Genomic DNA, 56,712 nt, shown 5'->3' with positions numbered 1-56,712 from the left:
GTACTCGGCGAGGTCGCCGTTGACCTTCTCGTTCCACGCCTTGGTGACGCCGGGGTAGTGCTCCTCGGCCTCTTTGAGGTCGTCGGCGACCTGCTTGTTGAACAGATCCTGCGAGTACGTCATGACGCTGTCGTGGCTCGCGATGACCTTCTCGTCCCAGTACGTGGGGTTGATGCCGCCCTGCCAGCTGGACTGCCGGAAGAAGCCGAGCATGTCCGGGGTGCAGGAGAATGCGTAGCCGTCCACGTCGCCGGCGAAGGCGAGCTTCCCTGGCCAGGTGACCAGCTCGAACCAGTACATGCCGGTGCCCGGCTGCTGGAATCGCAGGTGGCGATACAGGCCGTCATCGTGCAGGACGGTCATCTCGTGGGCGGCAGTTTCGCGGGCGAACCGCTCGGCCATGTCGCGCTCGGTCCTGCTCATGCGTGCACCTCGATCTGCTCAGCGGGGGTGAGGGATGCGGCGGTGGTCTGCTCGGACTCATCGGCGGGAGCCTGGGGCTGCTGGGTCTTGGCCTGGTGGGTCGAGCGCCGCCCGCGCGGCACGCCCTTGATCTCGGCGCGGGCGGCCTTCCGCCACACGCGGGCCTCGGGCCTCACAGGGCACCGCCCGCCGAGTCGACGCGGACGCCTGTAGCGGTCCACCGGGGGTTGCCGTAGTAGTCGCGGACCTCGTACTGCACGTAGGTCACGCCGCCGGAGCGCAGCTCACGGGCAGCGGCGTGCCAGGCGTCCCGGTCCAGCCGGTGGCGGCCGTTCCTGATGCCGGCCAGGGAGCCGTACCAGCACGGCACCGCACCCCAGCCGATCAAGTCCTTGTCGCCCGGCACGACCGCATACCACGATTCCTCGGGCAGCAGCGGCGTGTACTCGCGCACGCCTGCGGGGTGGTGGACGCGGGCCACCGCTCCGGCCGGGACGTGCAGGATGGCGACCTCGGTGGCCGTGGGGCGGGCCTCAACGAGGAGGCGGGTTGCGATGGCGCTCACGAGGCCACCGCCGCGATGGCCTCGGGGCGGTGCGCCAGCGTCAACGGCCCACGCGTCGCCCGGACACCGTCGATCGTGTAGACCGTCCGCGTGTCACCCGGGTCCGTCGCCAGGTACAAGCGGGCCACGTCGCCGGGCTGCGGCACCTCCACAACGCACCAGCGGTCGCCCGCGGCGTCCCGCCAGACGTCGCCCGCCAGCATCTCGGTGTTCTTGGCGACGTGCGCCCACACGGTCACCCGCACGCCCTGGTAGGGCGCGGTCACCGCGAGACGCACGTGGTGGTCGTGCTGCCGCTCCGTCGGCTCAACCCCGAGGAGAGCGGCGTACGCGGCCACGGCCGCCCGCTTGTCCTCGTCGCTGTCCGGCCCGACCTGCCCTTCCAGCTTGTCGACGGCGGCGGCCGACAGGTGCCAGCCGACGGGCGGCAGGCCTCGGGAGGCGATGTCCGCGAGGACGTCGATGGTGTGCGCCTGGTCGACGGTGGCGGTCACCGGGTGCCGCCGTACTGGGCGTCGAGGCGGGCGGCCAGTACGGCGTACGCCTCCTGCTGTGCGGGCGTCATGTCCGCGGCGGCGAGCCGATCGAACGGCTCCTCGGCGGCCTGCTCGGTGGCGAGTTCCGCGACGGCCTTGCCCGCGTCCTCGAACCCGTCCTGCGCCTCGGCCAGGCGGGCGCTGACGTTCGACAACTCCGCCACCAGCACGGCGGGGGCCGGGAGCCACCCGTCCCGGGTTCCAAGCTGCCCGCCGGGCGGGGTGGCGTCGACGACGTCCTGGGCGACCCGCTCGGCGGCGATGGCGAGCGACTCGCACGTCCTCCGCAGGGCGTCGAGCACGACGGCCCGCTCGTCCGGGGTGACGGTCAGGGTCGTCAGCAACTGCGCGGACTCGGCGAGCTTCTCGGCGGTCATCACGGCGACCGACGTCGGGGGGAGTACGGTGTTCATGGCACTTGCTCCTCAGGATCTTGAGTTGAGCGGTTGTCTTGGGCCTGGCCGGTTGCGTCGGTCAGGCCCGCAGTGCGTCAGGAAGTAGTGGGGGCCTCGTCCGCGAGGTCGAGAGCGCGGAGCTCCTCGAACCGGTCGAACGCGCCGAGCAGGGCGAACGCGGTCGCGTAGACCTGCACCTGGGGGCTCACGTGTCGGCCCCGAACAGCTCGAACTGGGGCGTGTGCTTCGCGGCGTACCAGCGGTCCCAGACCTCCTCGAAGAGAGGAAGGTCCTTCTGCGTCCAGGCGAGGGTCTGCCGGACGCTTCCGTTCGGGATCTCCGCCTGACGCTTGCCCGGCTTGAAGCCGTGCTCCGCCTCGTACAGGGCCGCGGCCCGCCGGCCGAACGTGGACTGCGTGGCCTCGACGTCCTTCTTCTTCAGCCCCTTGGACTTGAGGAAATCGGGGACGTACAGCGGCAGGTCGTCGGGCTCGATCTCGGGCTCCTCGCCGAGGCCGATCGCCGCCTGCACGCGCATCTTCAGGCGGACCCATTTGCTGTCCAGGTAGCCGTCCGCGGCGGCGAGCATCTCGATACGAGCCTTGGCCAGTTCCACCCGGTCGATCGCCTCGGCGCGCTGCTCGTGCGTCGCGACCTCTTCGAGGTTGAGCAGGTAGGCACGGACGTCCTTCGCGACCGTGGAGTCCACCAGGAGCTGGCCGACGTTGAGGATCGCCTTGCGAGTGAAGATGGTGGCCGACCGTGCGTTGGGATTCGCGGCGGACAGGTTGTCCGTCGCGAACGCCCGGTACTCCGCGCCCTTCAGCACTCGCAGACCGTTCTCGGTGAGCTCGGCGCGGTTACGCTGAACGACCTTCTCGATCGTGCCGGGCGTCACCTCGTAGTAGTTGGCGACGATCGGGATGTCCGCGTGGGCACCGTCAGGGAGGAGGCTGAGCGCCTTCACCTTGTCGAGGACGTCGACACGGTCCACGTGCTGGGCGCGCAGGGACGGGGACTCAGTGAGAGCGAGCTCGTTCACGCTGCCTCGCTCTCGGTGGCGGCAGGCGCGCTGTGGTGGACCGATCCACCGAAGACCCGAGCTACGAGTGCCAGGTCGTCCGGAGTAGGCGCCCCCCAAGAGTCAACGAGTGCCTGAACGTGCGACTCTTGCGCTTTTGCGACGAGGCGGGCGATGCGCTCCGCGTCGTAGCAGGCGGCCATCAGGCGGCGTCCTCGACGCCGACGGAGCCAGCCTTGTCCCGGTCGATGGCGGAAAGGTCGATGCCGAGGACGGCGACCAGCCGTTCGGCTTTCACCGTGGGGAGTGCCTTGTTTTCCAACTCCCAGTTCCGCAGAGCCGGCGCGGAGACCTTGGCTCGTTCGGCCAGGTCAACCACGCTAAGCCCGCGTATCTTCCTGAAGGCTCGGAGGGCGTATCCGTTTTGACGGATGGTAGAAGTAGGCGGCATGTAGGAAACAGTAGGAAACAAGAGGACTCACGTCAACCCACATGGCGAACTGATAGGAATCATTCCGAATCAGTTTCTTTGGTGTACCTGACACCCCACCCGCCACAGTGGCCACGCTGAGCAGCGCCCCAACTAGTCGACTAACATCGGTTGACGTTTCCTACTGTTTCCTTCAAGCTCCATTGAGAGCGCACCGAGAGCCGCAGCCTCCCAGGAGCATGCAGTGAATACCGCCCTAACCGCATGGCAGCGACTAGGCGACTTCCTAGTCGCCCGCCGAGTCCAGCTCGACCCCCGGTACAAGAGTCGACGGACCTTCGTCGCCGAGACTCACCCGGGGAAAGAAGACAGCTGGTACCGAATGATCACCAGCGTTGAGAACGGCAGCCGGGACAACTACTCCCGAGAGACCCTCGCAGCGATGGAGGGCGCATACCAGCTCCCACCCGGCTCGATCAACCGATTCGTCGCAGGAGAGGGGTTAGAGCCACTCCCGCAGATCGCGGCAACGCGCACGCCAGGCGGCATCGAAGACCGGGCATCTTCCGCTTTCATGCGGGATGCGATGGACGAGTTTCGCGCCGCGGCCGGCTTCAAGTCTCTCGCGGAGGTTCTCGTGCAGCGAGGGATCCGAACGTCGGAAGAGGTCACTCGAAGCGATCAGACCCGGCATGATCCGATCGTGTCCGAAATCATCGACGACCCCGAGATTCCTGAGGATGCCAAGGATCGAATGTTGGCCGCCTACTCAGATATGCGCAAGCAGATTTTTGAAGCCGTCAGAGAATCAAAGAAAAAGCCGCGAGATTAGGTAAACCTCGCGGCCCTTTCATGCGTCGCCCTACAGAGTTCGCTCCTCGACCACTGGGTGCGAACCGGTATCGGCATAGGCGCGGGCCGCGTCGATATGCGCCCGAGTCTCCCCCCTCCACCGGTTGGTCACCAAGCGGTCGGCGCTAAGCACCTGCCTCCCCATTGTGCTGGCATGCTCCCTGGCTGTCGCTTGCACGACGGCTTCGTGATGGCGAATCGCAGCCACTACGGACAGCGTTCCCGCCATGGCGGCCAGACCCAGGAACATCTTCGTTGGCATGACATCTGCGATCATCTCCGCTGCAACTACACCCCACCCCGCGTACGCGAGAAGGGTCAGGGTTTTGCCGCTTGGGTGGATGTTCATCAGGGGGTCCCGCCTTTCGGCCGCTTAGGCGTGCACGGCCCTTTCGCGACTGTCGTCCCCACGGCGTTGCGATAAGTTCCATCACTGTAGGTGCCTTTTGGTCGTGGTGTGAATAGGACTCGCGGCATTATTTCCCCGGACCGATATTCGATTACCGGTGCGCTCACCCGTCACAACGCAGAGTAATTAAAATCTCAACAAATTGCCACGGTGTGTAACTAATGCCTGTCTTGTCGCGTTCCGAGGGCCAGGATTCCCTCACCTTTGAGACAGCACGAGCCGCTCCTACCTTCGCACCCGACGCGTCACACGCACCGACTCCTCGTCAGGAGGAGTGCGCCGCCCCGGACCTATCGGCAAAATCTCGATCTTCTCGAAGATTCCCGCGATGACCTCCCGCCGCTGAACTACATCCAGTGCCCCCCACCGCTGCGGCACCTGTTCCGGCCCCGCCTCCACCAGGTGGCCGATCTGCGGCGAAAACCGCACCCGGCGCGAACGCCGCTCCAGGACCTCGATCTCCGCCAGCTCTGCCGCCTCAACCGCAGCCACGGCACGCGCCGACAATTTCTCCTCGGCCGCCTGCACGTAGAACTGGTCCAGGTAGGCTCGCTTGCCTTCGATCTCCGCGAGGATCGACCGCAACTCTGCTGCGCTCTCATCGTCGCCGACCATCATCGCCGCCAGCTCGGGATGCTGCAGGTAGCGGATCACCAAGCCCTCGATGTACTCGTCCACCCTGCCCACGTGGCGGGACACGTGGAACGACGGGCCACCGCCTGGGGCGGCAGGCTTGCAGGTATAGCCGAATCTCCCTTTGTTCTTGAAGATCCGCACTCGCGACCCGCATACCCCGCACACTGCCAGACCGCTAAGCAGGTGCTTGATGGATGACGGCCGCTGCTCACCGCGCGCCGGATCGGTCAGCTTCGACAAGCACACGTAGTAGACCTGCTCATCCAAGATAGGCGGAAACCACTCGGGGCTCAGGACCCGTTCCCCCAGATGTGTCCGGTACCCGATGTAAGCGGGGTTGAGGATGAGCCGCTTGATCTGAGTGCCGCGCCACATCGCACCTCGTGGCGAGAGGATCCCCTCCTGGTTGAACTGCGTCGCGATGGCCGTTAGTGGCATCCCGCGGGTAACCATGTCGGCGATGGCCCGGACAGTCGCGGCCTGCTCCGGATGGATCTCTTGGCCGACGAGCTGGCCTGTCGTCGCGTCGTAGACGCGCTGGAACCCGAACAGTCGCTTACCGTGAGGCCTGCCCTCAGCGGCTCGCGCTCGTGTGCCACGCCGGATCCGCTCGGACACTTTCTCGCTCTCGTACGCCGAGTCGACCCCGTCCTCGGCGAGGGTCCGCCAGTCGCGGGGTCGGCGCACGTCGTACGTACGGTCATGTGAGGTGATGTGGATCAGCACGCCGTCTCGGCGGCAGGTGTTCAGCAGTCGTGCCCACATCTCCAGTTCGCGGTCGCCGCGCGACGGCTCCCACAAGACGATGACGTCGAAGCGGCCGGCGGACAGTTGCTCGACGAGGCGTTCCCAGTCGGGGCGGGTCTTGCGAGCAAAGCGGGAGGCGGAGCGGTCGTTGTCGGTGAAAACCTCTTCGACGTGCCAGCCGTACCGGTCGCAGGCTGCGACGTTCGCGGTCTCCTGTTCGCCGACCGATCGGGCGTCTCTACGCCTATCGGCGGACACGCGGTCATAGACGGCAGCTCTGAGCAGGTCTTTCGCGGGGGTCATCTACTCGAGGGTAGGGGAAAAGACCTGTCTATGCAGCAGTCTCATTCGACACGACGGACAACGGCTTGGACTCGGCGTCCTCGGCGCCGGAGAAGTCGAAGGTCCGCTGGCCGAACGGGTAGGAGTAGGCCGTGTCGCCGGGGCCGAGGAGCGTGGCCCCGCTGGAGGGGTTGATGCACCTCTCGAACTTGATGGCCTCGAAGGTGCCTCCCGCGTAGTGCAGGACCATCTCGTCGGGCTGGGTGCTGACCCGGGAGCAGCCGCTGAGCACGAAACCGAACACCACCACTGCGGCGACCGCCAGCAGGAACCACTTCACCAGGGGCCGTCTCGCGCCGGTCCTCTGTGCGTTCATCGCTTCTCCCTTTACCTTCGCTTTACCGAAGGCGGATCCTAGTACCGCACGGTCGCCGGGCTCGGTGTAAGAGAAATACGTCCGTACGCCGGTGGCAAGGGAGATCGGCTTTTCTCCTCCGGGGAGATGCGACGGGAGGACGTGCGGCCGGCCGCCGGGGCGGTGGCGCCGCTGATCCTCCCCCCTGCGGGAAACTCATCGCGGCGGACAGGGAACCGGAGGGCGCCGGGCGGCGGAGTAAGTGCCACGTGGCGGTACCTCTACCGGACCAAGCGGGCGATCTGGCAGTCCGCCGGCGGAGAGGAGGACGGCGCGCTCCTGAAGAAGCTGCCCGCAGACACCGACGGGATCCGTGCGCGCCGTAAAGTCGGGGGGTGAGCAACCTGGAGACAGTCCCGCAGGAGACCCTGTGCGCCGCCGCCCCCGCCGCCGGGCCGGTCGTCGAGCGGCTGACCGGCCACGAGGTGGCGCTGGGCGGGCCGCGGGCGATGACGGTCACGCGCACGCTGCCCAGCCGGGGGCGGCGGATGGTCGGCGCGTGGTGTTTCATCGACGACTACGGCCCCGAGGTGGCCGCCATGCGGGTGCCGCCGCACCCGCACACCGGGTTGCAGACGGTCACCTGGCTGGTCTCGGGTGAGGTGCTGCACCGCGACAGCGTCGGCAGTCTGCAGGAGGTACGGCCGGGCCAGCTCAACCTGATGACGGCCGGGCGTGGCATCTCCCACGCGGAGGAGTCCGCCGAGGCGCTGCTGCACGGCGTGCAGCTCTGGGTGGCCCTGCCGGACGGCGACAGGCACGTGGCCCCGCACTTCGAGCACCACGCCGACCTGCCGGTCCTGACCGAGGGGGATGCGCGGGTCACCGTGATCATGGGTTCGCTGGGCGGTGCCACCTCGCCGGCCCGCGCCTATACGCCGCTGCTCGGCGCGGAGGTCACGATCTCCGGCAGCGCGGTCCTGCCACTGGAGCCCGGCTTCGAGCACGCGGCCCTCCTGCTGTCCGGCGAGGTCGAGGTGGCCGGCACCCGGCTGGACCGCGGGACGCTGCTGTATCTGGGCTCCGGCCGGCCGGACCTCGCACTGGGCGGGCAGGGCCGCCTGCTGCTGCTCGGCGGTGAGCCGTTCGAGGAGGAGATCGTGATGTGGTGGAATTTCATCGGCCGCAGCCACGACGAGATCGCCGCCTTCCGGCAGAAGTGGGCGGAGGGCGAGGACTTCGGCACCGTCCACGGCGCAGGCGGCGCTCCGCTGCCCGCCCCCGCCCTCCCGACGACCCGGCTGAAGCCCCGGGGCCGCGTCCGCTAGCCGTGTCGTCTCTCGTCGCCCGCGGTTCTGTGGCCCCCGGCCGGACCGGGGACGCCGGTCAGTCGTCGACCGTGTGGACCGGGGAGCCGGACGGCGAGCAGCGCACCTCGATCTTGACCTTGGTCTCGTCCGACTCGAACTCGACGCGGGCCCGCTCGTCCGGCCCCCGGTCCACGCTCTTGACCTGGAAGCCCTCCTTGGGACTCCAGGACCGCAGGGTCACCAGCCCCTCCTCGCACCGGGCGATCGCGGTCCCGCCCTCGGTGCTGATCAGCCGGCTCCGGTCCTTCGAACCCGGGGAGACGGCCGGCGTGGACGTCGGACGGGGCGTGGACGCCGGATGGGACGCGGCCGCCGGGGTGGAGCGGGCGAGCGCCTCACCGATCTCGGCGGAGGAGAGCGGGCGGTGCGCGGAGGACGTGAGCGGCTCGCCCAGGAGGTTGATCACCCCGACCCCCGCCACGGTCGCGAGGGATCCGGTGATCAGCCATCCGGCCATGGCGAAAGGGAGGGGTCGGCGCACGCGTCCACTTTCGCACCTCGGACGCTAAGACGTGGTTAAGGCCCCGATAACGAACGTAGGCAGCGGGCCCCGGCCCGGCTAACGTAGCGGCAAATGTCCAATGTGCTACTCGTCGAAGACGACGTCGCGATCCGCACCTCGCTGACCCGGGGCCTGCGCGACCGAGGCCACGCCGTGTCGTCCGCCTCCGCCGCCCTCGACGGCCTCCGGCTGGCCGTCGAGGAACGTCCCGACCTCGTCGTGCTCGACCTCGGCCTGCCCGACCTCGACGGCCTCGACCTGCTGCGCATGCTCCGCGCGGTGAGCCGGATCCCGGTGATCGTGGCGACCGCGAGGGACGGCGACGCGGAGATGGTCAGGCTGCTGGACGCGGGGGCCGACGACTACGTGGTCAAACCGTTCAGCGCCGCCCAGCTCGACGCCCGGATCCGGGCGGTGCTCCGGCGTACCGGCGGAAGCCGTACCGACAGCTCGGTGACGGTCGGCGGCCTGCGGGTGGACCCGCGCACGCGCGAGGCGACCCTGGACGGCGCGGCGCTGGACCTCAGCCCGAAGGAGTTCGACCTGCTCCACTACCTGGCCGCACGGCCGGGCGAGGTGATCACCAAGCGCGAGCTGCTCACCCACGTCTGGCAGATCCCGTACGGCGGGGCGGACAAGACGGTGGACGTCCACCTCTCCTGGCTCCGCCGCAAGCTGGGCGAGACCTCCGCGGAACCCCGCTACCTGCAGAGCGTGCGCGGTGTCGGCGTGCGACTGGCCGCTCCGGCATGAGGCGCTGGCTGGCCCTGCTGGTGGCGGCGACCACCTCCCTGGTCCTGATCGCGTTGCTGGTCCCGCTCGCGCTGCTGGTCCGTACGGTGGCCGAGAGCGGAGCGGTGAGCCGGGCCGGGAGTGAGGCCGACTCGATCGCGGTGGCGGTGGGAACGGTCGACGCCGAGACCCTGCGGCTCACCACCGAGCGGGCCGCGCACCCGGTGACGGTCTTCCTGCCGGACGGCCGGGTGATCGGCGTGCCCGCCCCCCGGTCGGCTGCCGTCGAGCTCGCCTCCCGTGGCCGCAGCGTCACCGCGGCGGTCCCCGGTGGGCGGGAGATCCTGGTCGCGGTCCAGGGAGCGCCCGGCGGCACGGCCGTGGTCCGGGTCTACCTCGACGACGCCGACCTGGCCGAGGGGGTGCCCCGGGTGTGGGCCGGGCTGGCGGCCCTCGGTCTCGCCCTGATCGGGCTGGGGATCGGCGTGGCCGACCGGCTCGCCCGTGCGGTGATCCGGCCGATCTCCTCGCTGGCCCGGGTGTCGCACCGGCTCGCCGGCGGCGACCTGTCCGCGAGGACCGTGCCCGACGGTCCCCCGGAGGTCCACGCGGTCGGTCTCGCGCTGAATCACCTCGCCGAACGCATCACCGGCCTGCTCGCCGAGGAGCGGGAGAACGTGGCCGACCTGTCCCACCGGCTGCGCACCCCGCTGACCGGGTTGCGGCTGGAGGCCGAGTCCCTGGGCGACCCCGAGGAGGCCGCCCGGATCGAGGCCCGGGTGGACGCCCTGGAACGGGCCGTCACCTCGGTGATCATCGAGGCCAGGCGGCGGGCGCAGGATCAGGACCGGTGTGACGCGGTGGCGGTCACCGAGGCCCGGGTCGCCTTCTGGTCGGTGCTCGCCGAGGACCAGTCACGCCGTTTCACGCTCCACCTGTCCCCCGGCCCGCTGCAGGTCGGGGTCGCCGCCGGCGATCTCTCCGCCTGCGTGGACGCGCTGCTCGGCAACGTCTTCGCGCACACTCCGGAGGGGGTCTCCTTCGCCGTGCGGCTGGAGCCCGCCCACGGTGGCGCGCTGCTGACCGTGGCAGACTCCGGCTCCGGCTTCGCCACGCCCGCCCTCCTGGGGCGTGGCGAGAGCGGCGCCGGATCGACCGGGCTCGGTCTCGACATCGCCCGCCGTACGGCGGAGTCATCGGGCGGCTCCCTCTCTCTGGGGACCTCCGAGACGGGCGGAGCGAGCGTGACGCTCTTCTTAGCGGAGGCTTAGCGCGGCCCTATCGTGATCGCGGCGAAGCTGAATCCATGAAACAGATCACCAGAATCACCATCGCGTCCATCGGAACCGCCGCCCTCCTGGCCGGCGGGGGCGGCATCGCCCTCGCCGCGGGTCAGGCGGCGGTCTCCACCACCACGACCTCCGCCACCACGACCGCGTCCACCGCCGCAGCCGCCGCCTCGGCCACCGCGTCGGGCATCTCCTCCAGCAGGGCCGTCCAGATCGCCAAGAAGCGCGTTCCCGGCGCACGCGTGACCGAGGTCGAGCGCGAGTGGGAGCACGGCCAGCGCGTCTGGAAGGTCGAGCTGTGGAAGAGCGGCCGGAAGTACGAGATCTACGTGTCGGCCAGGACCGGAAAGGTCATCAAGCACGAGCGTGAGCAGGAGCACCGGCATGGGCACGGCTCCGACGACTGATCAGCAGGAGCCGAGTACGGCCTGCATGGCGTCCTTCTCGGCGGACGTCACCCACAGGTCGTACTTGACCTTCACTTCGATCTGGCGTGAGACATAGGCGCACCGGTAGGCGCGGCGCGGCGGCAGCCAGGTCGCCGCGTCACCGGCGCCCTTCTGACCGTTCAGCGGGCCGTCGGTGGCCAGCAGGTTCAGCGGATCGTTGGCCAGCTCTCTGCGCCTGCTCTCCGGGAGCCGCTGGGCGCCCTTCTGCCAGGCGTCGGCGAGGGCGACCACGTGGTCGATCTGCACCGCCATGCTGGTCTTCTGGCCGCGCTCGAATTTGATGGTCTTACCGCTGTAGGGATCGTCGAGGACCCCGGTCAGCACGATGCAGTCGTGGGTGCCCGGCTTGAACGTCTCGTCCTTGAGATCGCGCTTGAGGACGTCGTTGCGGGTGTCGCAGCCGTTGTGGTCGACATCCGCCCACGCGGGACCGAACTCGTCCCGGTCGAAGCCGGTCATCGGGGCGCGCCCCTTGACTTCGAGCTTCTTCAGGTCCTTGAGCGCGGAGGCGGAGGACTGCCCCGTCCCGGCGGTCTGGTCGCCGGTCCCCTGACCGGCGAGACCGCAACCCGCCATTGTGAACGCGATCGTCGTGACGACCGCACCGCGTACCAGCGCCGACCGCGCCATGCCACCTCTCACGTGCATTCATTACCCATGAACTGGCAAACTACCCCATGTATCGAAAAGGATAGCGATAAGGAAAGCAGCGCCTCAGGTGATGAGGATTCCACCGTCTACCGGAATCACGGCCCCGGTCACGTAGGACCCGGCATCGGAGGCGAGGAAGATCGCCGCCGCGACGAGCTCGGCCGGGTCGCCCGGACGCCCCATCAGCACACGGTGTTCGAGCTGCCACGCCATGTATCCCTCAGCGTACTGCTCGGTCATCTCCGAGGCGAAGAAGCCGGGCTCGAACGCGACGCCGAGACCCGAGGACGCTCCGGTGACGATCGCGACCTTGCCGTCCAGCCGGAATCGATCCAGCATCCAGATCCTCCTCCTCGATGCGGAACCCACCGCACGGAATACGCAGAACAAGATTCTAGAGGCGGAGAACGCACCGCCCGTGAGGGGGTTCCCTCACGGGCGGTGCGGTGCGTCGAGGCGGCGGCGAGGAGCCTGCCGGAACGTCTCTACAGGCCGTACTCCTTGGTGATGCGCTCGTGCCGCTCCACCTCGACGTCGACGGCCTTGGCCAGATCGAGCCAGGCCAGCGGGTGCACCCAACGCTCGGTGGCGTCGTCGAGCAGCGCGTCGACCTCGACGGGGGTGACGTCCGGCGGGACCGCGATCCAGCCGAACACGCCCTGCAGCCGCTCACCCGAGGTCGGGTGGCTCACGGTGTAGTTCTCGTCGCTGTAGACCCACATCGGCCAGCCGCGCTCGGCCAGGACCTCGTTGAACTCGGTCCAGTCGGCCTCACTGGGGGCTGCGCCGTCGAAGAACCAGCTGGTGTAGCCCCCCGGGCGGAGCATGCTGACCGCGGCGAACGGCGGGATGAAGTTCTCCTGATCCTCCGCCTTCTCCGGGATCGGCTCCAGCAGCTGCGGGTCGAAGACGACCAGGTCACCGGCGTTGTAGTCCATGCCGGGAGGCTGCGGGATGGCCAGCCGGGCGGTGGCGGGGCCGGTGCGGAGGCTGATGACCGCGCGCTGGCTGCCGTCGGGGGCGGGCAGGATGACGCGCACCAGGCCCATCTCCTCCTCGATCGGCCCCTCGGCCGACTGGAGCGGCATGCCGACCTGCGCGGCGCCCGCGCGGACGGTCTCCCAGTCCTCGGCGGCCGTCGCCATAGTGATCATGCGCCAGACGTCCTCGGGCTCGGCGTCCCCGGCGTCGAGGAGCGCGCGCAGGATCTGGGCGCCCTTGGCGTTGTCGCCGTTCTGCTGCACGGCGCTGGACCACAGGCGGCTCGCCTCGGCGCCCGCACCGGCGTCGGCCGCCGCCTCGCCCTCGGCCGCGGCCTGCTCCCAGCGCTCCCGCGCGCGGTGCAGACGGCCCAGGGCCAGGTGTCGCTGGGCGGCGGGGAGCCGCTCGGCCATCTGCTCCAGGCGCTCGTCCTGGCGGGCCTCCATCAGCAGGCCGGTGAGGTAGGAGACGTCCTGCGGATCGGCGGTCGCGATGTCGCCGGACTCGACCAGCATGGTCCAGTAGATGTCGGCGCCCTGGGCGGGGAAACCGAGGAAGCCCAGCGTGGTGGTGTGCCGCCGGGTGGCCTCAAGGTCCTGTCCGGACAGCGGGGCCAGCCAGCCCACCCAGCGCTCGGGGTCGGCGTTGAAGCCGTCGGCGGCGTCGAAGTAGGCGACCAGCTCGGCCTCGGGGCCGGGAGCGTCCTGCGGGGTGACCCCGTCGGCGGCGGTGCGCAGCGCGGCGATCCGCTCGGCGATGTCGCCGGGGTTCTTGAGCTCCCCGGCGGCGGACTCGGCGATGTCGGCCAGCGACCGGGCCTGCCACACCCCCTGCCTGGCGACGGCCAGCTCGCCGGCGATGAGCGCGAGCTCGACCCGGGCGCGGTAGCCGCCCATCATGGCGAAGTAGTCGACCCACTGCTTGAGCACCCGGCCGAGCTGCCAGCTGTTGGTGATCTGCGCGGTTCCGGCGAGTTTGCCGATGGCGTGCGCCCACTCGACCCAGTCGCGCGGGTGGTCGCCGACCACGTCAAGGTCGGGCAGGGCGTCGACGGCCTCCTGCACCCTGTCGAGGGTCGCGAGCACGAGCGCGCGCAGCACGCCGTCACGGTGCTCCTTCGCCACCGGGTCGTCGGGCTTGAAGTCGGCCGCGGCCGCGAGCGCGGTGAGCGCGTCCTCCGCGCGACCGGCGGCGAGGAGCGCGCGGGCCGAGGCCGCACCCAGCTCCCAGCTCGCCTCACGGCCGACGGCGCCCAGCTTCGCCACAGCGGCCTCGGCGTGGGTGATCGCCTCGTCGACGCGGCCGGCGTCCACCAGGGCCGCGACGTACTGCTCGGCGACGGCGGAGAAGGCCAGCGATTCGGGCTCGACCTCGTGGGCGGCCAGAGCCGCCAGCCGCTCGGCCGCGTAGCCGGGGCCGTCGGTGTTCGCCTGGGCGACGGCCAGCGCGATGACGGCGCCGGGGGCCGCCGGGCAGTCACGGACGTCTTCGCGCCCGGCGAACTCGACCAGCGTCTCCGCGTCGGCCATCGCGACCGCGCCCTGGGCGCGGTCGCCGACGCGGCCGATCAGGTGCCAGTAACGGGCGTAGAACTCAAGCCAGGGCAGCTCCAAGTTCTCCGCCTGCTGCGCGATGGCCGGCGCGAGCACGTCGAGCTGTGAGTATCGGCCCTCCAGCGCCTGCGCGGGCACGTCGCCGATCGCCATGGCCAGACCGGTGTGCCCGGCTTCGTGCAGTTGCCGCTGGGTGTCGCCGACCCAGGCCCAGATGTCCACGTCCATGAGACGTCAGTCTGCCAGGTCGGCGGGCATGCCCCAAACGACTTGGCAGACGTGCGAGCCATTACAGGATGAGTTCTCCCGATGCGACCAGAACCGCGGGGCCCGCCAGATAGCTGGTGTGCTCATCAAGGGTGACGGTGAGGGTCCCACCCGGAACATCCACGGCCCAGGTGCCGGTCGTCTCTCCCGCCAGCTCAGCGGCCGCCACGGCGGAGGCGACCGCACCGGTGCCGCAGGACCGAGTCTCCCCCGAGCCGCGTTCGAAGACCCGCATCACGACCCGGCGCGGACCGACCGGGTTGAGCAGTTCGATGTTCACCCCGCCCGGGAACACCTCGGGGTCGAAGGCGGGCTGGTGGCTCAGGTCGAGCTGGACCACCGGGTCACCGATGACGCAGGCCAGATGGGGGTTGCCCATGTCGATGTGGAGACCTTCGTACTCCCGGCCGGCCACGGTCGTGTGACTGCGGCCCAGCACCCGGGGCCGGCCCATCTCCACGCTCACGTCACCGCTCTCGGCCAGCCGTACGCGCTTGACCCCGGCCCGGGTCGCCACACCGAACTCACCCGCGCCTGCCAGCCCCGTGTCGACCAGGTAGCGGGCGAAGACCCGTATCCCGTTACCGCACATCTCGGCCATGCCGCCGTCGGTGTTGCGGTAGTCCATGAACCACTCGGCCTCACCCGCCTGGTCGGCCACCTCGGGGCTGAGCTTCGTCCGCATCACGTGCAGCACACCGTCGGCGCCGAGCCCGGCCCGCCGGTCGCACATCGCCGCCACGACCGTGGCGGGCAGTTCCAGCTCACCGTCGGGATCCGGCAGGATGACGAAGTCGTTCTCGGTTCCGTGTCCCTTTACGAATCGCATATCCCGACTCTAGCCGCGCCGGCCGGACGCCTCTCCCCGCGTCCTGATCAACGGCGTACGCTCGCGAGCGCCTGGTCGAGGAGGTCCGGAGCCGTCTGGGGGAGCCAGACCACCCGGGGGTCGCGGCGGAACCACGACTCCTGACGGCGGACGAACCGGCGCGTCGCGCGGACCGTCTCCTCCATCGCCTGCCGTTCGGTCCACTCGCCGTCGAGGAACCTCAGCACCTGGGCGTAGCCGAGCGCCCGGCTGGCCGTACGGCCTCCGGCGAGTCCTCTGGTGGCGAGCTCCCTGACCTCGTCCACCAGTCCGGCCTCCCACATGCGTTCCACTCGTGAGGCGACCCGCCCGTCCAGCACCTCTCTCGGCACCTCCACCCCGATCTGCACGCTGTCGTAGACCGCGTCGTAGGAGGGCATCGTCGCCGAGAAGGGCCGCCCGGAGAACTCGACGACCTCCAGCGCCCGGACGATCCTGCGGCCGTTGCCGGGCAGGATCGACTCGGCGGCCCTGGGGTCGCACTCGCGGAGACGTTCGTACAGCGTTGCCGGGCCCGTACGCTCGAGTTCCGCCTCCAGCCGGGCACGGATCTCCGGGTCGGTGCCGGGAAACTCCAGGTCGTCGAGAGCGGCGCGCACGTAGAGCCCGGAGCCGCCCACCAGGATCGGCACGACGTCCCTGGCCCGCAGGTCGTCGATCAGCGGCCGGACCAGCGCCTGGTATTCGGCCACGCTCGCGGTCCTGGTCACGTCCCAGATGTCGAGCAGGTGGTGGGGGACCCCGCGGCGCTCGGCCATCGGCAGCTTCGCCGTTCCGATGTCCATCCCCCGGTAGAGCTGCATGGAGTCGGTGTTGACGATCTCGCCTCCCAGCCGGAGGGCGAGATCCACCGCGAGATCGGACTTTCCGGCCGCCGTGGGCCCGACGACGGCGATGACTGGTAGCTGACGCACGGAACAAGTGTGTCAACTACTCGGCGGTGCATGGGAAACGACGGTCCCGCACCGGACGGGCCGCCGCCGGAGCCTGCGGAGAACACCGTGGCGAGACCTTCTTTTGGCGCGGATTTTTGTTTCCATCGACCATAAAGCGGACACGCGACTTTAAGAAGGACGGAGATGGTTCTTCTAGCCCATACGGAATGCATGACGTTGATCGGGGGACTCACCTATGTCGATCTTCGACAAGGTCAAGAGCATGCTCGGCGAGCACAGCACCAAGGTTGAGGAGCTCGCCAACCAGGGCATCGACAAGGCAGCACAGATGGCCAAGGAGAAGACAGGCGGCAAGTACGACCAGCAGATCGACAGCGCCGCCGACATGGCCAGGAAGCAGGCGGACACGATAGACGGCCAGACCGATACGTACCAGGAGCCTGACGAGACCACCGCGTCTCAGGTCCCCGGTGAGACGACCCCGCCGGAAGGCACCGGCGAGACCGGCACGCCTCCCTACCCCGGCTAGACCGACGCGACTCTCTCGCGGACCGCCCGGGTCTGTCCCCGGGCGGTCTCCGTGTCTGCGCGCTCAGTCCCAGTCCAGGGTCGGCTGCAAGTATCCCTCCATGGTCAGCAGCCACCGCTTGGACTCCACGCCGTCTCCCCCGCTGAACCCACCCAGCCCGTTCCCGGCGACCACCCGGTGGCAGGGGACGATGATGGGGAGGGGATTCGCCCCCATGATCGATCCGATCGCCCGCGCGGGAACACCCGTCCCGCTCCGCGCCGCCAGCTCACCGTAGGTCACGGCCTGGCCGTACTTCACCGTCTCGTACAGCGTGCCGAGCACCCTGCGCTGCGCTGGAGAGGTCAGCCTCCAGTCCACCGGAACGCCGAAGGCCCGCAGCCTGCCCGCGTAGTAGTCGGCGAGCTCGCCGAGCGCCGCCGCCGTCCGGCCGGGCTCGTCCACCTCGACCAGTTTGAGCCCCTCCAGCACACGGACCCTGAGCCCCTCCTGCCGGCTGCTCCAGCCGACGCCCGCCACGCCGTCCTCCGTGACGGCGACCGTCATCTCACCCAGCGGTGTCGGGACACTCCCGAACGCCACGGTTCCTACCATGTCGACTGTGTCCCTTCGCGAACTCATCGTCCTCGGCACCTCAAGCGCGGTGCCCACCCGCCACCGTAACCACAACGGATACCTCCTGCGGTGGGACGGACAGGGCTTCCTGTTCGACCCCGGTGAGGGCACCCAGCGCCAGATGATCCAGGCGGGTGTGGGCTCCCACGACATCACCTGGATCTGCGTCACCCACTTCCACGGCGACCACTGCCTGGGGGTTCCCGGAATCGTCCAGCGCATCGCCAGGGACGGCGTCACCCACGGGGTCCAGGCGGCATACCCCGCCACCGGCGAGACCTACTGGCGCCGCCTGCGCCACGCCAGCGCCTTCACCGACACCTCGGTGATCGTCGAGCGCCCCGTCTCCGGGCCGGCCGTGACCTTCGGCGCGGGCCCGGTGGCCCTCACCGCCCGCCCGCTCTCCCACCCCGTCGAGTCCTACGGCTACCGCCTCGACGAGCCGGACGGCCGCCGGATGGTCCCCTCCCTCCTCGCCGGGCGGGGCGTCCGGGGCCCGTCGGTCGGCGAGCTGCAGCGCACCGGCACGGTGACCGCCCCCGACGGCACGACGGTCCGGCTGGAGGAGTGCAGCGAGCCCCGCCCCGGCCAGAGCGCGGCCTTCATCATGGACACCCGGCTGTGCGACAACGCGTTCGCCCTGGCCGCCGGCGTGGACCTGCTGGTGATCGAGTCGACGTTCCTGTCCGCCGAGGCCACGCTGGCCAAGGAGTACGGTCACCTGACCGCGTTCGACGCCGGCCGGGTCGCCGCCGAGTGCGGGGTGAGGCGGCTGGTGCTGACGCATTTCTCCGAGAGGTACGGCCTGGCGGACGAGCCGTCGTTCCTGGAGGAGGTCCGTCGCAGCTTCGACGGCGAGGTGGTGCCGGCCAGGGACCTGATGCGGGTGCCGGTTCCCAGGCGTAACTGACCGCCGGACGGCGCCGGCGGGATCGGGTCCAGGCGCTGGACTGCCCACCCCGAGCCCCTGACGCAGCCCGCGGCCGGCCGTGGGCAAGCTCGCGACGGTCGTGACTCCGTGGCGAGACATGGCTAGTCCGACCCGGCCGTAACAAGAGATCCGGTCGATGCCTAAACTGCCTTGGATCATGAGTCGGCCGGTGGTCGGGTGAGCGGCCGTCGCGAGCACGAGGTCGGTGACGTGGACCCCCGAAACGTTGAGACCACCGGACAGATCGTCTCACCGACCCTGGTGGGCAGGGACGAGGAACTCCAGCGGCTGTTGCCGGCCCTGGCCCGTCCACCGGCCGTGGTCGTGATCGAGGGCGAGGCGGGGATAGGCAAAACCCGCCTGGTGGCCGAGTTGGCCTCCAGGCCGGAGCTCGCCGACCGGCCCGTGCTGACCGGCGGCTGCGTGCACATCCGCGAACCGTTCCCCCTCGGGCCCGTCGTCGAGGCGCTTCGCGGGGGCGGCGAGCACCTGACCGCCGCCGGCTTGTCACCGGTGACGGGGGCGCTGCGCCCGCTGCTGCCCGAACTCGCCCACCTGCTCCCCGCGATGCCCGAGTCGCTGGGCGACCGGGTCGGCGAGCGGCACCGGGTCTTCCGCGGGTTGGCCGAGCTAATCGGCTCTCTCGGTCCGGTGGTGCTGATACTGGAGGACATGCACTGGGCCGACGAGCAGACCGTCGAGTTCCTCGGCTACCTGCTGTCCGACCCGCCCGCCGGGCTCTGCGTGATGTTCACCTTCCGCGGCGAGGAGGTCGGCCCCGGCGTCAGGGCGCTGACCGCCCGGCTGCCCGCCTCCGTCGCCCGCGTCCAGGTTGCGCTTCCACCGTTCGGCACGGCGGCGACCAGCGAGCTGGCGGCGTCGGCCCTTGGCGCGGAACGGGTCTCCGAGGATTTCGCCTCCTACCTGTGCGATCGCGCCTCGGGGCTGCCGTTCGCCATCCAGGAGCTGCTCGCCCTCCTGCGGGCGCGGGGCACGCTGGTACGACGGGGCAGCGGGTGGGCGCGCAAGACCATCGACGAGCTGGACGTGCCCATCGGGGTGCGGGACTCGGTCCTGGAGCGGGTAAGCCACCTGACAGCCGCCGCCCGGGCCGCGGTCGAGGCCGCCGCCGTGCTCGAAGTGCTGGTCCCGGTGCCCGCGCTGGTCGCCACCTGCCGGGTGTCGCGACAGGAGGCGCTCGACGGTCTGGACGAGGCGCTGGAACGCGGCCTGCTCCTTGAGCAGTCGGGCAAGGTCGGGTTCCGGCATCTGCTGGCCGTACAGGCCGTCTATGACAGCATCCCGCTGTCGCGGCGGCAGGACCTGCACAGCCGCGCCGCCTCGGCCGTCCGGGAACTGAACCCGGTACCGCTGGGGCAGGTGGCCCACCACCTCCGCCACGCCGGCCTGGTCCAGGACTGGGTGGAGGCGGCGGAGAAGGCCGCCGACCGGGCGATCGCGCTCGGCGACGACTCCGAGGCCGTGCGCCTACTGGAGGCGGTCCTGCGCCACGCCCCGCTGGAGGACGGACGACGGAGCCGGCTCGCGGTGAAACTGGGGTGGGCCTCCACCGACGCCCGGCAGGAAGTGAACGTCGTCGGCCTGCTCAGCGACGCACTGGGACGCGAGCTGCCCCGGGCGGTGCGGGGGGAACTGCTCTTCCTGCTCGCCGTGAACCTCGAGAGGGCGGCGGACGAACCAGAACGACAATGGCAGGTCTTCGCCGAAGCGGTGGAGTACCTGGACGGCCAGCCCGCTCTCGCCGTGCACGCGATGGTGGGGTTGGGTCTGCCTACGACGCCGAACGTACCCCTGGCCGAACACGTGGCCTGGTTGGAGCGGGCCCTGGAACAACTGCCCGCGATCGACGAGCCCGCCCTGACGGTCTTCATCCTCGGCAAGGTCGCCATGGTGCTGACGGCGATGGGGGATCCGCGCTGGGCCACGCTGGCCTCTCGCATGCTGGAGCAGACCGGCGGTGCCCCTGCGCACCGCCGGGAGGTGATCGCCTACAGCTCGCTTGGGATGGATGCCTGCTACGCCGGACACCACGAGATGGCCGAGCGTCTGCTGACCGCGGCGATGCGCGGGGCGGCGGGCTGCGATGCCACCCGAATGGCGGAGATATTTTGCCGCAAAGGGCTTGCGGTGCTCGCTTACTCCCGAGGCACATGGGATGGCCTGGCGGAGGAGGTGGCCTTCCTGGTGGATCGGCTCACCGACCGCCCGCGCTATCGCGCCCTCGTCGACGCGATCGCCGCCTGCCTGGCTCTCGCGCGCGGCGAGCTCGACGCCGCCCGGCGCCAGCTCGACGATGTGGTGGATCGCTGCCTGGCTATGGGCGCGATCGACCTGCTGCCGCTGCCGATGAGCTCATACATCCGGCTGGCCACGACACAGGGCGGTGGCGCGGCGGTGATCGAGAGGGCTGAAGCGGCCTGCGCGGTCTGGGAGGCCAGGGGGCTCTGGCCTGTCTCGGTACGTACCGTGCCCGCCCTGGTGGAGGCTCTCGTCACCGCGGACCGGCTGGAGGAGGCCGAAGAGCTGGTGAGCCGCGTCGAGCAGCGCTTACGCGGGCTGGACGCGCCACTCGCGCCGGCCGCGCTGGCCCAGGCCCGAGGACTGATCACGGCCGGGACCGCGCGTTGGCAGGCCGCCGCCGACCAGCTCGTGACCGCCGCGGAGGCGTACGACCGCCTCCGCTGTCCGTACGAGGCCGCCCAGGCCAGGGAGCAGGCGGCCGGCTGCCTGTTCCGTCTCGGCGACCGGCGCGCCGAGGATCTACTCCAGCAGACCCTCACCGAGTACGGCCGGCTCGGAGCGCGCTGGGACCTGGACCGCGCCGCGCTGCTGGCCCGCCGTCAGGGCGTCTCCTCGCCCGCCCGGCACCGCAGCGGCCCGCGCGGCTACGGCTCCACGCTGTCGCCCCGCGAGGACGAGGTGGCCAGGCTGGCCGCGACCGGGCTGTCGAACAAGGAGATCGCCCGGGAGCTGTTCCTGTCGGCCAAGACCGTCGACAAGCACCTCGGCGCGGCACTGCGCAAGCTCGGGCTGCACTCGCGGACCGCGCTCGCCCACCACCTGCGCGACGGGGCCGGCTAATTGATGGGGCGTTTACCCCATAGGTAGGCATCCACCTCACCCGTGACCCTTGTGGCATGTCCGAGATCAACCCGCAGCATGCCGAGCCGGACCCCGATGAGGAGGACGAGAGCGTCCCCGAGCCGGCTGAGCTGCCCGACTCCGATGACGGCTGGGTCGAGCTGTGAACCGCCGGCCGTACCCCACCCCCCTCCCGAGGAGACTCATGCCAGGCTCGAAGCGACGGTTACGCGTATCCGTCGTCGCCGCGATCACGATCGCGACGATGGTGCCGGTCACGGCGACGTACGCCGACCCCGGCACCGCCCAGACCCCACCCGCGAAGGACACCGTCGCCCTGGACGGCGTCGCCCCCGGGCCCCACGAGATCACGCTGATCACCGGTGACACCGTGACGCTCGGAGACAACGGCGGCGGCCCCTACTCCATCGACGTCAAGCCCGCCAACCGCCCCGACGGAGTCCAGCCGGGCTTCCTCACCAAGACCGGCCCCGGCGGCGTCTACGTCTACCCCACCGACGCGCTGCCCGCGGTGGAGTCGGGCCGGGTGGACCGGGAGCTGTTCAACGTCAAGTACCTCGCCGAGAACGGCTACACCGACGCGCAGAGCAAGCAGGTCCCGGTGCTGGTGCAGTACCCGAAGGGACAGCGGGCCGCACGGTCGGCAGCCGACGCGCTGCCGGCCACGACCGCCACCGCGGATCTGCCGAGCATCAGCGGCGCCGGGCTCCGCGTCGACAAGGCCGGAGCCGGGCAGTTCTGGACCGAGGTGCGCGGCGTGGCCGCCCCCGAGCAGGGCCTGGCCTCCCGCGCCCTGGCCAAGGGCGTCGCCAAGCTCTGGCTGGACCGGAAGGTGCACCTCACCCTGGCGGACAGCGTGCCGCTGATCGGCGCTCCGCAGGCCTGGGCCGCCGGCCTGGACGGCACCGGGGTGAAGGTGGCCGTGCTCGACACGGGCGTGGACACCAAGCATCCCGACCTGGCGGACCGGATCGCGGCCTCGCAGTCGTTCGTGCCCGGCCAGGAGCTGGCCGACGGGCACGGCCACGGCACGCACGTCGCCTCGACCATCGCCGGCTCCGGCAGCGCGTCCGGCGGCAGGAACAAGGGTGCCGCGCCCGGCGCCCGGCTGCTGGTCGGCAAGATCCTCGACAACGCGGGCAACGGGGATTCGTCCTGGGTCATCGACGGCATGGAGTGGGCCGCCTCCAACGGCGCCAAGATCGTCAGCATGAGCATCGGCGCGGGCGTCACCGACGGCGGCGACCCGATGAGCCAGGCGGTCAACGAGCTGACCGCGAGCACCGGCGCGCTGTTCGTGATCGCCGCCGGTAACAGCGGCCCGACCCCGCAGACGATCGACACGCCCGGCGCAGCCGACGCGGCGCTGACAGTAGCAGCCACCAGCAAGACCGACACGCTGGCGGCCTTCTCCAGCCGCGGCCCGCGGCTGGACGGCGCACTCAAGCCGGACATCGCCGCGCCGGGTGTCAACATCGTCGCGGCCCGATCCGCGGGGACCAGCATGGGGTCGCCCGCGGACGAGTACTACACCTCCGCCAGCGGCACCTCGATGGCGACCCCGCATGTGGCCGGCTCGGCCGCGATCCTGGCCCAGCAGCACCCGGACTGGACGGCCGCGCAGTACAAGGCGGCACTGATGAGCACAGCCAAGGATGACGGGTTCACCGTCTACGAGCAGGGCGCGGGCCGGGTCGACGTGGCTCGGGCGACCAGCCAGAAGGTGCTCGCGACCACCCCGAACCTGGACTTCGGCGCCGGCCCCGACGGGAAGGATCCGGTGACCAGGCAGGTCACCTACGCCAACCTGGGAGACCAGCCGGTCACCCTCACCCTGACGCCCACGCTGAGCACCGGCGGCAAGCCGGTCGAGGGGGCGCTCTCGGCCGATCAGACGCTCGCGGTCCCCGCGGGCGGCACCGCCACCGCGACGGTCACGCTCAACCCGGCCGGCCTCGACTACGGCGCCTTCACCGGCGCCGTCGTCGCGGAGACGGACGGCATCAGGATCACCACGCCGGTCGGCCTGTACCGGGAAGCACCGAAGGTGACCCTCACCGTCAAGACCATCGGCAGGGACGGCGCCCCCCTCACACCGATCTCGATGGACACGATCGACGTGACCGGTCCGTACGGCAACGCCGGCTCGGCCTACGTGGTCGACACCGGCGTCGTCGCCACCCGGGTTCCTCCGGGAACGTACAGCGTCATGCAGCTGGCGCAGTGGGTCGACGACGACTCCAGGATGAACTGGGGCTGGCTGAGCGACCCCGAGGTGGACGTCACCGAGGACACCACGATCACCCTCGATCTCCGCAAGGCCGGCCAGGTCCGCTTCACCACCCCCAGGCCCGCGGAGCGACTGAACAACGCCTTCATGGAGGCGTACCAGCGGACCACCACCGATGGTGTGACCTTCGCCGGCGGGCTTTCACATCTGTCGTGGGACGAGGTGTGGGCCACCCCGACAGAGCGGGTCACCAAGGGCCGGTTCCGGTTCGTCTACCAGCAGACCCTCGGCCAGGCCGAGGTGCACCTGGCCGTCACGGGTAAACCGAAACTCGACCTGCGGGTCTTCTCCCCCATTCACTGGGCGACGATGAAGAACCCTGACGGCACGGAGATCGAGGACCAGAACGGTTTCCCGGGCTGGACCCCGTTCACCGGTATCCAGGACCTGCCCGTGGTGAACGTGGGAGAGGGACGGCCGGAGGACCTCGCGGGTCTCGACCTCAAGGGCAAGCTGGCGTTGATGGAAGCCGGCATGACCGAGGGCATCTTCGGCCCCGTGTGCGGAGTACAGATCGAGCGGCTGCAGGCGGTGCGCGACGCCGGCGCCGCCGGGCTGGTGGCGTTCCCCTCGCTCCCGTCCGAGACGATGGCGCGCTGCCCCGTGCCGCTGAACATCACGCAACGGCCGTTCACCGGCCCGAAGAAGGACATCGGCATCCCGAATGTGTCCCTCTCCGCCCGTGAGGGCCTTGCCCTGCGCGACCGGATCGCCGAGAAGCCGGTGTCGGTCCGGGTGACCGGGACTCAGGACACGCCGTACACCTACGCGTTCAAGCAGTACGAGGAAGGCCGGATCCCCGGATCGCTGCACCGCACCTACACCGCCAGGCAACTCGCCCAGGTCGACGTGGAGCACCCCGCTTCCAGCCCCACCACCGATTTCAGCGACTGGCGGTACAGCTGGAAACAGGACGACGAGATCCTCTGGGCGGAGTCCATCGAGGACGGCGGGCACCGGGTGTCCGCCGGGCCGAACACCCGGCGGGACTACATCGGACCGCTCTCCGCGGAGATCCTTCGCCTGAACTTCAGCTCCGCGGGCCGGCCGGGCTCTCCCCGCGAGACGACCAGCGTCATCGACGTGTACGACCAGCCGATCCGTACCAGGCAGCGCATGTTCGCCGGACCGCGCACGCCCGGCGGCTACACGGCCCCGGACAAGGTCTACCGGATCCCCGACCCCGCCGCGCCGTATCCCGCGACCGTGGGGCTGAACACGCCGTGTGACGTGTGCCGCCGCGGCAACGTCCTGTTCCCCATCTTCCACACCGTCAGGCAGAACGACGGCCTCCAGCAGCACGACGACATGTACGGCATATTCCGTTACACGTACCGGCTGTCCCGGGATGGTGTGGAGATCCCGCTGACACCGGTCCGCGGTTTCCCGGCGTACATGCTGCCGGCCGAGCCCGCCACCTACCGGCTGACGGCGACCGACGCGCAGACGGACGTCGCGTGGACCTTCACCTCGGCGAAGCCCACCAAGGACACCGTGCAGCCGGGCCACATCTGCGGCGTCATCTCGAATGACCCGTGCCGGCCCGAATCCCTGGTGTACGTCGCCTACGACCTCGGCTCCAGCTTCGGCGCGGACAACGCCGTTCCGGCGGGCAGGAAGCACACGTTCACCGTCAACGTCAGCCACGGGCCCTCACTGGAGAAAATGCCGGAGATCGCCGGACTGAAGCTGTGGGCCAGCACCGACGACGGCAAGCAGTGGACCCCCGTTCAGGTCAAGCAGAAGAAGGACGGCACCTTCACCGCCACCGCCACCTACCCGGAGTTCGACCGCACCACCGGCACCGTCAGCCTCAAGGCCGAGGCCTGGGACACCGCCGGTAACCGGGTCGAGCAGACCACTCTCAAGTCCTTCACCCTCCGCGCGGCGACCGGCCCGCGGTAGACCTGGTGGTCTGGCGGTGGCCGTCATGGACCACCGCCAGACCACCATGACCAGAGGGTGCGTTCCGCAGATCCCATCACCCAGCGGAACGCGCCCACCGCCGTACTCACCGGTTGTATCCGCGCCACCAACCACCACCGGCATGTCGGGGACAAGAAGTCACGGTCTCCTTGGACCCGGCCGGGATCACCTCGTCCAGCGGGCGACGAAGTAGCCGACGCCGTAGGGAGCGTCGTCGTAGAGGATCTCCCCGTTCAGGGAGCCTCCCGCACCGCCGAGGACCTGCAGGGCGGCGCGTCCGGCGACCCACAGCCCGGCGGCCTCGCCGGGGTCGAGCCCCGCGAGCGCCGGAGCCTCGGCCCGGGCGAGCGCCTCGACGAGCGCAGTGTTGTACGGCTGCGCACGGGGGTCGAGGTATCCCGGGGACTTCTCGGTGAGGCAGGCGGACCCGTCGGCCATGACGAGCATCGCCACGCGCCCGGCCGCGGCCGCCAGCCGCTCGCCGAGGGCCGCGCACTCCGCCGGGGCCGCCTCGAAGGAGACCGCGTGAAATCCCGAAGCGGTCAGGCCCTCCCTTTCCAGAAGCCACCGGCCGATCGACAGGGACAGCGGCAGGACGGGCTCTCCCTGCCCGGTCCGGACATCGAGGCCCCAGGGCGCCAGGCTTCCGGCGGCGTCCGCGCCGTAGGTGACGGACAGGTCGGCGCCGCCTGCCACGACGATCACGTCGGGATCGGCGTCGCGCAACGCCCCGACCGCCGACGCACAGGCTGCGCGGAGCTCGTCGAGCTCCATGGCCGCGGCACCGGCCAGCTCGGGGACCAACAGGGGAGGGTGCGGGCACACGGCCGCGGCGACAAGCACCTCGCCAGACTAATCCAGACCGGTGGAGCCGTCCTCGACGGATCGCTCACCGCCCCGTGACGAGGAGCGGTCCGGGCAGCGGACGGGGCACGGTGAGAAGTCACCGTGCCCCGTCTCTCGATCACGCCCCGGCCTACCGGCCCTGTGGGCCGCGGAACGGAGTCACCGCGCTCCGCGGACCGAGACGCTCAGCGTTCCGCTCGTGTACGGCCCGCATCACCCTCCGGCGCCCATGGGAGCCACATATCCGGGAGGCCCGTCACTGCGGGGGTCGACCTGACCGTCATCCGACTGCTGCGGGCTGCTCTGCTGCTCCTTGGCCGGCTTGTCGGCCGCCGGGCTGCCGGTGCCGGAACCGCCCGAACCGCTCTTGGCGGCCTTGCCCGCGCTGGCGTCGGAACCGGTGCCGGTAGCCGTACCGGGGTCTCCGCCGGAGGTGTCCTTCTGCCCGGACGCGACGTCCGGCTGCCGGTCGGGCTTCTGCTTCCCGGACTTCTCGGTGCTCTCGCCCGATCCGGGATCCTGCGAGGCGCCTTGGGCGCTCTCCGGTGGCTGCGGCACCTGCGCGGTGCCGGGGTCGTCCCCGCCGCCGTTCGTGACGGCGAAGAGGGCGCCTCCGCCCAGCAGGGCGGCGGCGAGGACGGAGAAAACGGCTATGGCCGGGCCGTTTCTCCTGTTTTTCCTACGAGGGTTCGGCCCACCTGCGGGGCCGGTGAGGACTTCTGGCTCTCCGGGATTGACCGGAGACGGAGGGACGTGCATGGGGAAAACTCCCTGCGGTTCTCGGGGGGAAACCTCCACGGCTTCCGAGGGTGCCGAACCACAGTAGTCACAGCAGGGAAGTGCTCGCACAGCAACAACAGACGAATCACGAAATATCATCACTTGTGAAACCTGAGCCGCCGCCGTATGCATATGCCCCGAAGAGAGCGGTCCGGGTGCCCGGATCGCCGCTCCCACCGGGGTTTGCGGTGGACGGACTCCCGGCGTCCCCCGTCCGGCAGAGCGGCGGACCGGGTCAAACCGGTCTCACACAAAAAATCACCCCGTGACCGCTCGCGGCGCGGCCCAACCCGCCGGCGGCGCGGAGCCGCCCGAGACATCAGCCCGCCGGCGGCGCGGAGCCGCCCGGGACATCAGCCCGCGACGCCGGATCTCAGGAGGGGGCGGAACAGCCGGAGGCCTCGGGGAGCGGAGCGGGGCGGCCGATCGAGGGCATGCCGAGCATGACCCCGGGACCGGCACCCGCCGGCCCGCCCTGCCGGGCCTCCCAGGCGTCGCCCGCGCGGGTACGGCGGAGCTTCAGCGCGGGGCCGTCGGCGACCAGATGGTGCGGCGCCGCGTAGGTGACCTCGACGCTCACCACGTCACCCGGGCGCGGGACCTCGGCACCCGGCGTGAAGTGGACCAGGCGGTTGTCGGGAGCGCGGCCGGACAGACGGCGGGTCGCCTCGTCCTTACGGCCCTCCCCCTCGGCGACCAGCACCTCGAGCGTCCGGCCGACCTGCATGCCGTTCTCCGCCCAGGAGATCTCGGTCTGCAGGGCGACGAGCCGCTCGTAGCGCTCCTGCACGACCTCCTTGGGGATCTGGTCGTCCATGGTGGCCGCGGGGGTGCCGGGGCGGATGGAGTACTGGAACGTGAAGGCGTTGGCGAACCGCGACTCGCGCACCACGTCAAGGGTGCCCTGGAAGTCCTCCTCGGTCTCGCCGGGGAAGCCCACGATGATGTCGGTGGAGATGGCGGCGTCGGGCATGGCGGCACGGACCCGCTCGATGATGCCCAGGTAGCGCTCGGCCCGATAGGAGCGGCGCATCGCCTTGAGGACGCGGTCGGAACCCGACTGCAGCGGCATGTGGAGCTGGTGCATCACGTTGGGCGTCTCGGCCATGGCCGCGATGACGTCGTCGGTGAACGCGGCCGGGTGCGGGCTGGTGAAGCGGACCCGCTCCAGCCCGTCGATGTCGCCGCAGGCCCGCAGCAGCTTGCCGAAGGCCAGCCGGTCACCGAACTCCACACCGTAGGTGTTGACGTTCTGCCCGAGAAGGGTGACCTCCAGCACGCCCTGGTCGACCAGGGTCCGCACCTCGTTGAGGATGTCGCCGGGACGGCGGTCCTTCTCCTTGCCGCGCAGCGCCGGCACGATGCAGAACGTGCAGGTGTTGTTGCACCCGACGGAGACCGACACCCACGCGGCGTAGGCGGACTCGCGCTTGGTCGGCAGCGTGCTCGGGAAGGTCTCCAGGGATTCCTTGATCTCGACCTGGGCCTCCTGCTGGACACGCGCCCGCTCCAGCAGCACCGGCAGCGAGCCGATGTTGTGGGTGCCGAACACCACGTCCACCCAGGGCGCCCTGCGGACGATCTCCCCCTGGTCCTTCTGCGCCAGGCAGCCACCCACGGCGATCTGCATCTCCGGGTTGCTCACCTTCGAGGGGCGCAGGTGCCCGAGATTGCCGTAGAGCTTGTTGTCGGCGTTCTCCCGGACGGCGCAGGTGTTGAACACGACCACGTCGGCCGTCTGCCCCTCGGGCGCCGGGACGTAGCCCGCGTCTTCGAGAAGGCCCGACAGGCGCTCGGAGTCGTGCACGTTCATCTGACACCCGTAGGTACGAACCTCGTACGTGCGGGCGCTCTCCACGGTGACAGTCATCTCAACAGACAAGGGTAGGCGCTCCGCACGGCCTCCGGGTACGGCCGGCGACCGAGATCGTCTCGAGATTGCGGCAGGAAGGGTGACAGAACTCACTGAACCACGCGAAATGACACATGATCCCGCCGCTCTCGCAGCGATTTGACAGAAGCTGGACAAAATTTTACCTGAAACGGGCAGGTCGTGATCTGATCGGTACCGCAGGGTTAGCCTGAGGTGCCCTCTACGGAATTACCTTGTCCACCATGACGGAGAACGGGGACACAACTCCTCTGGTCGTGCTTGCGGATGTCAACAAGCACTTCGGTAACCTGCATGTCCTACGCGACATCAATCTGACGATCTCTCGTGGCGAGGTCCTCGTCGTCATCGGCCCCTCGGGCGGCGGCAAGTCGACCCTGTGCCGGACGATCAACCGGTTGGAGACGATAGACAGCGGAACAATCACCTTTGACGGGCAGCCGCTCGCGGTCGAGGGCAAGACCCTGGCCAGGCTCAGGTCCGAGGTCGGCATGGTGTTCCAGTCCTTCAACCTGTTCGCGCACAAGACGATCCTGGAGAACGTCACACTCGGGCCGATCAAGGTCCGTGGCACCGCCAGGGCCGAGGCCGAGCGGCGGGGCATGGAGCTGCTGGAACGGGTCGGGATCGGTGCCCAGGCGTCGAAGTACCCGGCCCAGCTCTCCGGGGGTCAGCAGCAGCGCGTGGCCATCGCCCGGGCCCTGGCCATGGACCCCAAGATGATCCTGTTCGACGAGCCGACCTCGGCTCTGGACCCGGAGATGGTCCAGGAGGTGCTCGACGTCATGATCGGCCTCGCCCAGGAGGGCATGACGATGATGGTCGTCACCCACGAGATGGGATTCGCCCGCCGCGCGGCGAACCGGGTGGTGTTCATGGCAGAGGGCCAGATCGTCGAGGAGAACACCCCCGAGGAGTTCTTCACCGCCCCACGGACCGACCGGGCGAAGGATTTCCTTTCCAAGATCCTTACTCACTGAAGTTCTCTTGGCCAGCCGCTCCCCCAGAGAAGACGAAAAGAAGAGGTAACGGAACATGCGAGTACTACGTGTCGGTGTGGCGCTGGCAGCCGTGGGTGCGCTCACAATGGGCCTCGCGGCCTGTGGCGGTGACAAGACTTACTCGTCGGTCGCCGAGAAGGTGAAGGACAGCAAGAAGGTTGTCGTCGGCACCAAGTGGGACCAGCCGGGACTCGGCCTGAAGAAGGGTTCCGAGCCGGAGGGCTTCGACGTCGACGTGGCCAAATACATCGTGAAGCAGTTGGCAGGCGGCGGAGACGTCGACATCCAGTGGAAGGAGTCCGCCTCCTCCAACCGTGAGCCCTTCCTCGCCAACGGCACCGTGGACATCATCTTCGCGAGTTACTCCATCACCGACGAGCGCAAGAAGAAGGTGACGTTCGGCGGCCCGTACATCGTGGCCCACCAGGACACGATGGTCCGCGCCGACGACGCCAGCATCACCAAGGCCACCGATCTGAAGGGCAAGCGGATCTGCCAGGCCGCCGGCTCCAACTCCTACAAGCGGATCACCGACCCGCCGCCGGACGGCAAGCTCGACCTCGACGCCCAGCTCGTCGGTGCCGCCAACTACTCGGAGTGCGTCGCCAAGCTCGGCGGCAGCAACCTCGACGCCGTCACCACCGACGACCTCATCCTTGCCGGTTTCGCCACCCAGGCGGCCGCGTCCGGTGGAAACTTCAAGGTCCTCGGCGACCCCTTCACCGACGAGAAGTACGGCATCGGCCTGAAGAAGGGCGACACCAAGACCTGCGAGGCCGTCAACGCGGCGATCACCAAGATGTACCAGGACGGCACCGCCAAGCAGCTGCTGGACAAGTGGTTCGGCAAGACCCAGGGCCTGAAGCTGCCCACGGAAGCTCCCACGTTCGAGCCCTGCGCCTAGTCCGATCTCTCACGTAGCGGCCGGTGGCCCGGCCTTCCGGGCACCGGCCGCTTGCCGTCCCCTGGTGGAGCACGATGGATGAACTGATCAAATACGCGCCAGCCCTGCTGGGCGGTTTCCTGCACAATGTGCAGCTCTCTCTGGTCTGCGCGGTCCTGTCGCTGGTTCTCGGCACGATCCTGGTGTCCATGCGGGTCTCGCCGACGCCGGTCCTGCGTGCCGCCGGAGCAACCTACGTCAACATCGTGCGGAACACGCCGCTCACCCTGGTGCTGGCCTTCTCCGCACTAGGTCTCAGCGACACCCTCGGGCTGAGCTTCTCCAAAGAGCCGAGCAGCAACGCCTTCTGGCTGGTGGCGCTGGGATTGTCGGTCTACACGGCGAGCTTCGTCTGCGAGGCGTTGCGCTCGGGCATCAACACGGTGCCGCTGGGGCAGGCAGAGGCGGCCCGCGCGATCGGGCTCACCTTCTTCCAGTCCCTACGAATGATCATCCTCCCGCAGGCCTTCCGCGTGGTCGTGGCCCCGCTGGGCAGCGTCATGATCGCCATGATCAAGAACACCACCGTCGCGATGGCCGGCGGCTACCTGGCGGACTCGGCGTTCGTCATGAAGGACACCTTCGACCAGACCGGGGCGTCGATCCCCATCTTCCTGGGAGTCATCGTCGCGTTCATGGTGATAACCCTGCCGATCGGCTTCTTCACCGGCTGGCTGGCCAACCGGCTGGCGGTGGCCCGATGAGCTCCCAGGCCAGCGTCCTGTTCGACGCGCCAGGACCGCGCGCGCGGCTGCGCAACAACACTCTGACCCTGCTCTCAGCGGTCGGGCTGGCGGCGATCGCCTACTTCGTCTACGCCAGGTTCGACGCGAAGGGGCAGTGGGACGGCAAGATCTGGAAGCCGTTCCTCGAATCCACCACCTGGGTGGACTACATCCTTCCCGGGCTGGGCGGCACCCTCAAGGCCGCGGGACTCGCCGCGGTCTTCGCGCTCGTCTTCGGCGCGGTCTTCGGCCTGGCCAGGCTCTCCGACCACAGGTGGGTCCGGATTCCCGCGGGCGCGGTCGTCGAGGTCTTCCGCGCGATCCCGCTCCTGCTACTGATCTTCTTCATCTTCTACCTCGCCCCCAGCGTGCTGGGTGGCGGCGACTACGCTTTGTTCGCGCTCGTGGCCGGCCTGACCCTCTACAACGGGGCGGTGCTGGCGGAGATCGTCCGGGCCGGAATCCGCTCGGTGCCCAGGGGACAGTCCGAGGCCGCTTACGCGATCGGTCTCCGCAAGGGCGGCGTGATGCGGCTGGTCCTGCTCCCGCAGGCCGTCACCGCGATGATGCCCGCGATCGTGAGCCAGCTCGTCGTGCTGCTCAAGGACACGGCACTCGGCTACATCATCGCCTACGTCGACCTGCTGAACATGGGCTTCAAGATCATTCCCGCTGTCAACTTCGGGTCGCTCATTCCGGCCGCGATCGTCATCGGGATCATCTATGTCGGCCTCAACATGACACTCAGCGCCGTGGCCACCCGGCTGGAGAAGCGCAGCCGCCGCAGCCGTAAAACCTCGGCCCGGCCGATCGTCCCGCCCGGAGCGGTCGCGGTCCCCGGCGCCACAGGCGGTGTGTCCGCGGTGGACTGACGCGGCTCCGCGCCGGGACGGGCCGCCGGTCACGGTGGGCCCGTCCGGGTTCTGTCCGATGGTGATCCACCCGTCAGGGGTGGATTGCCCAGGTTCCGTCCGAGGGCGGTCACCGGTCGCGGTGGCCGCCCTCCGGCTTCCGGGAAACCCCGGGTCATCGCATGTCACGCCGGATGCGCGCCATACCGACGACAGGCGGCGGGTTATCGGGCAGGATTGCGCCATGTCCCCCGAGCAGGTCGTCCTGCCGTACGCCACCTGGCCTTCGCCGATCTCCAGCACCGGGGTGGCCCGGTCCGGGCTGCGCCTGGGATTTCCCACCGTGCTCGGCGAGGAGGTGTGGTGGACCGAGGACCGTCCCGCGGAGGGCGGCCGGACCACGATCATGCACCGAGGCGCCGACGGCGCGCACCGGGAGCTGCTGACCGCGCCGTGGAGCGCCAGGACCCGGGTCCACGAGTACGGCGGGCGCTCCTACGCGGTGGTCCCCGGCGGAGGCGTGGTGTTCGCCAATCTCACCGACCAGCGCCTCTACCTGCTGCCTCCCGGCGGGAAGCCCCGGCCGATCACCCCGCAGCCCGAGCGGCAGGCCTGGCTCCGCTACGCGGACATGATCGTCCACGACGGACAGGTCTGGTCCGTCCAGGAGCGGCACCACGACGACGGCGGGATCAGTCGCTCGATCGTGTCCGTCCCGCTGGACGGCGGCGAGGCGCCGCGCGAGCGGGTCAGCGGGAGCGACTTCTACGCCTGCCTCGCCATCTCCCCCGACGGTGAGCATCTGGCCCACATCTGCTGGAACCACCCCCGCATGCCGTGGAACGGCACCGAGCTGCGGGTCACCCGGCTGGCCGACGGCTCCTCCTGGACGGTCAGGGGAGGTCCCTCCGAATCGGTGCTCGCCCCGCAGTGGCGTGACAACCAGCACCTTTATCTGATCTCCGACTGGTCGGGCTGGTGGAACCTCTATCAGGTCGGGATACACGGCACGTCACTCCGGGCGCTCCACCCCGTGGAGGAGGAGTTCGCCGGGCCGCTGTGGCAGCTCGGCGCCTCGCCGTACCAGGTGCTGGCCGACGGGCGGATCGCGGTCCTGCACGGGCGGGGAGACCTACGGCTGGGCATCCTCGACCCGGCCGGCGGTGTGCTGGCCGACCTGGAGGTGCCCTACGACGGCTGGGACGCGGTGCTCGCCTCGGACGGGCACGTGCTGGCCGGGATCGCGTACGGCACGGCGGTGCCCCGGTCGGTCGTCCGGGTGGACACCGTGACCGGGCAGGCGCGGGCGCTCCGCCGCGACGTCGACGCGCTGCCCGACGCCGCCTACCTGCCGCGCACGCGGGCCGTCGAGGTCGGGGGCCGGTCCGGCCGCCGAGTGCACGCGTTCCTCTACCCGCCTTCGAACCCGAAGGCCCGGGGCGACGGCGCCCCGCCATACGTCGTGTTCGTCCACGGTGGCCCCACGGGACACAGCACGGGCGCGCTCGACCTGGAGAAGGTGTTCTTCACCAGCCGGGGCATCGGCGTGCTCGACCTCAACTACGGCGGCTCCACCGGCTACGGCCGCGCCTACCGTGACCGGCTCCACGGCCAGTGGGGCGTGGTCGACGTGGAGGACTCGGTCGCCGCGGCCGAGTGGCTGGCCGCGACGGGCCTGGCAGACCCGGAACGGATCGCGATCCGGGGAGGAAGCGCGGGTGGCTGGACGGTGATGGCGGCCTGCTGCGCGTCCGGCGCGTTCGCCGGCGGGGTCTCCTACTACGGCGTGAGCGCGCTGGCCTCGTTCGTCGCGACGACCCACGACTTCGAGTCTCGCTACATCGAGTGGCTGGTGGGTCCCGCCGACCCCGTCCTCTATCGCTCACGCGAGCCTCTCGGGCAGGTCGCCGGGGTGGACTGCCCCATGCTGCTCCTGCAGGGCCTGTCCGACCCGGTGGTCCCCGCCGCCCAGTCGCAGGCCTTCGCCGACGCCCTGGCCGAACGCGGCGTCCCGTGCACCTACCTCACCTTCGAAGGCGAGGCTCACGGTTTCCGCCGCGCCGAGACCCGCAGCGCGGCGCTGGCCACCGAACTCGCCTTCTACCAGCAGATCTTCCGGCGCTGAATCAGCGCGCGAACTCGGTGGCCCTGGACTCGCGGACGACCGTGATACGGATCTGACCGGGGTAGGCGAGCTCCTCCTCGACCTGCTTGGCGACATCGCGGGCGATCACCTGGGCCTGGATGTCGTCGACCGAGTCGGGCTTCACCATGACCCGGATCTCCCTGCCCGCCTGCATGGCGAAGACCTTGTCGACGCCGTCGTAGGAGGTGGCGATCTCCTCCAGACGCTCCAGCCGCTTGACGTAGGCTTCCAGCGACTCGCGCCGGGCGCCTGGGCGTCCGCCGCTGATGGCGTCGGCGGCCTGGGTCAGGACGGCCTCGACGGTCTTGACCTCGACCTCGTTGTGGTGGGCCTCGATCGCGTGGACGACGTCCTCGTGCTCGCCGTACCGCCTGGCGATCTCGGCGCCGATGAGCGCGTGGCTGCCCTCGACCTCATGCGTGAGTGCCTTGCCGATGTCGTGCAGGACCGTGCAGCGCTTGAGCAGCATCGAGTCGAGTCGCAACTCGGCCGCCATGATCCCCGCGATGTGGGCGGACTCCACGAGGTGGCCGAGCACGTTCTGACCGTAGGAGGTGCGATAGCGGAGCTGGCCGAGCAGAGTGATCAGCTCGGGGTGCATCTCGGTGATGCCGAGCTCCATCAGCGCGTCCTCACCGGCTCGCACACAGAGCTCCTGGACCTCGGTCTTGCTGCGCTCGTGCGCCTCCTCGATCCGCTGGGGGTGGATGCGGCCGTCGAGGACGAGCTTCTCCAGCGTCAGCCGGGCGGTCTCACGGCGGACCGGGTCGAAGCACGACAGCAGCACCGCCTCCGGTGTGTCGTCGATGATCAGGTTTACCCCGGTGGTCGACTCGAATGCACGGATGTTACGGCCCTCGCGGCCGATGATGCGCCCCTTCATCTCGTCGCCGGGCAGATGAAGGACGCTGACGACGGACTCGGCGGTCTGCTCGGTGGCCACGCGCTGCACGGCCAGCGTGACAATCTTGGTGGCCCGCTTCTCGCCTTCCTTGCGGGCGTCGGTCTCGATCTCCCTGACGATCAGTGCGGCCTCACGCTTGGCCTGGTTCTCGATCTCCCGGACCAGCTCCGCCCTGGCCTGCTCGCCGGTGAGACCGGCCACCCGCTCCAGGATGGCCTTGCGTTCCTCGGCGACCCGTTCGAGGTCCTCCCGCCGGTCTGCGAGCTGGACCTCCGTCTCGGCGAGTTTGCGTGCCCGGTCGGCCTGGCGCCCGGCCTCCTCATCGAGGCGCTGTTCGCGCTCGGCCAGCCGGTTCTCCCTGCGTTCCAGGTCGGACCGGAACTCCTTGAGCTCGTACTTCAGCACCCGGTTTTCGGCCTCGGCCTCCTTGCGCAGCCCGGCGGCCGCCTCGACGGCGGCTTCGGCCCTGCGCAGGATCTCCTCCGCGTCGCGCTGGGCCTTGACGCGGATCTCGGCGGCCTCGTGTCTGGCCTCCTCCAGCGCGGCCTGGATCTCGGCCTCCTGCTCAGGAGAGGGACCGCTCATCCTCCCGCTCACTCCACCGGTGCGACGCAGCAACACGATCAGCGCGGCTGTCATCACCACGGCAAGAACCGCAACCGCTCCCGCCAATATGACGATCACAACCGGATCCATGCGCGCTCCGCCTTCCTCGCGTCGCAGATATCAGGCACGCGAGGGGTCACACGCACGGCACGGAATGTCCAAGTGCTGGCGTCACCAGGACAGATATGAACTCAGGCCCGCCACCGCGCCGGCTGATCGCGCCGCCACGGCGTCTACCCGCATCCGTCTAGCTTGCTCGTCCGTAATTCACCGTTATGACAATCCGCACTGCGCGGAGTAACTCCTCACTGCCGTCGAGATTAGGCGTCAAAGAAGTAACGGGCAAGCAAAGAAGCCTTGGGGATCGGCTAAACATGAAGGTTGGGGTTTCTTCACTCACCATCTCCGGCAGAGCACGGTGAATCGCCGATCTCTTGATCCCATCCGGGCCTGCCGGCACGGGACAGCACTCGCCCGGACGGGCCACACGCACCATCCCGGCGTATTTCTTACTCGTCGTACGGGTAATCCGGCTCTGCCGAAAATGCGGAATTTTCCGCCTCTTCGCTCTCAAGTGCCTCACGGACCACGCGGAAGGCAAGGCCGGGACCGTATCCCTTGCGGGCGAGCATGCCGGCCAGCCTCCGCGTCCTGACCGCCGACTCCAGACCGCGGGTCGACGAGAGCTTGCGCGCCACGAGCCTGCGGGCCGTCTCCACCTCCTGCTCGGGGTCGAGCTGCTCCACCGCCTCCTTGACGGTGTCCTCAGCCACCCCGCGATGACGCAGCTCCGAGGCGAGCGCCCTGCGGGCAAGACCTCGCCCGGAGTGGCGCGAGCTCACCCATGCCGCGGCGAACGCCTCGTCGTCGATGAGCCCGACCTCGGAGAACCGCTCCAGCACGGCCTCGGCCGCCTCGTCGGGCACCTCACGCTTGCGCAGCGCCTCGGCGAGCTGGGCACGGGTGCGCGGCGCCATGGTCAGCAGCCGCAGACAGATCGCCCGCGCGACGGCCCGCGGATCCGTTGTTGGCCCCTGACTCGCCGGAGAACCATCGACCGGCCCGTCGGGCAGGCTCCCCGGAGCGGAGCTCCGGGACCGCTTACCCCCGCGCCGGGACCCACGCCCGCCCCGGCCTCGGGATTCCGCGCCAGAGCGGCCTCCCGACCCGTATCCGGAGTCGTCAGACGGGGCGGAACCGCTGCCACCGCCCGCGACGGAGTCTTCCCACGCATCAGGCTGATCCTGGCGCGAACGCCGCGACCGGCTACCTCCTCGCCTGCCCATCCCGGAGGAATCGGCCTCCGGGAGATCCGGCCAGGCCCCCCAGTCCCTTGGTCCGGCCGCGTCAGCCGGACCGGAGTCAGATCCCGTCGTCATCGGTCAACCGGCTCAGACGTCACCCGGCTTGGGAGTGGCCGCCTTGGAACCGCGACCGGATGCGGCGGCCACCGGGACGGAGGCCGGAGCCGCAGGCGGCGGGGTGGCCGGGGTGTCGAGGCGCGGGCCGATGCCGAGCTTCTCCTTGATCTTCTTCTCGATCTCGTTGGCCATGTCGGGGTGGCTCTTCAGGAAGTTACGGGCGTTCTCCTTGCCCTGCCCGAGCTGGTCGCCCTCGTAGGTGTACCAGGCGCCGGACTTGCGGACGAAGCCGTGCTCGACACCCATGTCGATCAGGCCGCCCTCACGGGAGATGCCGACGCCGTAGAGGATGTCGAAGTCGGCCACGCGGAAGGGCGGGGCCATCTTGTTCTTGACGACCTTCACCCGGGTGCGGTTGCCGACCGCCTCGGTGCCGTCCTTCAGCGTCTCGATGCGGCGGATGTCGAGGCGGACCGAGGCGTAGAACTTCAGCGCCTTTCCACCCGTCGTGGTCTCGGGCGAACCGAACATGACGCCGATCTTCTCGCGGAGCTGGTTGATGAAGATCGCGGTGGTGCCGGTGTTGTTGAGCGCGCCGGCGACCTTGCGCAGCGCCTGCGACATCAGGCGGGCCTGGAGGCCGACGTGGCTGTCGCCCATCTCGCCCTCGATCTCGGCCTTGGGCACCAGGGCCGCGACCGAGTCGATGACCAGCAGGTCGACGGCGCCCGACCGGATCAGCATGTCGGCGATCTCCAGCGCCTGCTCGCCGGTGTCGGGCTGGGAGACGAGCAGCGCGTCGGTGTCGACGCCCAGCTTCTTGGCGTATTCCGGGTCGAGGGCATGCTCGGCGTCGATGAACGCCGCGATGCCGCCGGCCTTCTGGGCGTTGGCCACCGCGTGCAGGGCGACGGTGGTCTTACCCGAGGACTCGGGACCATAGACCTCGACGATGCGGCCACGAGGGAAGCCGCCGATGCCCAAGGCCACGTCGAGGGCGATGGAGCTGGTCGGGATCACTTCGATGGGCGCGCGGGTCTCGTCACCGAGGCGCATGACAGAGCCCTTACCGAACTGACGCTCGATCTGGGCCAGCGCGGTCTCAAGCGCCTTCTCGCGGTCGTTAGCCGCCATGGGAGCCCCCTGAAGGGTCGCGGGTTGAATCGGTTGCCAGAAAGCTACGGGGTGCCACCGACATTTTCTGAACAGCACGCCACGGGTGGCGGCGTGTCCAATATAGCCGAACGACTGTTCGATCGTGGCTCAACGGCATCACGTGTTCCAGGGGCGGCGCAGGCCACAGAAGACGGCGGACCCCATCCTGGAAGCGACATTTCCGGGCGTTCCCCCAGACATGTTGTCACCGGACTGACCTGCGGTGATGCTGAAGGCAAACGATCCCGAGGTGCCCGACGTGACCACCGCGTTCGCCCGGCAACGCCTGGCCCACCTTGAGTCCCTGGCCGCCGAGCTGCCCGGCCGGGGGCTGGTGGGCCGCATGCTCGGAGCCGGAGCCCCCGTGCTCTGGGTGTGGCATCCGGACAGTGGGAGACAGACGATCGTCTTCGCCAGCCCGGCGGGGGACGGCTGGCTCTTCCTGTGGTCCCCGGACGGCCAGGAGAACACCGAGGACCCCGGGCGCGTGGCCGATCTGGTCGGGAAGCTGCTCACCGGCACGCCCTAGACCGGACACGCCGGTCGGACCGGCCCGGCGCCGACGGCCCGTCAGCGCAGCCGGGCGGGGACGTCGGACACCCCGCACACGGCCCGCCAGACTTCCTTGGCAGCGATGCCGTCGGCCAGCGCCTGGTTCACCGTCCGGCCGCCGAGATCGGCGATGACGTAGTCGCGGGCCCACGACTCCGCGTACGGGTCACCGAAGTGCAGTCTCATCCGGCTCCAGAACTCCGACAGGCGCATCCTCCAAGTGTGGCCCCTCCCCGTCGTGCTCATGACCGGCGGACTCGCGCCCGGGACGTCCCGGGCGGGCGATGGCCGCCGGGCCGGTGGCCTTCTTTTTGTGACGCAGACTCCAGTGGAGACTTATCGCAGCGCTCTGTCGATCGCGGCGAGGGTCGCGTCGTCCAGCATCTCTCCGTGCCCACCGACGAAATAGCGCTCCACCATCTCGAACACCACCGTTTCGCTTCGGGCGATCTTCTCCGCGACGTAGTCCGGTCCCGCTTTGGCGGACGCGTCACTGCGCATATAGGTCAGGTTCGCGAAGTACGGCGTCACCCACGACAGTGAGTTACGGGTGAACGAGTCACCGATGAGCAAGGTTCTGGGCTTGAACAGCGGGGCTCGGGTCGACATGTTGGCGGTGACGAACGACAGGGGCATCTGCCCGTCGTCCTGCCGGACCCGCTTCACGCCGTCTCGAACCAGTGTCCACTGGTCGATGGTCTCCTTGCGCGGTGTGCCGAGCATCGTGCCTATGTCGCCCTCCCGGACCATCTGCCCGGTCTTGACCAGCCGGGTGCCCTGTGAGAGGCCGGGGTCGAGCGCCCGAGCCAGTTCCGTGCCGTACAGCCCGCCGGAACGCTCGTTCCAGTGGCTATCGGTCCGCCAGTACGCGGAAGCGCCGGACTCCTGTTGCAACCGCTCCAGAGGCCCGCGGAGATCCATGTACCCCGGCAGGCGTGCCGCCTTCAGCGCGGCCCAGAATTCCTGCTTGCGCTTTCTCAAGCACGCCTGACCGAGGAAGCGCGCCGGCAATCTGCCGGGATACACCGTGGTCTTGTCCGGCGCCACAGTGAACACAAAGCGCCTGCCGGACTTCCGTACGATCTCGGCCAGCCTGCGCGTCCGGTTCAGAGTCTCGGTGATGCTCCAGCGTGGTCGGCACGCCTCGATCACGTCGTCTCCGAAGTAGAGCCAGCCATCGCGACCCTCGATCACACGGGGATATGTAGGTTTCTTTCCCGTGTTGTACGACGGTGACTGGCCGAATATCCCTTCGGATATGGAGACGTTGCCACGCACGGCGTACTGCCGCAACGGCAGGTGGGCCACGGCCCACGCCTCGGCCTTGGGGATGAATTCCCAGCCGTCCGACAAAGCGGGCAAGTCCGGCAGCTTCCGGTTCTCGATCTCGACGGCCCGGTCGCCCACGGCGAAGGCCAGCGCAGGCCCGAAGAAGAACAGCCCCGCCGCCAGCAGCATCGGCAGCCGCCGCGGACGGCGGACCTGGATCCGGGGAGTCGTCGGTTCGGTCTCGACAGCGGTCAACGGCGGCCTCACTCAGAACTGGTAGTACAGGAAGGGGCTGAAGGTGCCCGCGGCGACCAGCACTGCGGCATAAGGGGCGGCTACCCAGGTCATCACGGTCCGCACCGCCGTCACCGCACGGCCCTGACCCGACTGGATCAGCGGGCCGAGCGCGCGCGAGGCCGGGAGCAACACCACGGTCAGTGCCAGCGCCAAAGTGAGCGTCCGCTGGTGGTTGAGCGCGAACGCGGCGAACTCGTCCAGCTCCCCCGGCCGCCAGGTGAACATCGCCTGGAGCACGCCCGTCGCCTCGGTCATGGTCTCCGCGCGGAAGAACACCCAGCCCATCACGACCAGCAGGAAGGTCACGGCGCGACGCAGCACCGTGGCCAAGATGGTGCGGGGCGGGCGATCCCAGCCCAGTAGCCGTTCGACGACCAGAAGGCCGCCGTGATACAGGCCCCAGACGAGGAAGGTCCAGTTGGCACCGTGCCAGAAGCCGCAGAGCACGAAGATGATCAGCAGGTTGCGGTAGGTGCTCAAGGTGCCGCCGCGGTTTCCGCCGAGCGGGATGTAGACGTAGTCGCGAAACCAACGGGACAGGGACATGTGCCAGCGTCGCCAGAAGTCCGTTACGGAGCATGCCGAATACGGCCGGTTGAAGTTCTCCGGAAGCCGGAACCCGAGCATCATGCCCAGGCCGACGGCCATGTCGGAGTAGCCGGAGAAGTCAAAGTAGATCTGGATGGTGTAGGCCAGCGCCGCCAACCAGGCGGTCGGAGTGTTGATCTGACCACCGGCGTGGGCGAACGCGGCGTCCGCGACCGGAGCGATCGTGTCAGCGACGATCACTTTCTTGGCCAGGCCCAGGGCGAAGCGGGGGAACCCGGCGACGAAGTCGTCATACCTGTCACGGCCGGTGTCGGCGAGCTGTTCGGAGATCTCGTGGTAGCGGACGATCGGTCCGGCGACGAGCTGAGGGAACATCGCGATGTAGGTGATGAACTGAACCAGGCTCTTCTGCGCGGGCCTGCTGTGCCGGTAGACATCCACTACGTAGGAGAGGTGGTGGAAGGTGAAGAACGATATTCCGATCGGCAGGGCCAGATTCACGATCGGACTGTGGCCCAGCCCCAGCGCGCTCGACACGGCGTCGATCTGCCGGCTGGCGAATCCGCCGTACTTCCATATGGCCAGGATCGCCAGGTCCCACCCAACCGCCGCGATCAGCACACCCCTGCGGGCCCGGGGTCGTTCCAGCAGCCGTACGGAGTCGATCACGAGACCGGCGACGTAGTTGACGACGATCGCCGAGAGCAGCAGCACGGTGTACGGCCCCGCACCCCAGGTGTAGAAGACCAGGCTGACCACGGCGACGAGGGCGTTCCGCCAGCGCGACGGGAGCAACCAGTAGACCAGCAGCGTGGCCGGCATGAAGAACCACAGGAACAGGGGGGAGGAAAACGACATCGGTGTCCTGGATCGGAGATGGGAGACGGCCGGACCGGGCCTCGCGGGAGGCGGGCGCGCACGGCCGGGCGGGGGACGATCGCCTGGCTGATCCCGGGCCCTCGCGAGCCGGCGCCGCCGGGCGGGCAGGTGTTCAGCCTGGAATCCGCAGGCCTTTCCCAACTGCATAACATGCGGTCAGCCAAAGACGGCCCTGAGCGGATCCTATTGTGCCGGGATGCCGGTCAAAGGCTTCCGACGGTAACCTGGCCCCACCATACCCCCGATAATTACATGACATGCTGAATCAGCATGCTACCGAAGATGGCGCCATCCGATGGATAATCGGCTACATCCACGGACGTGGCGTATGAGTTTCCCCAGCTAGATAGCGTGGCACCATGAAATGAGGACGGCCATCGCGTGATCTGTGAGTGTGGCAGGTAGCACTTCACCAAGAGAAGTGGGCAGGATCGGTCACCGAAGGCGCGCGCCTGGCCCGTTGGCTGGAGTCGGCGCGCCAGGTCGCCTCCGCGCCCGCCCGGTCAGCGCCGGCCCTGGTCAGAGCATGTGGGAGCCGTACATCTCGCCGAGCGGGTCGGCGAGCAATTCCAGGCGGGCTCCGTCGGGGTCCCTGAAGTAGATCGACGCGCCGCTCTCGATCTGGTGCGACACGCCCGCGGCCTCCAGCTTGCCCCGTAACCGCTCCCAGGTCGACGGGTCCACGGAGATGGCGATGTGGTGGAGCCCGCCGAGAACTTCCTTGTAGGGGCCGAGATCCAGGCCCGGGAAGTCGAAGAAGGCCAGCAGGTTGCCGTTTCCGACGTCGAAGAAGAAGTGGTTCGATCCCCGGTAGTCGCGGTTCTCGAAGATCTCCGTGAGGGGGAACTCCAGGAGATCCTGGTAGAAGGCGATCGTCGTCTCCACGTCGGAGGAGACCAGCGCGAAGTGGTGCAGGCCCCTCGCGCTGCTCGGCGGGCGGCGCTGCCGCAGATGCTCCGTTCTGATCCGCTCACGTGCCGTCTCCACGGCCGGGTGGTCGATGCTCATCGCTGGCTCACCGCTCAATGCGTCGGATGTTCGTCTGGTCTCTATCTCCGTGATGGGACCCGGTGAACCTTCCCCAGCCGTCACGCCATGGTGGCGAGGACCTCCTCCACGATCTCCATGAAGGTGCCGGTGCGCCGGACCAGCACCACCGGCAGCTCAGGCTCCCGGATCAAACGAGAACCGCTCTCATGGAGGAGAGGACCAGGCGCTCGTCATAGCTGCGCACCCGAGGCGCATACGGACAAAACAGTTAATAGGCGGCTCGGACACCTTGATGGTGCTTTTCTCCCAACCGTAGGCCTCCGTCCCATGGGCGGATTCTGTCGGTGGGGCAATGCACTATGGAGCCGTGACCGGATCAGCGCTCGACCACTTCAGCCCTGTGACCAGGGGCTGGTTCACCGGAGCCTTCGCCTCGCCCACCGCCGCCCAGGAGGGGGCGTGGGCGTCGATCGCCCGGGGGGACAACACTCTCGTGGTCGCGCCCACCGGCTCCGGCAAGACGCTGGCCGCGTTCCTGTGGTCGCTCGACCGGCTGGCCGCCGAGCGCGCGGCCGCGACAGGCGGGCCCGCCGAGAACACCGCGGGCGGACGGGGGCGCTCGCGTGAGGACGACGTCCCCGCGGGGCGGTGCCGGGTGCTCTACGTGTCGCCGCTCAAAGCCCTCGCGGTGGACGTCGAGCGCAACCTCCGGGCGCCACTGGCCGGAATGCGGCAGACCGCGCGGCGGCTCGGGCTCGCGGTGCCGGAGATCTCGGTGGCGATCCGCTCGGGCGACACCTCGCCGCAGGAGCGGCGCCGCTTCGCGGCCAGGCCGGCGGACATCCTCATCACCACCCCGGAGTCGCTGTTCCTGCTGCTGACCAGCCAGGCCCGTGAGGCGCTGCGGGGCGTGGAGACGGTCATCGTCGACGAGGTGCACGCCGTGGCCGCCACCAAGCGCGGCGCGCACCTGGCCCTCAGCCTGGAGCGGCTCGACGCCCTGCTCCCCGAGCCCGCGCAACGCATCGGCCTGTCGGCGACGGTCCGGCCGGTGAGCGAGGTGGCCGCCTTCCTCGGCGGCTCCCGCCCCGCGACGGTGGTCCAGCCGCCCTCCGAGAAGGAGATCGAGATCGAGGTGGTCGTTCCGATCGAGGACATGACCGAGCTCGACGGCGCCCCGCGCCCGCCCCGGCCCGACGACGACGAGTGGCTGGTCGAGCCTCCGGCCCGGCGCTCCATCTGGCCGCATGTGGAGGGGCGGCTGTTCGACCTGATCGGAGACCACAGCTCGACGATCGTCTTCGCCAACTCCCGGCGGCTGGCCGAGCGGCTGTGCACCCGTCTCAACGAGCTGGCATGGGAGCGCAGGACCGGCGGGGCGGAGCCGTCGGAGCCGGTGCACTGGGCCGAGGGCTTCCCCGCGCCGCCGGCGTCCCTGTCCACCCCGGCGGCGATGATGGCGCAGGCCGGTGCCGCCAAGGGAGCGGTCCCGGAGATCGTGCGGGCGCACCACGGATCGGTGTCGAAGGAGGAGCGCTCCCAGATCGAGGAGGCGCTCAAGTCGGGGCGGCTGCCGGCGGTGGTCGCGACCTCCAGCCTGGAGCTCGGCATCGACATGGGCGCGGTGGACCTGGTCGCCTGCGTGGAGTCGCCGCCGAGCGTGGCCAGTGGCCTGCAGCGGATCGGCCGGGCCGGGCACCAGGTGGGGGCCGTCTCACGGGGCGTGATCTTCCCCAAATACCGGGGTGACCTGGTCCAGACGACCGTGGTGGCCGAACGGATGAGAAGCGGGGAGATCGAGGAGCTCCGCTATCCGCGCAACCCCCTGGACGTGCTCGCCCAGCAGATCGTGGCCATGACCGCCCTCGACGAGTGGACGGTCGACGAGCTGGAGACCCTCCTGCGGCGTGCGGCTCCCTACCGGACGCTTCCCCGCAGCGTGCTGGAGGCGACGCTCGACATGCTCGCGGGGCGCTACCCGAGCGAGGAGTTCGCCGAGCTGCGCCCGCGCATCGTGTGGGACCGGGTCACCGGCACCCTGCGGGGACGGCCCGGGGCCCAGCGGCTGGCCGTGACCAACGGCGGCACGATCCCCGACCGGGGGCTGTTCGGCGTCTTCCTGGTCGGGGAGAAGTCCTCCCGGGTCGGTGAGCTGGACGAGGAGATGGTCTACGAGTCCCGGGTCGGTGACGTGTTCGTGCTGGGCGCGACCTCCTGGCGGATCGAGGACATCACGGCCGACCGGGTGCTGGTCTCCCCCGCGCCCGGACAGCCGGGCAAGCTCCCGTTCTGGCACGGCGACAGCGCAGGGCGCCCGGCGGAGCTGGGCAGGGCGATCGGCGCGTTCCTCCGCGAGATGTCCGGCGCGGGCGCGGGCGCCGACTCCGGCGTCAAGCCGGGCCCCGGTGGAAAGGGAGACCACCGCGACGATTCCCGGCCGGGCGCCTCCGCGCGGAGCGGCCTGAAAACCGGCTCCGCGGAGCGGGGAGGTCCGGTGCCCGGCTGCGTGGATCCGGGTCCCACCGAGCGGGAGGATCCGGCGCGCAGAGGCGCGCTGGAGCGGATCAGGGCGGCCGGGCTCGACGAGTTCGCCGCGGCCAACCTGCTGTCCTACCTGGCCGAGCAGCGAGAGGCCACCGGATATGTGCCGGATGACCGGACACTGGTGGTCGAGCGGTTCCACGACGAGCTGGGCGACTGGCGGGTCGTGGTGCATTCACCGTACGGAGCGCGGGTGCACGCGCCGTGGGCCCTGGCCATCGGGCGGCGGCTGCGGGAGCGCTACGGCGTCGACGTCCAGGCCGTCCATTCCGACGACGGGATCGTGCTGCGCATCCCCGACACCCTGTCCGGCCCCCCGTCGGACGTGGCGACCTTCGACGCCGAGGAGATCGAGCAGATCGTCACCGAGGAGCTCGGCGGGTCGGCGCTGTTCGCGGCGCGGTTCCGGGAGTGCGCGGGGCGGTCCCTGCTGCTCCCGCGCCACACTCCCGGCAGGCGCACTCCGCTCTGGCAGCAGCGGCAGCGGGCCTCGCACCTGCTGAACGTGGCCGGCCGCTACGGTTCGTTCCCGGTGGTACTGGAGACGATGCGCGAATGCCTGCAGGACGTGTTCGACGTCCCGGGGCTGGTCCAGCTCATGCGGGATATCTCGGCGCGGCGGGTGCGGCTGGTCGAGGTCGAGACCTCCCAGGCGTCGCCGTTCGCGGCGTCGCTGCTGTTCAACTACGTCGGCGCATTCATGTACGAGGGGGACGCCCCGCTGGCCGAGCGCCGCGCCCAGGCGCTCGCACTCGACACGAGCCTGCTGGCCGAACTGCTGGGCCAGGCGGACCTGCGCGAGCTGCTCGACCCCGATGTGATCGCCGACACCGAGCGCGAGCTGGCCCGGCTGGACCGGTCGCTCCGCGACGCCGAGGACCTGGCCGACCTGCTCCGTTCGCACGGCCCCCTCCTCGCGGCCGATGTGAGCCTGCGCGAGGGTGACCCGGCCTGGCTCGCCGATCTGGAGAGCGCACGGAGAGCGATCCGGGTACGGGTGGCCGGACAGGAGCAGTGGGCGGCGATCGAGGACGCCACCCGGCTGCGCGACGCGCTCGGCGTGCCGCTGCCGGTGGGGGTGCCGCACGCCTTCCTGGAGCCGGTGGACGACCCGCTGGGCGACCTGGTCGCCCGGCACGCCCGCACCCGCGCTCCCTTCCCGGCCGACACGGCCGCCGCCAGGTTCGGCATCGGCCCCGCGGTAGTCACCGACACGCTGCGCCGCCTGGCCGCCTCCGGCCGGGTAGTGAACGGGGAGTTCAGGCCGGGCGGCCGGGGAGAGGAGTGGTGCGACGCCGGGGTGTTGCGGATGCTGCGCCGCAGGTCCCTGGCCCGGCTCCGCAAAGAGGTGGAGCCGGTCTCCCCCGAGACCCTGGCCGCCTTCGCCCCCGCCTGGCATGGCATCACCGGCAGTCCGCAGCGGGGCAGGCCGCCCATCGACGCGCTGGTCGGCGCGGTCGAGCAGCTCCAAGGCGCGGCGGTGCCCGCCTCCGCGCTGGAGACGTTGATCCTGCCCTCGCGGGTGCCCGGATACGATCCGTCGCTGCTGGACGAGCTGACGTCCTCCGGGGAGGTCGTCTGGGCGGGACAGGGATCTCTCCCAGGCGGGGATGGCTGGGTGGCTCTGTACTTCGCCGACACCGCCCCCCTGCTGATGCCCGAACCGCTGGAGATCACCATGACACCGCTGCACGGGGCGGTCGTGGAGGTGCTCGGCGGCGGCGGGGCGCTGTTCTTCCGGGAGTTGGCGAGCCGGGTCGGCACCCTCATGACCGGCGTGATCCCGGACGACGCGGCGCTGGCCGCCGCCGTATGGGACCTGGTGTGGGCCGGGCGGATCACCGGTGACACCCTCGCACCGCTGCGGGCCACGCTCGGCACCGGCCGTCCCGCTCATCGTCCGGCCGCGACGCGCAGGCGGCGGCCGGTGCTGCCCACCCGGAGCGGGCCGCCGACCGTGGGCGGTCGCTGGTGGCTGCTGCCGCAGGCGGCCGGCGATCCGACCCAGCGGGCGCACGCCCAGGCCGAGGTGCTGCTGGAGCGGCACGGCGTGGTGACGCGGGGCGCGGTGACCGCAGAGCGGCTGCCCGGCGGGTTCGCCGCGATCTACCAGGTGCTCCGCGCCTTCGAGGAGAGTGGCCGGTGCCGCCGGGGCTACTTCGTCGAGGGGCTGGGCGGCGCCCAGTTCGCCCTCCCCGGAGCCGTCGACCGGATGCGCGCCACCGCCGCGCCATCGGGTGACGGCGCACCCGACCCGTGGAGCACCCGGAAACCGGACGGAAACGGCCGGCGGGCGGTGGTGCTGGCGGCGGCCGACCCGGCCAACCCGTACGGCGCGGCCCTGTCCTGGCCCGCCCACCCCGGTGAGGTGTCCCACAAGCCGGGCCGGAAGGCGGGCTCCCTGGTGGTGCTCGTGGACGGGCACCTGGTGCTCTACGTCGAGCGCGGCGGCAAGACCCTGCTGTCCTTCACCGACGGCGACCGCCTCAGGCCCGCCGTGGACGCGCTGGCCCTGGCCGTCCGCGACGGCGCCCTCGGCAAGCTGACCGTGGAGCGGGCGGACGGCGCCGCCATCAACGACTCCCCCCTGGGCGCCGCCCTGGAGGAGGCCGGGTTCCACCCGACTCCGAGGGGACTGCGCCTGCGCGCCTAGGGACTCCTCTCCGCCGGCGGCGGCGTCACCGGCGGAACGCGGTGGCGTGGTCAACGACGAACCGGGCAACCTGCGTTCCGCAGACGTGTGTGCGGCATAGTGCATGCATCCTTGGGGTGAACTGCGGAAATGCGTCGACGCGCGCTGATTCGGCGTGTCACTAGTAGGGCTTGGTTACCTCGGGTAGGGGACGGTATGTCACCTGTTTGGGGGTGAGGGAAGATGACCCCTCAAGAACTCGAGGCCGTGCGGGCGCGGCTGGAGACGTTTGCCGCTGAGATGTTCTCCGGTTTCGCCCGTGCTGATCAGCGGCGGTGGGGCGAGCGGTATGTGCGCGGCCTGCTGACCGATGGAGCGCGTAAATCGATGGAGCCGATGGCGGCCCGGCTGGGCGTGGACCGCCAAGGGCTGCAGCAGTTCTGCACCGATGCCCCCTGGTCGCATCAACTGGTGCTGGCCGAGCTGGCCTGGCGGATGGATGCGGCGATCAACCCGGTGGCATGGGTGGTCGATGATGTGTCCTTTGTCAAGGACGGCGATGAGTCGCCGGGGGTGGCCGCGCAGTACTGCGGGGCGCTGGGGGCTTGTTCGTGAATAACTGTCAGAGTTGATCTGCGGGGCAGTCATCGGCGGACGTAATACGATCTTGCAGTTGCTCGAGCGTACGTGCGGGCGATCCGGGGATCGGCGTGACGGAGATTTTGTGCAGGTCGAGGATCCGGTGGCCATCTTGGAACTGGTTGGACAGGTTGGTGCGGGTGACGCCCAGCAGGCGGGCTAGGAGGGTGCTGGTCGCGGCCTTGCGGCGACGGAGTAAAGCGGTCAGGAGCCGGTGGAAGTGATCTAGGCTGCTGGTCTGCGGATGGAGGTAGCGGCGCGGGCGGTGGAAACGGCGTTGAAAGGCCGCCTCTGCCAGCGCGTCCCAGTAGGGCTCCGAGATCTGCACCAGGCGGGCGAAGTCCGAGCGCGGCATGCCGGTCAGGGCCGGATCGGTGAGCATCCAGGTCACGTCCGGATCGATCGGTTGGTTGGTCTCGGCTTCTTCGGAAAGTCTGGGAGGGGTGGGGGCCAGGGTGTAGTTCCAGTCGCCGTGGAATGCATCGGGTGTGATCGGCAGGGCATGGAACTCGGCGGGCGTGATGGCGGTGCCCAGTGGGTAGTTGCCGGTGTCCAGTTCGGCGCTGACTCTCAGTCCGGCCTCTGTTGTCGTCGCGGCGATCGTCTCGATGACGACCTGGTAGCTGGTCAGCGGGCGGCCACGCCAGTTGGCGGTGATGTGGCAGAACATCCGGTGCTCGATCTTGTTCCACTTCGAAGTGCCGGGAGGAAAGTGGCAGACCGTGATCTCAAGGCCGCTCTCGCGGGCGAAGTCGTGTAGTTGCTTCTTCCATGTCCAGTAGCGGGGGTTGTTGGAGCCACCGGCGTCCGCGGTGATCAACAGCCGGGTGGCGTGCGGGTGGTCGAGACAACCGCGGCGTCGCCACCAGCGGCGGACGGACTCCACCGCGAACTCGGCGGTGTCGTGATCGGTTCCGACGTTGACCCAGCCGCTGTTGGTGGCGAGGTCGTAGATTCCGTAGGGGATGGCCACTGGCTGGTCGCTGGTGACGAGGGTGTGGCTGTCCACCTTGATCGGGTTCTTTCCCGGTTGCCAGGTACGTCCAGGCCGGTCGCGGTTGCCGAGCCACTCTTTGGCTTTGGTGTCGATGCTGATCACCGGCTGGTCGTCGTCGAGGAAGGCGGCGGCGGTGGCGTTGAGATGGGCAAACTGGGCGTCGCGATCCGGATGCCGGGTGCCTTCGGTGGTCTTGGCCGTGCCCTGCAGGCTGTAGCCCAGGCCGTGCAGCAGGTGGCCGACGGTTGTGGCACCGATCGGATGCTTCTGCGCGGAAAGGGCATGGGCCAGGCTGCGCAGCGACAGCGTGGTCCAGCGCAGTGGGGAGACGGGGTCGCCGCGAGTGTGCGGCTCGATCAGTGACTCAAGGGCCGGTAGCAGGCCGGGGTCGGTGACTGTCAGCGGTTTGCGCCCGGCGCCCGAGGCCCGGATGCGGCGGGTCGGCGCGGGGTGCGTCTCCAGCTCGATGATGCCACGCGCGATGGTGGCGGTACTGATGCCGGAGGCTGCGGCCACCAGGGCAATCCCGCCATGGCCGAGCACGGCGGCCTCGCTGGCCAGGTAGAGGCGACGGCACCGCTCGTCAAGGTGCGGCAGGATCTGCTCGAACTTGGCCCGCAGCTCGGCTGCGGGTACATCTTCCTTCGAAGAGGCGGTCATGCTCCAGCGTCTCACCGTCGACCCGGTCCCGCAGATCAACTCTGACAGTTATTCACGAACAAGCCCTGGGCAAGACCGCGAACTGCCAGGTCGCGCCGAGCGTGCATCTGGTCACCGACGTCGCCTCCTGTCCGGTGAACTGGCGGCTGTTCGTGCCTGAGCAGTGGGATGCGGCCTCGCCGCGGGCAGAGGATCCGGCCGCGGTGACGGCGCGCCGGCGGCGCTGCCGAATCCCCGCCGACGTCGGTCATGTGCCCAAGTGGCAGCTGGCTCTGGACATGATCGACGAGCTGGAGAGTTGGGGGCTGGATCCGCCGTTGGTGGTCGCCGATGAGGGCTACGGCCAAGCCGGGGCCTTTCGCCTGGGCCTGACCGGGCGTGGCATCCCGTACGTGGTGGGGGTGCGTTCCGATACCGCGCTGCTGGGTGCCGGGGCCTGCCGGACCGTCGCGCCGTATCGGGGGACCGGGCGGCGGCCGGTGCCGCGTTATCGAGACAAGCCGCGCTCGGCCCGGCAGATCGTTACTGCCGCCGGGCGGCGCGCGCTGCACACGGTGACCTGGCGGCCCGGGTCCAAGGGACCGCTGCGCTCCCGGTTCGCCGCGCTGCGGGTGCGGCCCGCGGGCCGGATGATCCGCCGTGCCCATGCCGGTGAAGAGCTGCCGGAGTGCTGGCTTTTGGCCGAATGGCCACCGGGCGAGCCGGAGCCGGTCAAGTATTGGCTGTCCACCCTGCCCCGCAGATGGGGGCTGGAACGGACACTGTCGTGGATCTCCCAGCGCCGCCGCTGCGTGCGCGACCACGAGCGCCTATCCGAGCACCACGAAGCCATGGTCCTGTGGGCGATGATCATCCTCATGGGGCGGCGACTCGCACGATCCAACTGACACCGGTTGCCTTAACGATCGGCCTGTTCACTGGCACTGAGTAACGACGCCGCAGGCTTCGCGTCGTGCTGCGGACCGCATCGTTGCTTCCCCTTACAGGGCCTTTGACGCTGGGCTTCGACCCCGCCCGTTTCCAGACGAAGCCGCCAGCCTGCTGCCGGGCCTCCTGGCAGCTACCCGGATCGGACTTCCACCGGCAAGCGACGACGAGCTTACGAACATGCAGATCAGCCGCTATATCACGGCTTCACCTCCAGTTCTGCTGGGCGCACGAGATCGCCTCAGCAGCAAGCGGCCAAGGCAACCAAGAAAACACGAAGGCCCCTAACGACGTAGCGCCTGTTCAGGGGCCTTCGTGCATCTGTGCGGCCGGAGGTACTCGAAACCCCAACCTTCTGATCCGCAGTTCAGGGCAGGCGCCTTGTCGATGACAGCACGCACGGCTCAGGTGGTGGATACGGTGCGATGGAGAGTGACGCCTCGCCAGACGGCTATATAACTCCGGCCCTTAAACCTCTCTAGCGCGGGGCAGCGCTAGAGGCACTTGTTTACCTCTTCCTGGACCTGCTTCTCCTTCGCACCAAAGGCTTTGAAGTCATTGTCGACGTTCACCTTGCCATCAATGATTCCTTGCAATGTGGCCTGGTCACCGTACTTCATCAAGGCACCGACCATACAGTCCATGGTTGAAGCCGGAATATCCTTCGATTCCGGCTTCTCCTTCATCTTGTCGATCAAAGCGGCCTTGTCGATGTTCCCGGCACCAGCACTCCCCGCAGTGCTGTCCCCACCTCCACAGGCAGAGACCGTCGACACCAGGGCCAGAACTGTGAGGGCCATCGCGGCGGAACGAACGACACTCGAAATATGCATAAAAGAACCTTCCGATTGAGGGGGAGGCACGGCGAAAGAACGCCTTGAGGCGTCAGACACCCAACGACGTATCGCAGTGCTTGATCGACCACCGATGCATCAGGAACCCGGCGACAGGCACGCCGGGCGATTTGGCTCGGTGGAGAAACTTGCTGATGATCATAGTACGGAAGCCGTAGATCGTAATCCTTGACTGAAGGTGGCTGGTCCGTAACGCAGGGCAGCCGTCTTATGATCTTCGAGTTGTGATGCAAGAAGATGATCAGGCGGCTGCTGTTGCCATGGTAGGGGTCGAGGCGGCCCGCCGGTGTCTGGATGAGCTCATGGGTTCCATCGTCTGTTGTTTCCGCAGGCGGGAGCCGCGATTGCAGGCCCGCAAGTATGTGCGGGCATTGATGAGTGAAGCCCCCGATGCTCCTATGCTTGTCAAGCGGCGTTCTGAAGATGTTCGCTTGTGCTATTTCTGCTGATGAGGGCCTTGAAAAGCTCGCGGGCGATGTAGCGCTTGAGACAGCGTCGGAGCTCGGCTTTGGACTTGCCGTCGGCGGTGCGGCGCTCGATGTAGGCGCGGGTTGTGGGACACCAGGCCATGCGGGTCAGCGCGATCAGGTGAAGGGCCCGGCTGGCCTGGCGGTCGCCGCCTCGGGAGATCCGGTGCCGGATGGCCTTGCCGCTGGAGGCGGGAATCGGAGCCTGCTTTCCATCCGCCTTAGCAGGCGCGGTAGCGGCGCACGGCGGTGTCGGCGCTCACGTCGAGGCCCCGAACTCCCAGCTGTGTCCCCAGGGGCAAAGTGGCCTAACGAGGTCGATCAGGAATGCCGTCTGAGCTCAGGTGGCGATAGACGATGACTCCGGATCGGCAGCGCGGCAGGCGGATGCGGAGGGCACCTGCCTACAGCGTTCAATACTGGGCAGGTACTCCTTGCGGATTCTGGCGAAAGGAGCCGACCGTGCCTGACAACGTCGTACTGAACATTCGATTTCACCCGGTAGGCGGTGAAGACATCTCCGTGATGAGCGGGGATTTCGACGGGGAGCACGAAGCGTTGGAGGCGATCGCTCGTGCTCTGGACGAGCGGCGCAGCCTGGTGTTGGCCCGGGCGAGATATAACCGTGAGACCAACATGAATGGCCTGGTCATCAACCTGGCCAACGTGGTGTCGGTGCGGGTGTCGAAGACAGACAGCGCCGAGACGGGCCAGTACCTGTAACGGCGGACTTCGCGGCAAACACGCCGGGACCTTCGTCGGCGCCCCGCCCGGGTTGGGCGCGCGGTACCGCCGGCTGGGAGGGATCGTCGATGGCGATCTCGGTCGGCAGTCGACGGGGAGCAGACCAGACGGTCGGCCGCAAGTACACGCGCTCGGGCGGCATCGACATCTCCCGCCTGTATGAGGAGATTGAAGGAGGGCGCCTGTGAAAGCTCCGATCCTCACCGCTCTGGACCTGCCCGCGGCCAGCCCCGGCGGCAGCGTCGAACTGCTGTATGACCTGTATACCGGCGCTGCCCCGCTGATCGACGCCCAAGTGTTCATGCTCAACCCCGAGGCCCCGCACACGGGCGTCCCGGCGGGGGTACATCTGCTGGCCGTGGGCGGCAAATGCCTGGACGGGCCGCTGTTCTGGACCTACGTCGAGAAACTCCGCTACGCCCTCGCCGCACGGATCGACCCGTGCGACGTCGGTGTCGTCCACCTGCAACACCTGGCCTTCGGCGCCACCGCGGCCCTGATCCGGCTGCTGCCCCGCCACCCGCATCTGGCCCTGGTCCACGGAACCGACCTGCTGCTTGCCGCCGCCCACCCCACCCAGCGCCGCGTTCTGCACCAGGCCACAAAAGCCGCCCGCGCCATCGTCGTGCCCACTGCGGCCATGGCCGCCGAACTTCACCGGCTGGCGCCCGACGCCCGCTGCGCCCGCCTCGTGCACATTCCCTGGGGCATCCCCGACCAGCTCCTGCGCACCCCGCCCCGCCCGCGGCCGCGCCGGGAGGGGCCGCTGCGGCTGCTGTACGCCGGCCGCCTGACTCCGAGAAAAGGCGTCGACGTCGTGGCCGCCACGCTGACCGCCATGCCCGGCCTTCACCTGAGCATCGCCGCCCCGCCTGGCGAGTACGCCGCCTGCGCGGCCCGCCTGGCGTGGGCCGGCTGCCGTCCGGCCTATCTCGGCTGGCTGCCCCGCACCGAGTTGTGGCAGGCCTTCGCCGACCACGATGTGCTCATCGTGCCCTCCGTCACCCTGGAGGCCTTCGGCCTGGTTGCCCTCGAAGCCCAGGCCTGCGGCCTGCCGGTGGTGTATCGGCTGGTGCCCGGCCTGACCGAAGTCTTGGCCGAATCCGCGCTGGGCGTCGACCTGGCCGACCTCGGCGCCCTGGCCCAGATCCTCATCCAGCTGCAGACCGACCCGGCCATGCTGACAGACCTGCGCGCCGCGGGCCTGCGCAACGCCGCCCGTTTCCCGCTCAGTGCCACCGCTGCCGCGCTGAACGCGCTCAGCGAGCAGATCGTCTGAGGACATCTCGTGGCCCACCCGCATGACCAGATCACCCAACTCCTTGCCGGCGGGGTGCGCGAGCAGGTGTTCCCCGGCGCGGTGTGGGCCATTGGCGACGCCGACGGCAATGTGGCGTTCTTGGCGATCGCCCGGCAGTACGCCAAGGACGGCAAGCTTCAGGGGATGCTGGAGCACCTTCACATCCCCCACACCGGTTCCGGGGTGCCGGCCAGCGCCCTGGCGACGCGCAAGCCCGCCAAGACGACGGTGGCGGCTCACGGCGTGAGCGTCCTGCCCGGCCGGCAGAAGGTGATCAATATCGTCGTCGCCTCGCGGCCGTGGTTGATACGCCTGGGGTGAATCTGGAAGAGCTGAAGCACGACGTCGACCAGCTACTGCGCGCGGCCGGGTTCCCGCGTGCGACGAAGGAGGAGATGGGCGAGTCTGTCCAGTTAACGGCTCTGTCTCTCTCTTTCGGCTCTGTCTCTCTTTCGGTGGTGACGGAGCGTCAGGCCAGGAGGATGCGGTGGCGGAGCAGCGTGAAACCGGCGCGGCCGTGCATCTGGCGCATGATGCGCTTGGTCTTGGTGTTCACGCCTTCGGTGCCGCCGTTGTGGTAGGGCAAGGTCAGGGCCGCGCGGACGGCATCGCGGTCCTGGTCGAGGCCGCGGGTGAAAGCGTGCAGGTGAGGTAGATCGGCGGCACGGGCGGTGGTGATCCGGGCGTTGAGGCGGCCGGCGTTGCCGTCACGCGGCTGGAGCAGGTCGGCGAAGCCGCGGACGAGCCCGGCCAACTCGATCATCTCCGGGCAGGCGGTGGTGAGGTCGTCCAGCAGGCGCCGGCGGGTGTCGGTCAGATTGCCGGGCCGGGTGAGCAAGAGCCGGGCCAGGCGGCGCGATGAAAAGCGAAGTCGTCCACCCCCAGCACCCGGGGCACCGGTGGCTGCGGCAAGGGCAGGCGCAGCAGGATACGCAGGGCGGTATGCCGGGACAGGCGCATGGCCAGGACGGACAAGGCCCGCGTGCCGGCGCGTCCGGCCAGCTCGCGGACCACCGCGCCGATCTGGCAGGTCAGACGGGATGTGCGCCGCTGGTAGCGCTCCAGCACCCCGGGGAGCTGTTCGCGGAAGGTCTGGCGGCAGCCGCGTGTCGGGCAGACCAGGCGGCGGACCCGTACCACCACCAGCACGCGGCGTGCGTCGACCGGCACATCGGCCACGCTCCGCTCGTGATAGCCGTGCACGCGCGTCGTCTGGCCCCGCACCCCGGACAGGCGACCGACCCGTCCGGGGTTCGCGCCCGCACCCGGATCCGCTCGCCTTCGTCCGCCACGTCCTGCACTACCAGCGGCGATAACCCCGAAAACACCGTACTCACCAGTTCGTTGACATCACGCACAACTCACCGTGACGCAGCAGGACGTTCGGTCACCACCGAATCTGCGACAGAGCCGAAAACCCGTACAGTCCCGTCCCGTAAGCCGATCGTGCTACGGCGCTGTCATCGGCCACGCGGCGAGTTACGCCTTTGCAGCCTCGATCCGTGGGTTCGTCCTATTCGGGGATGATCGCTACTGCGTCGATCTCCACGAGCGTGCCTGGGCGAGCGTGTCCTGCGGTGGAA

Annotated in this window: 50 protein-coding genes and 3 pseudogenes (2 of these 53 only partly in view); 21 read left to right on the top strand and 32 right to left on the bottom strand. The window is 69.4% G+C overall.

The window, feature by feature from the left end:
* From FHR32_RS24525 to FHR32_RS24495, 7 genes are all read right to left on the bottom strand, one after another.
* Positions 1-423, bottom strand: the 5' portion of a protein-coding gene (locus FHR32_RS24525; protein ID WP_184756863.1) for a hypothetical protein. It extends 234 nt beyond the left edge of the window; only the first 423 of its 657 coding nucleotides appear in the window; its start codon is at positions 421-423; the stop codon falls past the left edge of the window.
* Positions 420-599: a hypothetical protein gene (locus tag FHR32_RS24520; RefSeq protein ID WP_184756862.1), complete on the bottom strand. Its 180-nt coding sequence runs from the start codon at positions 597-599 to the stop codon at positions 420-422. The genes FHR32_RS24525 and FHR32_RS24520 overlap by 4 nt, the downstream gene beginning before the upstream one ends.
* A complete protein-coding gene (locus FHR32_RS24515) occupies positions 596-988 on the bottom strand; it encodes a hypothetical protein (protein ID WP_184756861.1) in 393 nt (130 codons plus the stop codon). The genes FHR32_RS24520 and FHR32_RS24515 overlap by 4 nt, the downstream gene beginning before the upstream one ends.
* Positions 985-1,482: a hypothetical protein gene (locus FHR32_RS24510; protein ID WP_184756860.1), complete on the bottom strand. Its 498-nt coding sequence runs from the start codon at positions 1,480-1,482 to the stop codon at positions 985-987. Before FHR32_RS24510 ends, FHR32_RS24515 begins: the two co-directional genes overlap by 4 nt.
* Positions 1,479-1,937 (bottom strand): hypothetical protein, encoded by a 459-nt coding sequence (locus tag FHR32_RS24505; protein ID WP_184756859.1) that lies wholly within the window; start codon positions 1,935-1,937, stop codon positions 1,479-1,481. The genes FHR32_RS24510 and FHR32_RS24505 overlap by 4 nt, the downstream gene beginning before the upstream one ends.
* Before the next feature lie 187 nt (positions 1,938-2,124).
* The gene (locus tag FHR32_RS24500; RefSeq protein WP_184756858.1) at positions 2,125-2,961 is read right to left on the bottom strand and encodes a hypothetical protein; all 837 of its coding nucleotides are present in this window, start codon (positions 2,959-2,961) and stop codon (positions 2,125-2,127) included.
* A 181-nt stretch (positions 2,962-3,142) separates the two neighbouring features.
* Complete coding sequence (locus FHR32_RS24495; protein WP_281391043.1) at positions 3,143-3,391, bottom strand: helix-turn-helix domain-containing protein; 249 nt, start codon at positions 3,389-3,391, stop codon at positions 3,143-3,145.
* Between the two features lie 361 nt (positions 3,392-3,752).
* On the opposite strand from FHR32_RS24495, the gene FHR32_RS24490 reads away from it, so the two are divergent.
* On the top strand, positions 3,753-4,202 hold the full coding sequence (locus FHR32_RS24490; RefSeq protein WP_184756856.1) for a hypothetical protein: 450 nt from the start codon (positions 3,753-3,755) through the stop codon (positions 4,200-4,202).
* 30 nt (positions 4,203-4,232) lie between these two features.
* Here FHR32_RS24490 and FHR32_RS24485 read toward each other — a convergent pair whose 3' ends face one another.
* The 3 genes from FHR32_RS24485 to FHR32_RS24475 form a co-directional block, all read right to left on the bottom strand.
* Entirely contained in the window at positions 4,233-4,571 is a 339-nt protein-coding gene (locus FHR32_RS24485) for a hypothetical protein (RefSeq protein ID WP_184756855.1), read from the bottom strand.
* A 285-nt stretch (positions 4,572-4,856) separates the two neighbouring features.
* The gene (locus FHR32_RS24480) at positions 4,857-6,317 is read right to left on the bottom strand and encodes a recombinase family protein (RefSeq protein ID WP_184756854.1); all 1,461 of its coding nucleotides are present in this window, start codon (positions 6,315-6,317) and stop codon (positions 4,857-4,859) included.
* Between the two features lie 28 nt (positions 6,318-6,345).
* A complete protein-coding gene (locus FHR32_RS24475; RefSeq protein WP_184756853.1) occupies positions 6,346-6,672 on the bottom strand; it encodes a hypothetical protein in 327 nt (108 codons plus the stop codon).
* Between the two features lie 374 nt (positions 6,673-7,046).
* Between FHR32_RS24475 and FHR32_RS24470 the strand changes: the two genes are divergently transcribed.
* The gene (locus FHR32_RS24470) at positions 7,047-7,979 is read left to right on the top strand and encodes a pirin family protein (RefSeq protein WP_312882685.1); all 933 of its coding nucleotides are present in this window, start codon (positions 7,047-7,049) and stop codon (positions 7,977-7,979) included.
* 58 nt (positions 7,980-8,037) lie between these two features.
* Here the strand turns inward: FHR32_RS24470 and FHR32_RS24465 are convergent, their stop codons facing one another.
* Positions 8,038-8,502, bottom strand: a complete 465-nt coding sequence (locus tag FHR32_RS24465) for a septum formation initiator (RefSeq protein ID WP_184756852.1) — start codon at positions 8,500-8,502, stop codon at positions 8,038-8,040.
* A gap of 93 nt (positions 8,503-8,595) precedes the next feature.
* Between FHR32_RS24465 and FHR32_RS24460 the strand changes: the two genes are divergently transcribed.
* The 3 genes from FHR32_RS24460 to FHR32_RS24450 are packed head-to-tail and all read left to right on the top strand — an operon-like array spanning position 8,596 to position 10,951.
* Positions 8,596-9,276: a response regulator transcription factor gene (locus FHR32_RS24460; protein ID WP_184756851.1), complete on the top strand. Its 681-nt coding sequence runs from the start codon at positions 8,596-8,598 to the stop codon at positions 9,274-9,276.
* A complete protein-coding gene (locus FHR32_RS24455) occupies positions 9,273-10,526 on the top strand; it encodes a sensor histidine kinase (protein WP_184756850.1) in 1,254 nt (417 codons plus the stop codon). Before FHR32_RS24460 ends, FHR32_RS24455 begins: the two co-directional genes overlap by 4 nt.
* Before the next feature lie 35 nt (positions 10,527-10,561).
* Positions 10,562-10,951 carry a PepSY domain-containing protein gene (locus tag FHR32_RS24450; RefSeq protein ID WP_184756849.1) on the top strand — a complete coding sequence of 130 codons (390 nt, stop codon included), beginning with the start codon at positions 10,562-10,564 and terminating at the stop codon, positions 10,949-10,951.
* Here FHR32_RS24450 and FHR32_RS24445 read toward each other — a convergent pair whose 3' ends face one another.
* From FHR32_RS24445 to miaA, 5 genes are all read right to left on the bottom strand, one after another.
* A complete protein-coding gene (locus FHR32_RS24445) occupies positions 10,952-11,635 on the bottom strand; it encodes an HNH endonuclease family protein (protein WP_312882684.1) in 684 nt (227 codons plus the stop codon).
* 72 nt (positions 11,636-11,707) lie between these two features.
* Positions 11,708-11,983 (bottom strand): SDR family oxidoreductase, encoded by a 276-nt coding sequence (locus FHR32_RS24440; protein WP_246467408.1) that lies wholly within the window; start codon positions 11,981-11,983, stop codon positions 11,708-11,710.
* A 146-nt stretch (positions 11,984-12,129) separates the two neighbouring features.
* Entirely contained in the window at positions 12,130-14,406 is a 2,277-nt protein-coding gene (locus FHR32_RS24435; protein WP_184756848.1) for a tetratricopeptide repeat protein, read from the bottom strand.
* A gap of 61 nt (positions 14,407-14,467) precedes the next feature.
* Complete coding sequence (gene dapF / locus FHR32_RS24430) at positions 14,468-15,274, bottom strand: diaminopimelate epimerase (RefSeq protein ID WP_184756847.1); 807 nt, start codon at positions 15,272-15,274, stop codon at positions 14,468-14,470.
* A gap of 47 nt (positions 15,275-15,321) precedes the next feature.
* Positions 15,322-16,227 (bottom strand): tRNA (adenosine(37)-N6)-dimethylallyltransferase MiaA, encoded by a 906-nt coding sequence (gene miaA, locus FHR32_RS24425; protein ID WP_184756846.1) that lies wholly within the window; start codon positions 16,225-16,227, stop codon positions 15,322-15,324.
* A 217-nt stretch (positions 16,228-16,444) separates the two neighbouring features.
* Between miaA and FHR32_RS24420 the strand changes: the two genes are divergently transcribed.
* Positions 16,445-16,738 (top strand): antitoxin, encoded by a 294-nt coding sequence (locus FHR32_RS24420; RefSeq protein WP_184756845.1) that lies wholly within the window; start codon positions 16,445-16,447, stop codon positions 16,736-16,738.
* A 63-nt stretch (positions 16,739-16,801) separates the two neighbouring features.
* On the opposite strand, the gene FHR32_RS24415 is transcribed toward FHR32_RS24420, so the two are convergent.
* Complete coding sequence (locus tag FHR32_RS24415; RefSeq protein ID WP_312882683.1) at positions 16,802-17,320, bottom strand: methylated-DNA--[protein]-cysteine S-methyltransferase; 519 nt, start codon at positions 17,318-17,320, stop codon at positions 16,802-16,804.
* Between the two features lie 19 nt (positions 17,321-17,339).
* On the opposite strand from FHR32_RS24415, the gene FHR32_RS24410 reads away from it, so the two are divergent.
* The 3 genes from FHR32_RS24410 (at position 17,340) to FHR32_RS24400 (ending at position 25,602) form a co-directional block, all read left to right on the top strand.
* The gene (locus FHR32_RS24410; protein ID WP_184756843.1) at positions 17,340-18,263 is read left to right on the top strand and encodes a ribonuclease Z; all 924 of its coding nucleotides are present in this window, start codon (positions 17,340-17,342) and stop codon (positions 18,261-18,263) included.
* Positions 18,264-18,461: 198 nt separating this feature from the next.
* Positions 18,462-21,386, top strand: coding sequence for a helix-turn-helix transcriptional regulator (locus FHR32_RS24405; RefSeq protein ID WP_312882682.1), 2,925 nt, complete (start codon positions 18,462-18,464; stop codon positions 21,384-21,386).
* Positions 21,387-21,591: 205 nt separating this feature from the next.
* Positions 21,592-25,602, top strand: a complete 4,011-nt coding sequence (locus tag FHR32_RS24400; protein WP_184756842.1) for a S8 family peptidase — start codon at positions 21,592-21,594, stop codon at positions 25,600-25,602.
* Between the two features lie 186 nt (positions 25,603-25,788).
* On the opposite strand, the gene FHR32_RS24395 is transcribed toward FHR32_RS24400, so the two are convergent.
* The 3 genes from FHR32_RS24395 to miaB form a co-directional block, all read right to left on the bottom strand.
* Positions 25,789-26,466, bottom strand: a complete 678-nt coding sequence (locus tag FHR32_RS24395) for a class III extradiol dioxygenase subunit B-like domain-containing protein (RefSeq protein ID WP_184756841.1) — start codon at positions 26,464-26,466, stop codon at positions 25,789-25,791.
* A 216-nt stretch (positions 26,467-26,682) separates the two neighbouring features.
* Complete coding sequence (locus FHR32_RS24390; RefSeq protein WP_184756840.1) at positions 26,683-27,228, bottom strand: hypothetical protein; 546 nt, start codon at positions 27,226-27,228, stop codon at positions 26,683-26,685.
* A 394-nt stretch (positions 27,229-27,622) separates the two neighbouring features.
* A complete protein-coding gene (gene miaB / locus FHR32_RS24385) occupies positions 27,623-29,119 on the bottom strand; it encodes a tRNA (N6-isopentenyl adenosine(37)-C2)-methylthiotransferase MiaB (protein WP_184756839.1) in 1,497 nt (498 codons plus the stop codon).
* 245 nt (positions 29,120-29,364) lie between these two features.
* On the opposite strand from miaB, the gene FHR32_RS24380 reads away from it, so the two are divergent.
* From FHR32_RS24380 to FHR32_RS24360, 5 genes are all read left to right on the top strand, one after another.
* The gene (locus tag FHR32_RS24380) at positions 29,365-30,120 is read left to right on the top strand and encodes an amino acid ABC transporter ATP-binding protein (RefSeq protein ID WP_184756838.1); all 756 of its coding nucleotides are present in this window, start codon (positions 29,365-29,367) and stop codon (positions 30,118-30,120) included.
* Between the two features lie 55 nt (positions 30,121-30,175).
* The gene (locus FHR32_RS24375) at positions 30,176-31,045 is read left to right on the top strand and encodes a glutamate ABC transporter substrate-binding protein (protein ID WP_184756837.1); all 870 of its coding nucleotides are present in this window, start codon (positions 30,176-30,178) and stop codon (positions 31,043-31,045) included.
* A gap of 74 nt (positions 31,046-31,119) precedes the next feature.
* Positions 31,120-31,788 (top strand): amino acid ABC transporter permease, encoded by a 669-nt coding sequence (locus FHR32_RS24370; protein WP_184756836.1) that lies wholly within the window; start codon positions 31,120-31,122, stop codon positions 31,786-31,788.
* On the top strand, positions 31,785-32,681 hold the full coding sequence (locus tag FHR32_RS24365) for an amino acid ABC transporter permease (protein ID WP_184756835.1): 897 nt from the start codon (positions 31,785-31,787) through the stop codon (positions 32,679-32,681). The genes FHR32_RS24370 and FHR32_RS24365 overlap by 4 nt, the downstream gene beginning before the upstream one ends.
* Positions 32,682-32,904: 223 nt before the next feature.
* Positions 32,905-34,785 (top strand): S9 family peptidase, encoded by a 1,881-nt coding sequence (locus tag FHR32_RS24360; protein WP_184756834.1) that lies wholly within the window; start codon positions 32,905-32,907, stop codon positions 34,783-34,785.
* Between the two features lies 1 nt (position 34,786).
* Here the strand turns inward: FHR32_RS24360 and rny are convergent, their stop codons facing one another.
* The 3 genes from rny to recA all read right to left on the bottom strand — a co-directional run bounded on the left by rny (position 34,787) and on the right by recA (position 38,811).
* The gene (gene rny / locus FHR32_RS24355) at positions 34,787-36,406 is read right to left on the bottom strand and encodes a ribonuclease Y (RefSeq protein WP_184756833.1); all 1,620 of its coding nucleotides are present in this window, start codon (positions 36,404-36,406) and stop codon (positions 34,787-34,789) included.
* A 419-nt stretch (positions 36,407-36,825) separates the two neighbouring features.
* Positions 36,826-37,602 carry a recombination regulator RecX gene (gene recX / locus FHR32_RS24350; RefSeq protein ID WP_184757802.1) on the bottom strand — a complete coding sequence of 259 codons (777 nt, stop codon included), beginning with the start codon at positions 37,600-37,602 and terminating at the stop codon, positions 36,826-36,828.
* A 105-nt stretch (positions 37,603-37,707) separates the two neighbouring features.
* Entirely contained in the window at positions 37,708-38,811 is a 1,104-nt protein-coding gene (recA, locus tag FHR32_RS24345) for a recombinase RecA (protein ID WP_184756832.1), read from the bottom strand.
* 247 nt (positions 38,812-39,058) lie between these two features.
* Here recA and FHR32_RS24340 point away from each other — a divergent pair, with 247 nt between their 5' ends.
* Positions 39,059-39,361 (top strand): hypothetical protein, encoded by a 303-nt coding sequence (locus FHR32_RS24340; protein ID WP_184756831.1) that lies wholly within the window; start codon positions 39,059-39,061, stop codon positions 39,359-39,361.
* A 41-nt stretch (positions 39,362-39,402) separates the two neighbouring features.
* Here the strand turns inward: FHR32_RS24340 and FHR32_RS24335 are convergent, their stop codons facing one another.
* The 4 genes from FHR32_RS24335 to FHR32_RS24320 form a co-directional block, all read right to left on the bottom strand.
* Positions 39,403-39,597, bottom strand: a complete 195-nt coding sequence (locus tag FHR32_RS24335) for a DUF3046 domain-containing protein (RefSeq protein WP_184756830.1) — start codon at positions 39,595-39,597, stop codon at positions 39,403-39,405.
* A gap of 123 nt (positions 39,598-39,720) precedes the next feature.
* Complete coding sequence (locus tag FHR32_RS24330; protein WP_184756829.1) at positions 39,721-40,842, bottom strand: alginate O-acetyltransferase AlgX-related protein; 1,122 nt, start codon at positions 40,840-40,842, stop codon at positions 39,721-39,723.
* A 78-nt stretch (positions 40,843-40,920) separates the two neighbouring features.
* On the bottom strand, positions 40,921-42,357 hold the full coding sequence (locus FHR32_RS24325; protein WP_184756828.1) for an MBOAT family O-acyltransferase: 1,437 nt from the start codon (positions 42,355-42,357) through the stop codon (positions 40,921-40,923).
* A gap of 540 nt (positions 42,358-42,897) precedes the next feature.
* Entirely contained in the window at positions 42,898-43,386 is a 489-nt protein-coding gene (locus FHR32_RS24320) for a VOC family protein (RefSeq protein WP_184756827.1), read from the bottom strand.
* A 334-nt stretch (positions 43,387-43,720) separates the two neighbouring features.
* Between FHR32_RS24320 and FHR32_RS24315 the strand changes: the two genes are divergently transcribed.
* A complete protein-coding gene (locus FHR32_RS24315; protein ID WP_184756826.1) occupies positions 43,721-48,562 on the top strand; it encodes an ATP-dependent helicase in 4,842 nt (1,613 codons plus the stop codon).
* Positions 48,563-48,784: 222 nt separating this feature from the next.
* Positions 48,785-49,144, top strand: a pseudogene (locus tag FHR32_RS24310) (transposase); the annotation flags it as partial.
* A 41-nt stretch (positions 49,145-49,185) separates the two neighbouring features.
* On the opposite strand, the pseudogene FHR32_RS24305 reads toward FHR32_RS24310, so the two are convergent.
* Positions 49,186-50,837, bottom strand: a pseudogene (locus FHR32_RS24305) (ISAzo13 family transposase).
* A 101-nt stretch (positions 50,838-50,938) separates the two neighbouring features.
* On the opposite strand from FHR32_RS24305, the gene FHR32_RS24300 reads away from it, so the two are divergent.
* A complete protein-coding gene (locus FHR32_RS24300) occupies positions 50,939-51,724 on the top strand; it encodes an IS701 family transposase (RefSeq protein ID WP_221466185.1) in 786 nt (261 codons plus the stop codon).
* A 534-nt stretch (positions 51,725-52,258) separates the two neighbouring features.
* Here FHR32_RS24300 and FHR32_RS24295 read toward each other — a convergent pair.
* Both FHR32_RS24295 and FHR32_RS24290 read right to left on the bottom strand, forming a co-directional pair.
* On the bottom strand, positions 52,259-52,597 hold the full coding sequence (locus FHR32_RS24295; RefSeq protein ID WP_184756825.1) for a hypothetical protein: 339 nt from the start codon (positions 52,595-52,597) through the stop codon (positions 52,259-52,261).
* Between the two features lie 426 nt (positions 52,598-53,023).
* Complete coding sequence (locus FHR32_RS24290; protein ID WP_184757801.1) at positions 53,024-53,284, bottom strand: transposase; 261 nt, start codon at positions 53,282-53,284, stop codon at positions 53,024-53,026.
* 263 nt (positions 53,285-53,547) lie between these two features.
* Between FHR32_RS24290 and FHR32_RS24285 the strand changes: the two genes are divergently transcribed.
* The 3 genes from FHR32_RS24285 (at position 53,548) to FHR32_RS24275 (ending at position 55,450) form a co-directional block, all read left to right on the top strand.
* A complete protein-coding gene (locus tag FHR32_RS24285; RefSeq protein ID WP_184756824.1) occupies positions 53,548-53,808 on the top strand; it encodes a hypothetical protein in 261 nt (86 codons plus the stop codon).
* Positions 53,809-54,013: 205 nt separating this feature from the next.
* Positions 54,014-55,108 (top strand): glycosyltransferase family 4 protein, encoded by a 1,095-nt coding sequence (locus tag FHR32_RS24280; protein WP_184756823.1) that lies wholly within the window; start codon positions 54,014-54,016, stop codon positions 55,106-55,108.
* Between the two features lie 9 nt (positions 55,109-55,117).
* The gene (locus FHR32_RS24275) at positions 55,118-55,450 is read left to right on the top strand and encodes a hypothetical protein (protein WP_184756822.1); all 333 of its coding nucleotides are present in this window, start codon (positions 55,118-55,120) and stop codon (positions 55,448-55,450) included.
* Between the two features lie 148 nt (positions 55,451-55,598).
* On the opposite strand, the pseudogene FHR32_RS47340 reads toward FHR32_RS24275, so the two are convergent.
* Both FHR32_RS47340 and FHR32_RS24265 read right to left on the bottom strand, forming a co-directional pair.
* Positions 55,599-56,487, bottom strand: a pseudogene (locus tag FHR32_RS47340) (transposase family protein).
* 155 nt (positions 56,488-56,642) lie between these two features.
* Positions 56,643-56,712, bottom strand: partial view of a RidA family protein gene (locus tag FHR32_RS24265; protein WP_184756821.1) — the 3' portion only. The gene runs 323 nt beyond the window's last position; only the last 70 of its 393 coding nucleotides appear in the window; the start codon falls outside the window, past its right edge; it ends in the stop codon at positions 56,643-56,645.

The organism is Streptosporangium album (assembly GCF_014203795.1).
GTDB classification, from domain to species: Bacteria; Actinomycetota; Actinomycetes; order Streptosporangiales; family Streptosporangiaceae; genus Streptosporangium; species Streptosporangium album.
Note: the sequence above shows the minus strand (reverse complement) of the source record. Positions and strands in the feature narration are given on the sequence as shown.

What these genes read in the sequence shown, in the direction of transcription:
- FHR32_RS24440 (WP_246467408.1), bottom strand. Translation starts at nt 11,983, where the DNA reads ATGCTGGATCGATTCCGGCTGGACGGCAAGGTCGCGATCGTCACCGGA.
- FHR32_RS24485 (WP_184756855.1), bottom strand. Translation starts at nt 4,571, where the DNA reads ATGAACATCCACCCAAGCGGCAAAACCCTGACCCTTCTCGCGTACGCG.
- rny (WP_184756833.1), bottom strand. Translation starts at nt 36,406, where the DNA reads ATGGATCCGGTTGTGATCGTCATATTGGCGGGAGCGGTTGCGGTTCTT.
- FHR32_RS24450 (WP_184756849.1), top strand. Translation starts at nt 10,562, where the DNA reads ATGAAACAGATCACCAGAATCACCATCGCGTCCATCGGAACCGCCGCC.
- FHR32_RS24340 (WP_184756831.1), top strand. Translation starts at nt 39,059, where the DNA reads ATGCTGAAGGCAAACGATCCCGAGGTGCCCGACGTGACCACCGCGTTC.
- FHR32_RS24390 (WP_184756840.1), bottom strand. Translation starts at nt 27,228, where the DNA reads ATGCACGTCCCTCCGTCTCCGGTCAATCCCGGAGAGCCAGAAGTCCTC.
- FHR32_RS24380 (WP_184756838.1), top strand. Translation starts at nt 29,365, where the DNA reads ATGACGGAGAACGGGGACACAACTCCTCTGGTCGTGCTTGCGGATGTC.
- recA (WP_184756832.1), bottom strand. Translation starts at nt 38,811, where the DNA reads ATGGCGGCTAACGACCGCGAGAAGGCGCTTGAGACCGCGCTGGCCCAG.
- FHR32_RS24295 (WP_184756825.1), bottom strand. Translation starts at nt 52,597, where the DNA reads ATGCATATTTCGAGTGTCGTTCGTTCCGCCGCGATGGCCCTCACAGTT.
- miaB (WP_184756839.1), bottom strand. Translation starts at nt 29,119, where the DNA reads ATGACTGTCACCGTGGAGAGCGCCCGCACGTACGAGGTTCGTACCTAC.
- FHR32_RS24320 (WP_184756827.1), bottom strand. Translation starts at nt 43,386, where the DNA reads ATGAGCATCGACCACCCGGCCGTGGAGACGGCACGTGAGCGGATCAGA.
- FHR32_RS24455 (WP_184756850.1), top strand. Translation starts at nt 9,273, where the DNA reads ATGAGGCGCTGGCTGGCCCTGCTGGTGGCGGCGACCACCTCCCTGGTC.
- FHR32_RS24490 (WP_184756856.1), top strand. Translation starts at nt 3,753, where the DNA reads ATGATCACCAGCGTTGAGAACGGCAGCCGGGACAACTACTCCCGAGAG.
- FHR32_RS24315 (WP_184756826.1), top strand. Translation starts at nt 43,721, where the DNA reads ATGCACTATGGAGCCGTGACCGGATCAGCGCTCGACCACTTCAGCCCT.
- FHR32_RS24475 (WP_184756853.1), bottom strand. Translation starts at nt 6,672, where the DNA reads ATGAACGCACAGAGGACCGGCGCGAGACGGCCCCTGGTGAAGTGGTTC.
- FHR32_RS24480 (WP_184756854.1), bottom strand. Translation starts at nt 6,317, where the DNA reads ATGACCCCCGCGAAAGACCTGCTCAGAGCTGCCGTCTATGACCGCGTG.
- FHR32_RS24330 (WP_184756829.1), bottom strand. Translation starts at nt 40,842, where the DNA reads ATGCTGCTGGCGGCGGGGCTGTTCTTCTTCGGGCCTGCGCTGGCCTTC.
- FHR32_RS24420 (WP_184756845.1), top strand. Translation starts at nt 16,445, where the DNA reads ATGTCGATCTTCGACAAGGTCAAGAGCATGCTCGGCGAGCACAGCACC.
- FHR32_RS24335 (WP_184756830.1), bottom strand. Translation starts at nt 39,597, where the DNA reads ATGCGCCTGTCGGAGTTCTGGAGCCGGATGAGACTGCACTTCGGTGAC.
- FHR32_RS24365 (WP_184756835.1), top strand. Translation starts at nt 31,785, where the DNA reads ATGAGCTCCCAGGCCAGCGTCCTGTTCGACGCGCCAGGACCGCGCGCG.
- FHR32_RS24370 (WP_184756836.1), top strand. Translation starts at nt 31,120, where the DNA reads ATGGATGAACTGATCAAATACGCGCCAGCCCTGCTGGGCGGTTTCCTG.
- FHR32_RS24435 (WP_184756848.1), bottom strand. Translation starts at nt 14,406, where the DNA reads ATGGACGTGGACATCTGGGCCTGGGTCGGCGACACCCAGCGGCAACTG.
- recX (WP_184757802.1), bottom strand. Translation starts at nt 37,602, where the DNA reads ATGGGCAGGCGAGGAGGTAGCCGGTCGCGGCGTTCGCGCCAGGATCAG.
- FHR32_RS24505 (WP_184756859.1), bottom strand. Translation starts at nt 1,937, where the DNA reads ATGAACACCGTACTCCCCCCGACGTCGGTCGCCGTGATGACCGCCGAG.
- FHR32_RS24375 (WP_184756837.1), top strand. Translation starts at nt 30,176, where the DNA reads ATGCGAGTACTACGTGTCGGTGTGGCGCTGGCAGCCGTGGGTGCGCTC.
- FHR32_RS24325 (WP_184756828.1), bottom strand. Translation starts at nt 42,357, where the DNA reads ATGTCGTTTTCCTCCCCCCTGTTCCTGTGGTTCTTCATGCCGGCCACG.
- dapF (WP_184756847.1), bottom strand. Translation starts at nt 15,274, where the DNA reads ATGCGATTCGTAAAGGGACACGGAACCGAGAACGACTTCGTCATCCTG.
- FHR32_RS24360 (WP_184756834.1), top strand. Translation starts at nt 32,905, where the DNA reads ATGTCCCCCGAGCAGGTCGTCCTGCCGTACGCCACCTGGCCTTCGCCG.
- FHR32_RS24495 (WP_281391043.1), bottom strand. Translation starts at nt 3,391, where the DNA reads ATGCCGCCTACTTCTACCATCCGTCAAAACGGATACGCCCTCCGAGCC.
- FHR32_RS24460 (WP_184756851.1), top strand. Translation starts at nt 8,596, where the DNA reads ATGTCCAATGTGCTACTCGTCGAAGACGACGTCGCGATCCGCACCTCG.
- FHR32_RS24400 (WP_184756842.1), top strand. Translation starts at nt 21,592, where the DNA reads ATGCCAGGCTCGAAGCGACGGTTACGCGTATCCGTCGTCGCCGCGATC.